Annotated in this window: 45 protein-coding genes (1 of these 45 running past the window's edge); 28 read left to right on the forward strand and 17 right to left on the reverse strand. The window is 69.3% G+C overall.

All coding sequences use genetic code 11. The annotated features are described in order from the left end of the window. Nucleotides 1–245: 245 nt before the first annotated feature. The 4 genes from ENSA7_RS15790 to ENSA7_RS15805 are packed head-to-tail and all read left to right on the forward strand — an operon-like array spanning nt 246 to nt 4,375. The gene (locus tag ENSA7_RS15790; protein ID WP_106090118.1) at nt 246–698 is read left to right on the forward strand and encodes a J domain-containing protein; all 453 of its coding nucleotides are present in this window, start codon (nt 246–248) and stop codon (nt 696–698) included. Between the two features lie 51 nt (nt 699–749). Then, nucleotides 750–2,420 (forward strand): 1-acyl-sn-glycerol-3-phosphate acyltransferase, encoded by a 1,671-nt coding sequence (locus ENSA7_RS15795; RefSeq protein WP_106090119.1) that lies wholly within the window; start codon nt 750–752, stop codon nt 2,418–2,420. Next, nucleotides 2,413–3,486 carry an NAD(P)H-dependent glycerol-3-phosphate dehydrogenase gene (locus tag ENSA7_RS15800; RefSeq protein ID WP_106090120.1) on the forward strand — a complete coding sequence of 358 codons (1,074 nt, stop codon included), beginning with the start codon at nt 2,413–2,415 and terminating at the stop codon, nt 3,484–3,486. Before ENSA7_RS15795 ends, ENSA7_RS15800 begins: the two co-directional genes overlap by 8 nt. Next, entirely contained in the window at nt 3,476–4,375 is a 900-nt protein-coding gene (locus ENSA7_RS15805; protein ID WP_106090121.1) for a phosphatase domain-containing protein, read from the forward strand. The genes ENSA7_RS15800 and ENSA7_RS15805 overlap by 11 nt, the downstream gene beginning before the upstream one ends. Before the next feature lie 48 nt (nt 4,376–4,423). On the opposite strand, the gene ENSA7_RS43690 is transcribed toward ENSA7_RS15805, so the two are convergent. The 3 genes from ENSA7_RS43690 to ENSA7_RS15820 all read right to left on the reverse strand — a co-directional run bounded on the left by ENSA7_RS43690 (nt 4,424) and on the right by ENSA7_RS15820 (nt 6,538). Further along, nucleotides 4,424–4,927: a hypothetical protein gene (locus tag ENSA7_RS43690; protein ID WP_181233776.1), complete on the reverse strand. Its 504-nt coding sequence runs from the start codon at nt 4,925–4,927 to the stop codon at nt 4,424–4,426. Between the two features lie 63 nt (nt 4,928–4,990). Continuing rightward, complete coding sequence (locus tag ENSA7_RS15815) at nt 4,991–5,902, reverse strand: Fpg/Nei family DNA glycosylase (protein ID WP_106090122.1); 912 nt, start codon at nt 5,900–5,902, stop codon at nt 4,991–4,993. Between the two features lie 108 nt (nt 5,903–6,010). Continuing rightward, complete coding sequence (locus tag ENSA7_RS15820) at nt 6,011–6,538, reverse strand: nuclear transport factor 2 family protein (RefSeq protein ID WP_106090123.1); 528 nt, start codon at nt 6,536–6,538, stop codon at nt 6,011–6,013. 322 nt (nt 6,539–6,860) lie between these two features. Here ENSA7_RS15820 and ENSA7_RS15825 point away from each other — a divergent pair, with 322 nt between their 5' ends. From ENSA7_RS15825 to ENSA7_RS15845, 5 genes are all read left to right on the forward strand, one after another. Further along, nucleotides 6,861–7,175, forward strand: coding sequence for a PilZ domain-containing protein (locus ENSA7_RS15825; RefSeq protein WP_181233777.1), 315 nt, complete (start codon nt 6,861–6,863; stop codon nt 7,173–7,175). Between the two features lie 120 nt (nt 7,176–7,295). Next, nucleotides 7,296–8,015 carry a sigma-70 family RNA polymerase sigma factor gene (locus ENSA7_RS15830; protein ID WP_181233778.1) on the forward strand — a complete coding sequence of 240 codons (720 nt, stop codon included), beginning with the start codon at nt 7,296–7,298 and terminating at the stop codon, nt 8,013–8,015. A 72-nt stretch (nt 8,016–8,087) separates the two neighbouring features. Beyond that, entirely contained in the window at nt 8,088–8,609 is a 522-nt protein-coding gene (locus ENSA7_RS15835; protein WP_106090126.1) for a hypothetical protein, read from the forward strand. A gap of 100 nt (nt 8,610–8,709) precedes the next feature. Beyond that, nucleotides 8,710–10,176: a coniferyl aldehyde dehydrogenase gene (locus ENSA7_RS15840; RefSeq protein WP_244923816.1), complete on the forward strand. Its 1,467-nt coding sequence runs from the start codon at nt 8,710–8,712 to the stop codon at nt 10,174–10,176. A gap of 172 nt (nt 10,177–10,348) precedes the next feature. Beyond that, nucleotides 10,349–10,882, forward strand: coding sequence for a hypothetical protein (locus tag ENSA7_RS15845; protein ID WP_106090128.1), 534 nt, complete (start codon nt 10,349–10,351; stop codon nt 10,880–10,882). On the opposite strand, the gene ENSA7_RS15850 is transcribed toward ENSA7_RS15845, so the two are convergent. Together ENSA7_RS15850 and ENSA7_RS15855 are read right to left on the reverse strand one after the other, a co-directional pair. Beyond that, complete coding sequence (locus ENSA7_RS15850) at nt 10,875–12,527, reverse strand: hypothetical protein (RefSeq protein ID WP_106090129.1); 1,653 nt, start codon at nt 12,525–12,527, stop codon at nt 10,875–10,877. The two genes, ENSA7_RS15845 and ENSA7_RS15850, sit on opposite strands and share 8 nt — an antisense overlap. A 73-nt stretch (nt 12,528–12,600) precedes the next feature. Further along, complete coding sequence (locus ENSA7_RS15855) at nt 12,601–13,311, reverse strand: PspA/IM30 family protein (protein ID WP_106090130.1); 711 nt, start codon at nt 13,309–13,311, stop codon at nt 12,601–12,603. Nucleotides 13,312–13,434: 123 nt separating this feature from the next. Between ENSA7_RS15855 and ENSA7_RS15860 the strand changes: the two genes are divergently transcribed. The 3 genes from ENSA7_RS15860 to ENSA7_RS15870 all read left to right on the forward strand — a co-directional run bounded on the left by ENSA7_RS15860 (nt 13,435) and on the right by ENSA7_RS15870 (nt 16,337). Continuing rightward, nucleotides 13,435–14,571, forward strand: coding sequence for a DNA polymerase III subunit (locus ENSA7_RS15860; RefSeq protein ID WP_106090131.1), 1,137 nt, complete (start codon nt 13,435–13,437; stop codon nt 14,569–14,571). A 5-nt stretch (nt 14,572–14,576) separates the two neighbouring features. Further along, on the forward strand, nt 14,577–15,638 hold the full coding sequence (locus tag ENSA7_RS15865) for a HEAT repeat domain-containing protein (RefSeq protein WP_106090132.1): 1,062 nt from the start codon (nt 14,577–14,579) through the stop codon (nt 15,636–15,638). Nucleotides 15,639–15,992: 354 nt separating this feature from the next. Continuing rightward, nucleotides 15,993–16,337 carry a hypothetical protein gene (locus ENSA7_RS15870; RefSeq protein WP_106090133.1) on the forward strand — a complete coding sequence of 115 codons (345 nt, stop codon included), beginning with the start codon at nt 15,993–15,995 and terminating at the stop codon, nt 16,335–16,337. Between the two features lie 68 nt (nt 16,338–16,405). Here ENSA7_RS15870 and ENSA7_RS15875 read toward each other — a convergent pair whose 3' ends face one another. The 3 genes from ENSA7_RS15875 to ENSA7_RS15885 form a co-directional block, all read right to left on the reverse strand. After that, nucleotides 16,406–17,818 (reverse strand): LysM peptidoglycan-binding domain-containing protein, encoded by a 1,413-nt coding sequence (locus tag ENSA7_RS15875; RefSeq protein ID WP_106090134.1) that lies wholly within the window; start codon nt 17,816–17,818, stop codon nt 16,406–16,408. Between the two features lie 13 nt (nt 17,819–17,831). Continuing rightward, on the reverse strand, nt 17,832–18,878 hold the full coding sequence (gene ybgF / locus ENSA7_RS15880; protein WP_106090135.1) for a tol-pal system protein YbgF: 1,047 nt from the start codon (nt 18,876–18,878) through the stop codon (nt 17,832–17,834). 171 nt (nt 18,879–19,049) lie between these two features. Continuing rightward, nucleotides 19,050–19,697 carry a hypothetical protein gene (locus ENSA7_RS15885; protein ID WP_146157740.1) on the reverse strand — a complete coding sequence of 216 codons (648 nt, stop codon included), beginning with the start codon at nt 19,695–19,697 and terminating at the stop codon, nt 19,050–19,052. Between the two features lie 174 nt (nt 19,698–19,871). Between ENSA7_RS15885 and ENSA7_RS15890 the strand changes: the two genes are divergently transcribed. Both ENSA7_RS15890 and ENSA7_RS15895 read left to right on the forward strand, forming a co-directional pair. Further along, nucleotides 19,872–21,719 carry an IucA/IucC family protein gene (locus ENSA7_RS15890; protein ID WP_106090137.1) on the forward strand — a complete coding sequence of 616 codons (1,848 nt, stop codon included), beginning with the start codon at nt 19,872–19,874 and terminating at the stop codon, nt 21,717–21,719. 31 nt (nt 21,720–21,750) lie between these two features. Continuing rightward, nucleotides 21,751–23,574, forward strand: coding sequence for an ABC transporter substrate-binding protein (locus ENSA7_RS15895; RefSeq protein WP_106090138.1), 1,824 nt, complete (start codon nt 21,751–21,753; stop codon nt 23,572–23,574). Nucleotides 23,575–23,586: 12 nt separating this feature from the next. Here the strand turns inward: ENSA7_RS15895 and ENSA7_RS15900 are convergent, their stop codons facing one another. Beyond that, nucleotides 23,587–24,618 carry an Rpn family recombination-promoting nuclease/putative transposase gene (locus ENSA7_RS15900; protein ID WP_146157741.1) on the reverse strand — a complete coding sequence of 344 codons (1,032 nt, stop codon included), beginning with the start codon at nt 24,616–24,618 and terminating at the stop codon, nt 23,587–23,589. Nucleotides 24,619–24,944: 326 nt separating this feature from the next. Here ENSA7_RS15900 and ENSA7_RS43695 point away from each other — a divergent pair, with 326 nt between their 5' ends. The 8 genes from ENSA7_RS43695 to ENSA7_RS15960 all read left to right on the forward strand — a co-directional run bounded on the left by ENSA7_RS43695 (nt 24,945) and on the right by ENSA7_RS15960 (nt 42,866). Next, complete coding sequence (locus ENSA7_RS43695; RefSeq protein WP_181233779.1) at nt 24,945–27,488, forward strand: vWA domain-containing protein; 2,544 nt, start codon at nt 24,945–24,947, stop codon at nt 27,486–27,488. Nucleotides 27,489–27,561: 73 nt separating this feature from the next. Continuing rightward, complete coding sequence (locus tag ENSA7_RS15930; protein WP_181233780.1) at nt 27,562–30,819, forward strand: tubulin-like doman-containing protein; 3,258 nt, start codon at nt 27,562–27,564, stop codon at nt 30,817–30,819. Nucleotides 30,820–30,862: 43 nt separating this feature from the next. Next, nucleotides 30,863–33,556 carry a hypothetical protein gene (locus ENSA7_RS15935; RefSeq protein WP_146157742.1) on the forward strand — a complete coding sequence of 898 codons (2,694 nt, stop codon included), beginning with the start codon at nt 30,863–30,865 and terminating at the stop codon, nt 33,554–33,556. A 5-nt stretch (nt 33,557–33,561) separates the two neighbouring features. Beyond that, entirely contained in the window at nt 33,562–37,587 is a 4,026-nt protein-coding gene (locus tag ENSA7_RS15940) for a DEAD/DEAH box helicase family protein (protein ID WP_146157743.1), read from the forward strand. Between the two features lie 353 nt (nt 37,588–37,940). Then, nucleotides 37,941–38,870: a leucine-rich repeat domain-containing protein gene (locus ENSA7_RS15945; RefSeq protein WP_146157744.1), complete on the forward strand. Its 930-nt coding sequence runs from the start codon at nt 37,941–37,943 to the stop codon at nt 38,868–38,870. 72 nt (nt 38,871–38,942) lie between these two features. Then, the gene (locus ENSA7_RS15950; RefSeq protein WP_106090149.1) at nt 38,943–41,033 is read left to right on the forward strand and encodes a PAS domain-containing sensor histidine kinase; all 2,091 of its coding nucleotides are present in this window, start codon (nt 38,943–38,945) and stop codon (nt 41,031–41,033) included. Nucleotides 41,034–41,095: 62 nt separating this feature from the next. Next, complete coding sequence (locus tag ENSA7_RS15955; protein WP_181233781.1) at nt 41,096–41,983, forward strand: DNA-processing protein DprA; 888 nt, start codon at nt 41,096–41,098, stop codon at nt 41,981–41,983. 55 nt (nt 41,984–42,038) lie between these two features. Continuing rightward, nucleotides 42,039–42,866 (forward strand): glycerophosphodiester phosphodiesterase family protein, encoded by an 828-nt coding sequence (locus tag ENSA7_RS15960; RefSeq protein ID WP_181233782.1) that lies wholly within the window; start codon nt 42,039–42,041, stop codon nt 42,864–42,866. Here ENSA7_RS15960 and ENSA7_RS15965 read toward each other — a convergent pair. Both ENSA7_RS15965 and ENSA7_RS15970 read right to left on the reverse strand, forming a co-directional pair. Next, nucleotides 42,835–43,383 (reverse strand): hypothetical protein, encoded by a 549-nt coding sequence (locus ENSA7_RS15965; RefSeq protein WP_146157745.1) that lies wholly within the window; start codon nt 43,381–43,383, stop codon nt 42,835–42,837. The two genes, ENSA7_RS15960 and ENSA7_RS15965, sit on opposite strands and share 32 nt — an antisense overlap. Nucleotides 43,384–43,534: 151 nt before the next feature. Further along, the gene (locus ENSA7_RS15970) at nt 43,535–44,830 is read right to left on the reverse strand and encodes a dipeptidase (protein WP_106090153.1); all 1,296 of its coding nucleotides are present in this window, start codon (nt 44,828–44,830) and stop codon (nt 43,535–43,537) included. 50 nt (nt 44,831–44,880) lie between these two features. Between ENSA7_RS15970 and ENSA7_RS15975 the strand changes: the two genes are divergently transcribed. Further along, nucleotides 44,881–46,311, forward strand: a complete 1,431-nt coding sequence (locus ENSA7_RS15975; protein ID WP_106090154.1) for a YhjD/YihY/BrkB family envelope integrity protein — start codon at nt 44,881–44,883, stop codon at nt 46,309–46,311. Between the two features lie 211 nt (nt 46,312–46,522). Further along, a complete protein-coding gene (locus ENSA7_RS15980) occupies nt 46,523–47,800 on the forward strand; it encodes a vWA domain-containing protein (RefSeq protein WP_106090155.1) in 1,278 nt (425 codons plus the stop codon). A 147-nt stretch (nt 47,801–47,947) separates the two neighbouring features. Here the strand turns inward: ENSA7_RS15980 and ENSA7_RS15985 are convergent, their stop codons facing one another. The 4 genes from ENSA7_RS15985 to ENSA7_RS16000 all read right to left on the reverse strand — a co-directional run bounded on the left by ENSA7_RS15985 (nt 47,948) and on the right by ENSA7_RS16000 (nt 53,598). Then, nucleotides 47,948–48,886: a vWA domain-containing protein gene (locus tag ENSA7_RS15985; protein ID WP_106090156.1), complete on the reverse strand. Its 939-nt coding sequence runs from the start codon at nt 48,884–48,886 to the stop codon at nt 47,948–47,950. A gap of 312 nt (nt 48,887–49,198) precedes the next feature. Further along, the gene (locus ENSA7_RS15990; RefSeq protein ID WP_106090157.1) at nt 49,199–50,470 is read right to left on the reverse strand and encodes a DUF4215 domain-containing protein; all 1,272 of its coding nucleotides are present in this window, start codon (nt 50,468–50,470) and stop codon (nt 49,199–49,201) included. A gap of 156 nt (nt 50,471–50,626) precedes the next feature. After that, complete coding sequence (locus tag ENSA7_RS15995) at nt 50,627–51,961, reverse strand: metallopeptidase TldD-related protein (RefSeq protein WP_106090158.1); 1,335 nt, start codon at nt 51,959–51,961, stop codon at nt 50,627–50,629. Continuing rightward, nucleotides 51,961–53,598 carry a TldD/PmbA family protein gene (locus ENSA7_RS16000; RefSeq protein WP_181233783.1) on the reverse strand — a complete coding sequence of 546 codons (1,638 nt, stop codon included), beginning with the start codon at nt 53,596–53,598 and terminating at the stop codon, nt 51,961–51,963. The genes ENSA7_RS15995 and ENSA7_RS16000 overlap by 1 nt, the downstream gene beginning before the upstream one ends. A 162-nt stretch (nt 53,599–53,760) precedes the next feature. Here ENSA7_RS16000 and ENSA7_RS16005 point away from each other — a divergent pair, with 162 nt between their 5' ends. Beyond that, a complete protein-coding gene (locus tag ENSA7_RS16005; RefSeq protein ID WP_106090160.1) occupies nt 53,761–54,459 on the forward strand; it encodes a hypothetical protein in 699 nt (232 codons plus the stop codon). A 67-nt stretch (nt 54,460–54,526) separates the two neighbouring features. After that, entirely contained in the window at nt 54,527–55,000 is a 474-nt protein-coding gene (locus ENSA7_RS16010) for a hypothetical protein (protein WP_146157747.1), read from the forward strand. 27 nt (nt 55,001–55,027) lie between these two features. On the opposite strand, the gene ENSA7_RS16015 is transcribed toward ENSA7_RS16010, so the two are convergent. Both ENSA7_RS16015 and ENSA7_RS43700 read right to left on the reverse strand, forming a co-directional pair. Beyond that, complete coding sequence (locus tag ENSA7_RS16015; protein ID WP_106090162.1) at nt 55,028–55,510, reverse strand: acyl-CoA thioesterase; 483 nt, start codon at nt 55,508–55,510, stop codon at nt 55,028–55,030. A gap of 22 nt (nt 55,511–55,532) precedes the next feature. Beyond that, nucleotides 55,533–56,396, reverse strand: coding sequence for a hypothetical protein (locus ENSA7_RS43700; protein ID WP_181233784.1), 864 nt, complete (start codon nt 56,394–56,396; stop codon nt 55,533–55,535). A 147-nt stretch (nt 56,397–56,543) separates the two neighbouring features. Between ENSA7_RS43700 and ENSA7_RS43705 the strand changes: the two genes are divergently transcribed. Continuing rightward, nucleotides 56,544–57,341 carry a methyltransferase domain-containing protein gene (locus ENSA7_RS43705; protein WP_181233785.1) on the forward strand — a complete coding sequence of 266 codons (798 nt, stop codon included), beginning with the start codon at nt 56,544–56,546 and terminating at the stop codon, nt 57,339–57,341. Continuing rightward, nucleotides 57,307–57,671, forward strand: the 5' end (the start) of a protein-coding gene (locus ENSA7_RS16025) for a squalene/oxidosqualene cyclase (RefSeq protein WP_106090163.1). 1,819 nt of this gene lie beyond the right edge of the window; the window shows 365 of its 2,184 coding nt (coding positions 1–365); the start codon lies at nt 57,307–57,309; its stop codon lies off the right edge, out of view. The genes ENSA7_RS43705 and ENSA7_RS16025 overlap by 35 nt, the downstream gene beginning before the upstream one ends.

Raw genomic sequence — 57,671 nt, forward strand, 5'->3', positions numbered from 1 at the left:
CAATTGCGTGGGCCGCTGGTTTGGCGCTCGCGGAGCTCGTGTCGCCCTCGATCGAGGCGGCCGGGGCCTCGCATGCCGCGAGCGCCAAACCAGCGGCCCACGCAATTGCTCGCGGCAGTAAAGTTAGTTTCACACGGTGATAATGCCAGTTTTGTACCCGCTTGCCAAGCCGAAGTCGGCCGCGCCTCGACCGAGCGCACCGCGTCTGTGGGGCCCGCGACTCGCTGCTATAGTCGCCAGCGAACATGGTGTTCGTCGACTACTACGAGCTGCTTGGGGTCGACCCACGAGCCAGCAGCGCCGAGATCAAGGCTGCCTACCGGGCCCGAATGGTCCGCGATCACGCCGATCAGAACCCCAACGACGAGGCCGCCAGCGAGCGGATGATCCTGCTGTCCCGCGCCAAGCAGATCTTGCTCGACGAGCAGCGGAGGGTCGCGTTCGACCGCGATCACGCCCGCTGGCACGCCGCCGCGCAGATCGGCTTGGCGCCCCCGCGCTGGAGCGGCGGGCAGGCCCCTGCCGCCGACGCCAGCGACCCCGCTGGCCGCCACGGACACGTTCACGTCGATCTCCGTGATGTCTCGATCAGCAGGCTGCTCGTCGGCGTGGGCGTGGCGGCGGTCGTCACTGGCCTGAGCTTCGCGGCCAGGGCCGTGGCGGACCGCGCGAGTCGCAAGCGGCGTCGCTGGCTGTGATTGAAAACCGGCCCGCGCATTGGCGGGCAAACCATCCTATGCTCGCCGCGCATGCTCAGCGCCGACGAGGTCGCCAAGCTCGTGTCGGAGGTCACCGAACGCGTGATCATGCGTGTCGGCAGCCCGTCCGACGATCCCGCCGCGGGCCCGCCCCGCACGCTCGGCGAGACCCTCGACGAGACGCTGTGGTGGGAGCAAGAGCGGCTGCGCGAGCAGGATCCCAACGACGAAGAGACCCTCGCCGACAAACAATTTTACGCGGATCTACATCGCCAGCTGCAGCACGCGAACGCGCTCGAGCAGCGGCGACTGCTCCAGCAGATCGTCCACCGCTACACGCACGAGATCGCCGGCAACTTCTCGCCGACCGTGTACAAGCTGGCGGCCAAGGTCGCGCCGCCGATGCTCAGCGCGCTGCTCACCGGCCTGTCCCCGCGGCGGCTGTTTGGGCGTGAGGCGATCCCCCGGCTCGACCAGCACGTGATCATCGAGGGCGAGGTCGACAACCTCGAGCGCCTGCGCGAGCGCGGCACGCTGGTCGTCACCCCCACCCACAGCTCCAACCTCGACTCGCTGCTGATCGGCTTCGCGGTCCACGAGCTCGGGCTGCCGCCGCTGACCTACGGGGCCGGGCTCAGCTTGTTTCGCAACCCGATCGTCGGCAAGTTCATGCACAACCTCGGCGCCTACACGGTCGACCGACGCAAGCGCGACCCGCTGTACAAGCAGACCCTCAAGGCGTTCGCGTCGGTCTCGCTCGAGTTTGGGCAGGACAACCTGTTCTTCCCGGGCGGGAGCCGGAGCCGCTCGGGGGCGATCGAGCGCGGACTCAAGAAGGGGCTGCTCGGCTGCTCGGTCTCGGCCTATCGAAACAACCTGATGCGGGGCAAGCCAAACCCCGACATCTACGTGGTCCCGTGCACGATCTCGTACCCGCTCGTGCTCGAGGCCTCGACCCTGATCGAGGACTGGCTGGCCGAGGTCGGCAAGTCTCGCTACATCATCGTCGACGACGAATTCTCTCGCTGGGAGCGGTGGCTGGACTTCCTCCGCGGAATGTTCGCCCTCGATCTCAAGATCCACATTCGGTTTGGCCGGGCCATGGATCCGTTTGGCAACCCAGTCGACGCCGCGGGCACCTCGCTCGATCCCAAGGGCCGGCCGATCTCGGCCCGCGGCTACTTCGAGGTCGACGGCGAGGTCGTGGAAGATCCAGCCCGCGACGCGGAGTACACCCGCGAGCTCGAGCGCCGGATCCTCGCCGAGTTCTCGCGCCAAAACGTGATCCACCCGACCCACGTGCTCGCGTTCGCCTGCTTCGAGCTGCTGCGTCGGGCCCAGCCCGAATTTGATCTGTACCGGCTGCTGTCGTCGATCGGCGCGGGTCGGTCCGAGCAGAGCCTCGCGCTGCCGGAGGTCGAGGAAGAGATCGAGTTGCTGCTCGAGGAGCTCGAGCGTCGGTTCGCCGCCGGCCAGATCCGCCTGAGCAGCGTCGTCACCGAGGCGATCACCAACGACGACGTCGCCGTGCTGCTCCGCGCGGCCTTGCGCAGCTTCGGCACCTATCACCCCAAGCCGGTCGTCGAGCGCCGGGGCGTGCGCTTGCACGTATGCGACGCCAAGCTGCTGTTCTACTATCGCAACCGCCTCGACGGCTACGCGCTGCGCGACGCACCCGCGCTCGCCAGCTTCACGGGCCCGGGGGGAGCACGACATGTCTGACACACGAGCAGCCCAGGTCTCCGTATTGGGCGCGGGCAACTGGGGTACCACGATTGCCCACCTGATTGGCCAGAACGGGTTCACGGTCAAGCTGTGGGCCCGCAAGCAGGAGCTCGCCGACGAGATCAACCAGCTGCGTCGCAACTCCCGCTACATCTCGGGGCTCGAGGGCGTGCAGCTGTCCGCCAACATCGTCGCCACCGCCAGCCTCGCCGAGGCCGTGCGCGGGGTCCCGCTGGTGTTCATCGTGATCCCCTCGCAGGCGTTTCGCAGCGTGTGTGAGCAGCTCGGCGAGCTCGTCGAGCCCTCGCAGCTGGCCGTGCACGCGACCAAGGGGCTCGAGCTGGGCACCTACAAGCGCATGACCGAGATCATGCTGGAGGAGACCTGCCTGCGCCGGATCGGCGTGCTCTCGGGGCCCAACATCGCGCGCGAGATGATCGAGGGCAAGCCGGCCGGGACCGTGGTCGCCTCGCGGTTTCCCCGGGTCATCGAGCTGGCCCGCGCGCACCTCAAGAGCAGGCAGCTGCGCGTGTACGCCAACACCGACGTGGTCGGCGTCGAGCTCGGGGGCACGCTCAAGAACATCATCGCGATCGCGGCCGGCATGGCCACGCAGATGCAGCTGGGTGAGAACGCCAAGAGCCTGCTGATCACCCGCGGGCTGTCTGAGGTCGCCCGGCTCGGGGTCGCGCTCGGGGCCGATCCCATGACCTTCTCCGGGCTCGCGGGGATCGGCGATCTCATGGTCACCTGCGCCAGCCCGATCAGCCGCAACCACCGGGTGGGCGCCGCGCTGGCCCGCGGCATGAACCTGACCGAGGCCATCAACTCGCTCGGCATGGTCGCCGAGGGCGTCAAGGCCAGCAAGATCGCGTTCGAGCTGACCAACCAGCTGAACATTCGCTCGCCGCTGATCCACGGGGTCTACCGGGTCGTGCACGAGGGCCTCGATCCCCGCGCCGCGCTGTCGGAGCTGATGGACGCCGCGGTCCAAGATGACATCGACCCCTCGCTGGTCCGGGCGGCCAACGGGTCGCCGCCGAGGGGTCCACATGGCGGCTGACCACGAGGCGCCCGAGTACGAGCTGATCCGGGCGCCGTTCCCCATGGTCCGCAAGCTGCAGCGGACCTTGGCGAGCGACTACGACGGCCCGGCGTTCATCTGGGACATCGACAAGACCTGGCTCGACACCCAGATCTCGCAGGTCAAGGGGATGCTCAAGATCCCGTTCGAGTTCGCCGTCGACAAGCGGGCGCTGCCGGGCACCACCGCGCTGCTCCACGCCCTGCGCGGGGGCCCCAGCGACCGCGCGCACCGGCCCTTGTTCTTCATCACCGCCAGCCCGCCGTTCATCCGCAAGGCGATCGAGCGCAAGATGTTGATCGACGGCGTCGAGTTCGACGGCATCACCTACAAAGATCAGCTCGAGGTGTTTCGGCGGCGCGAGTTTGGCAGCCTCCGCGAGCACACTGCCTTCAAGCTGGGCGCGCTGCTGCTGCTCGCGCAGGTGTTCCCCGAGCGCATCAAGATCTACATGTTCGGCGACGACGCCGAGCGCGACGCCCTGATCTACTGCATGTTCGCGGACATCTGCGCGGGCCGGCTGCGCGGGACCCAGCTGGTCGAGACTCAGATCAAGCTTGGGGTCTTGCAGCACTACGCGCGAGACGTCGCCGCCCTCGCCGAGCAGCTCCCGGCCCACGAGCGGGTTCACGGGGTCCACATCAACCTGATCCGTGCGCCCGACGGCCGCCGGGTGCTCGGCTACGACGACCGCGTGCTCGGCTACCCGAGCGCGGGCGCGGTCGCGCGGGTCCTGCACGAGCGCGGGCTGATCAGCGAGCGCGGGCGTGATCGCGTCGAGCAGGTCGAGGGCGCGGGCGAGGTCGTGTTTGGTCAGGCCCCGCGCGACCCCGACGGCTGGTGGACGCCCCGCGAGCAGCTGGCCTGATCGCGTCAGCCATCAGCCATCAGCCATCAGCCATCAGCGGTCGATCAATCAGGGGTTCATGCAGGCAGCCTGCGCGGTGTCGTAGCTGACGCCGCAGTCGGTCTGGGCCGGACCCTCGGTCATCAGGGTGATCACGCCGTCGCAGTCGAGGCCCAGCGTGCAGTAGACATACGCGCTGCCCTCGGGTGGGCACGCGCCCCACAGGCCCATGCAGGCCGCCACGCACTCCGGGATGTCGGCGTAGAGCGCCGCGAATTGGTCGGGCGCGCAGGCTTGAACGTGCATACACCCCTCCATGCAGATCGGCTCGAGCGGGTCACCGTCACCATCACCATCACCGTCGCCGCTGTCCCCGTCCCCATCTCCATCTCCATCTCCATCTCCATCTCCATCGCCGCTGTCCCCGTCCCCGTCCCCGTCTCCGTCTCCGTCTCCGTCTCCGGTGGTCTCCTCGTCCGACGCGCCGTCGTCCGAGACGCTCGGGCCGCAGCCACCGAACCAGGCCACAGCCGACGTCAAAAACACAATCCGTACAGATCGAAACGAGCTCATGCGCGCAACATACCCCCGAGCCGCGCTCGCTGTCGCGGGGTCGAGATCCGCCCACGACAGCCGTCACTCGCGTCGACGCGCGGCCTTGTAGCTCTCGAGCTCCTCGAGGCTGCGCGGCCAGTCTTTGGCGAGCAGCCGCGAGAGCCCGCGATCGGCCAGGAGCTTGCCGTCGGTCTGGCAGCCCGCGCAGTAGTTGGTCTCGCGCGAGGCATAGACAATCCGCTGGACGGGCGCCCCGCACACGGGACACGGCTGGCCATACTTGCCGTGCACGGCCATGTCGGGGTGAAACGCGGTGACCTTCTCGGGGAACGCCTCGCCATGGTGGACCCGGAGCCGCTCGGTCCACGTCGCGAGCCCGTCGACGCAGGCCGCGTACAAGCGCTGGATCTCATCGTCGTCGAGCTTCGAGGTCAGCTTGATCGGCGAGAGCTTGGCCGCGTGCAGGATCTCGTCGGAGTAGGCGTTGCCGATCCCGTCGAACACCCGCGGATCCGTGAGCGCGCGCTTGAGCGTGTGGTTGCCAGCCCGCAGCGCCGCCGCGAACTGGGCGAGCGAGAGCGTCGAGACCTCGAGCCCGCCCGGGTCGTGCTCGGCCAGCGCCTCTCGCCCTCGGACCAGGTGCAGGGACGCCCGTCGCTTCGAGCCGGCCTCGGTCAGCTGCAAGATCCCGTGCTCGAACACCAGCGCGAACAAGGTGCGCCTACGGTTGAGCTTGGCGGTGGGGGCCAGCCAGTGCAGGCGCCCCGCGATCATCAAGTGGATGACCGCAAACAGCTGATCCTCGAGCTCGATCACGATCCGCTTGCCCAGCCGCGAGATCCCGGTCACCCGCTTGCCAGCGAAGGCCTCGCGTCCCGGCTCGACCGTGCGCAGCACGAACGGGCTGATCAGCTCGAGCCGGGTCAGCGCGTGTCCGACCGTGCGGACCGCGACCGCCTCCACGTACACGCACACGTCCGGCAGCTCGGGCACGCCGCGAGCTTCTCACACTGTTTTCAGCTCGGCTCAGGCTTCTGACCCGCTTGCAGGCGCCATTGTTGTCAGCTCGGCTCAGGCTTCCGACCCGAGCTGAAAACAGTGTCAGATCCCGCGGACGATCAGCCAGTTGTCGCCTTCGCGGACCAGCTCGAACTCTGCGTGATCCATGACCCGGGCGAAGGTCGGCGACGCGCGCGCCTCACCAAACGAGTCGAGCAACGGCTTGAACCGGAAGCTCGCGTCGATCCAGACCCGAACGACCGCTCGATCGCCGACACCTTGGACGTCGAGGTAGTCGATCGTGAACCGGATCGAGTCGAGCTGGGACAGCCGCCGCCGGAGGATCGATCCGAGCTCGGTGTAGGTCGTGTCGTCGCTGGGGTCGTCGGTTCCGGCGTGATCGTAGTAGGTCGGGTGGGCGGTCGAGAGCACCGCCGCGGCGTCGCGTGACACGAACGCGGTCCGGTAGCGCTCGAGCACCGCGATGATCTGGCGGTTGTCCTTGGTGTCGGGGACCTCCGTGCCAGGGATCGTCGGCTGGCCCTTGCAGCCGGCCAGCGCCACGGTTGTCGCCATGGTCGCCGTCACCGTCGCGGCCAGCGGCATCGCTGGCGTGAGCGCCATGACCATCGCAAGCACCTTGGCGACACGAGGGGAACGAGGAGGACAATCAGCCCCATGAACCGGCGAGGTCACGGGGCTGCGGGGACAATCGTGCGCGGGAGCTGACATCGTGTCGGGGCTTAGTTGGCCGCAGCCGAACTGCCATCCCGCGCTGCTGCAAGCAAGTGACCAGGACATGCTTTTTAGAAACCGTGTATTTTCAAATATTTACGTGAAGCCATGGGGTTTCTTGGTTTGACGAACTGACACTTGCGCGTGTGGCCAGGGTCAGCTCGTCATCGCGGCACAAGCGCATGTCACTCGCACGCAGGACCGCTATGATGCCGGCGTGAGTGACGAGGCCCGCGTCCACCCTCGCCTGCGGCTCAACGTGAGCGCCGATGTCATCGGCGATGAAGTCATGCTCGCGCACCCGCTCGACGACATCTCGCTGGGCGGCTGCCGGTTCGCCGCGATGGCCTGGGAGGCCGAGGGTCGCGAGCTGCAGCTGGTCCTCGACTTTCCAGCCAGCGGCGCGAGCATCCCGGTCGGCGGCGTGGTGGTGCGGGCCAGCGAGCGCGATATGGGCGTGCGCTTCCACGACATCACCGACGAACAAAAATGGGCGCTGCGCAAGCACCTGCGCGAGACCCAGTCTTCCTAGATCTGCGCGCACGTCCTCGATCTTCACGCAAGTCGTGCGATCCACTGCCACACCACCACGCGGTCCGTGCCGCCTCGCAAGGGGCCGCGCATGGCGTCGCACACGGACGAGGAGCCCCGCGTGAGCCCGCCGTTGAACGACGAGCAGGCCGCGAGGGTCGAGCGCCACACCACCTTGGTCCAGATGATCGCTCGCCGGGTGGCGCAGCAGGTCGGCGTCATGACCGTCGAAGAGCTCGAGAGCGTCGGCAACGAGGCGTTGGTCCGGTCGGCGATGCGCTACGACCCCGCCAGCTCCGCGAGCTTCGCGACCTTCGCCAACTACCGGGTCCACGGCGCCATGATCGACGCGGTCCGCAAGCGCACGCCCGCGCGCCGCAAGCAGCAGCGCGCGATCCGTCGGCTCGCGACCACGCAGGCGCTGCTGTCCCAGGCTGCGGAAGACAGCGACGCGAAGCGAGCCAGTGGCCAGCGTCAGAGCCTCGAGGACCGGGTCGAGTCCGCCCGCGATCTGGTCCGTCGGGCGGTGATCTCCGTGCGGCTGTCGGAGCCGACCAGCTACGGCGACGGGGGAGCGATCGCCGAAGATGCCGACCCCGAGCAATTGTTGCTCGACGCCGACGCCCGCGCGCGGATGTGGAGGCTCGTCAGCGAGCTCGAGCCGGACGAGCGACAGATCATCGAGGCTCTGTACACCAAGGACGCGACCATGAAGGAGCTGGCGGAGCGGCTGGGCACCAGCATCGCCACGATCTCGCGGCGCCACGCGAAGCTGCTCGCGCAACTGGCCGAGCGCGCCCGCGCCCAGGAGTGGGACGCCGGGGCCGAGACGCGAACCTGACTTCGTCACGCTGGTCGTCGCGCTGTTGGCCGCTTTCTTGGTCATGGGCCGCATCTGCTCGATGGTGCGGACGTGCGTCGTATTGCGAAGCTACCCAGCTGGATCCTGTTGACCGCGATCACGCTGGCCAACGTCGGCTGTCAGGCCCCCGCGCGGCCGATCCCCGAGCAGCGCCGCGCCGACAAGCGCACGCTGTTCGCCGACGCGAGCCTGGTCCCGACCCGAGAGGGCGAGCGGATCCGTCGCGAGCTCGCGCTCGCTGGCGAGGTCACGACCGCCCTCGAGCTGCTGGACTTCAGCCCCGTTCACGTCGATCTCGAGCTCCGCGCCGAGCACGGCAGCGCGGTCGTGGTCGCGCAGCCGCCTGCCGACGCCGACATCGCCGAGCTCGAGGCCGAGATCACCCAGCTGACGGCCGCGATCGTCCCCGAGCTCGAGGTCAGCCAGATCCATGTGTGGCTGCGGCCGAGCGCCGAGCTGCCCGCGCCCAAGCGCGATCGAACGTGGGCGCTCTCGCTCGTGTGTCTGGGCCTCGGCCTGAGCCTGGGCGTGACCCTCGAGCGCGCGCGCCTGCGGCGGCCGAGCAAATCCTGACAACCGCCGCTTAGCCCGCCGAACAACGTTTTGCGTCGACCCTGGGTCCATGCCACCATCGCCGCGCCGGCCATCCGCCGCCGTGAGAGGTCCAATGTCCGTGCAAGCACTTCGCCGCGAGTCCCCGCCGTCGATCACCGCCGAGCAGCTGAGCTCGACCCTCGAGCTGCAGCGCGCCGCGTTCATGAAAGAGGGGCCGCCGAGCTACCGGGCGCGCCGTCATCACCTCGAGCTGCTGCTGCGCTTGGTGCTCGACAATCAAGATCGCATCGCCGCGGCGATCTCCGCGGACTTCGGCGGCAGCGAGATCGGCGGGCGGTCGATCGGCGAGACCCAGCGGGTCGAGATCCTGCCCACCGTGTTCAACATCCGCCACACGATCAAGGCGCTGCGTCGCTGGATGCGGCCGAGCCGGCGCAGCACCCACTGGGCCACGTGGCCCTCGCTGGCCCGGGTCGAGTATGTGCCGCTTGGGGTGATCGGTGTGATCTCGCCCTGGAATTATCCCGTGTCGCTGTCGCTCGGCCCACTCGCAGGCGCGCTCGCGGCGGGCAATCGCGTGATGATCAAGCCCTCGGAGCTGACGCCCAAGACCTCGAGCTTGCTGGCCGAGCTGATCGCCAAGAGCTTCACCCCCGAGCACGTCAGCGTGGCAACCGGCGGCGTCGAGGTCGCCCAGGCGTTCTCTTCGCTGCCGTTTGACCACCTGTTGTTCACCGGCTCGACCAGCATCGGTCGCATGGTCATGCGGGCTGCGAGCGAGCACCTCGTCCCGGTCACGCTCGAGCTCGGCGGCAAGTCGCCCGCGGTGATCGATCGCGGCGTCAACTTCGACGCCAGCGTCGGCTCGCTGCTGCTGGGCAAGCTCTACAACGCCGGCCAGACCTGCATCGCGCCTGACTACCTGCTGGTCCACGACTCGCGCGTCGACGAGGTCGTCCAGCGGATCCGGACCCAGACCGCGAGCATGTACCCGCGCCTGGCCGACAACCCCGAGTACACCTCGATCATCAATGCTCGCCACCGCGAGCGGCTGCTCGGCTACCTCGAGGACGCGCGGGACAAGGGCGCCACCGTGCTCGAGATCAACCCCGGTGACGAGGCGGCCGAGCGCTTCGCCGACGCCAACAAGCTCCCGCTGACGCTGCTGCTCGACGTCGACGACTCGATGCGCGTCATGCAAGACGAGATCTTCGGGCCGCTGCTGCCGATCAAGACCTATACAGATCTCGACGAGGCGATCGACTACATCAACGCCCACCCGCGCCCGCTCGCGGCCTACGTGTTCAGCGACTCGGCCAAGACCATCGAGCGTGTCGGCGAGCGCGTGGTCTCTGGTGCGCTCTCGATCAACGCGACCGCCGTGCACTTCGCCCAGGACGAGCTGCCGTTCGGGGGCGTCGGCCACAGCGGCATGGGCCAGTATCACGCGCGCGAAGGCTTCTTGACCTTCAGCCACCAGAAGGCCGTCTACCGCCAGCTGCGCCCCAACCTGATGCACCTCGTGGCCCCACCCTACGACGGGGAGCTCAAGCGCCGTTTGATTCAATTCATGATCGGCAAATAAAGGTTTTTCAGCTCAAGCCCGCCTGCTTGCGGGAGGGTAACGTTGCATCGGATCGGCGGTTCGCTGCCAACCACGGAGCCGATGCAAGTACACAGCCCGCAAGCGGGCCAGAAGCCTGCCCGAGCTGATAAAACTCTTGATGCGCTCAATGCCATGTGTACACTCGGTATCCGTGAGCACCTTGAAACGGTTCGTACGAGCGCTCCCGCTGGTTGTCCCCCTAGCTCTGGTCGCGCCCCTGATCGTCCCCCATCAGGTCCAGGCAGCGGCACAGGACGGCGACGACAGCGAGGAGCAACAGACCTACGACTACGGCGCGCGCGTCAAGATTGAAGTCCGGATGGAGGACGGCACGGTCGTCAAACATCGCGGCGAGATGCGCAGCTTCGGCAACGAGTGGCGGTTCGAGTTCGAGGGCGCCGACCACCACCACGCGCTCACGCTCAACGCCGCGGGCGAAGAGGGCGACAAGAAGCTCGAGGTCACGCTGGCCTACGAGCGCGACGGCATGCCCGTCATCGCGCCCTACAAGGACACGTACCCGGTTCGCAAGCGTCAGTCGCTGTGGACGCAGGACGGCAAGCTGGCGATCGCCTTGACCTTCATCCCGACCAAGTTCGAGCGCGAAGACACCTCGCGCGACGACAAGGAAAAGATCGATCCGGGCGACAACGACGATCCGCTCGGCGGCAACCTGTTCAAATAGGGTTCGCCAGGTCCTTGCTGCGACCGGGGGTGCGCTTGCCTGCGTGCACCCGCGGCTCGTAGACCTTCTCAATATATTTCAGATTGCGCGCGGTCTTGGGGTGAGCCTCGACCGCGCGCGGGATCGCGAGCGTGGGCACCAGCGCGCCGAGGCTGGCCCCAAGCGCGAAGCTCAGCAGCAGCGACGCCCGCAGCTGCTCACGGCCGCGGATCAACGCCCACGCGAGCGCGCCCAGCCCAGCGCCGATCGGCAGCGCCAGCGTGAAGCTCAGCCCGCCGCGAAACCATGTCGGGATCCCGTAGGGACCCAGGCCCTCGCGCCACAGCGGCACCAACACGGCGCCGAACGGCTCCGCGATGTTGGTTGGATCCAGGTGTGGCCACAAGGTCGCCGCGAGCGAGTTGGCGAGCAACGACCAGCTCGCGGCCGCCCCGAGCGAGCCGATCGCCAGCGCGCGCCTGCGGGCGCTCCCGAGCTCGAGCGCCCACGCGATGTACTCCGCGATGCCCAGCAGCAGCATCGGCAGGGCGACCACCAAATAGCGTGGCCCGACCCGCCAGCCACCCTCGAACGACAGGCCCAACCCGACCAGCACGACGGCCGCGAAGATCCCCACCTGCAATCGGGCCTCTCGCCGACTCGGACCGGCCCGCCACGCCAGCTGCCCCAGGCCGATGCACGCGATCACGACCAGGGGTGACCACACCAGCAGACCGGTGTTGGGCGACAGCACGTGGGTGACGACGTTGGACCAGCGCGGCGCCCCGAGGCCGAGCAACCCTTGCCCGTGCAGCTGCGCGAAGCCGGGATCGGCCGCGTGGTGGTAGCCGGTCACCCACGCCGAGCCGAACGCCGCGCGCTGATAGATCGACAGCGCGATCACGGGCACCAGCGCGCAGCCAAGGGCGATCGCGGCGAGCGTAGTGTGCGAGCGCCGATCCGCGCGGACCCGGCGGTCGCGGAGGATCGGCCACACGAACATCAACGCGATCGGCAGCCCGGCGAACGCCGCCCCGTACTCGACGGTGATCGCCAGCGACGCGAGCGCGGCCCCCCACCCGACCACACCCACGCGGGCTCGCGCTATCCCACGCTCGATCGCCAACACCCCCGCGTACAGCAGGCAAGCCGCGAGCGCGTGGCCATAGAAGAGTCGCGCGTACACGAACATGGGCGTGCCGAACACGAACAGCAAGATCGCCGCCGCGCTGACGGACCCCGAGTAGTCGCGACGCAGCCGCAGCCAGGCCAGCGCCGCGATGATCAACACGGGCACGACGCCGGCCAGGAGCCGCGCCCACCAGGTGAACTCGCGCAGAGTCGGCGGCTCGGCCCCAACCCGCGCGATCACGTAGGCCAGGGCCCCGACCACGCTCGCGCCGGGCGGCTTGTTTGGATACAGCCGGTCATCGACCGGGCTGCGGGCGACGTCGGGACCGGTCGGGATTCCGCGTTGGCTCGGGCCGTCGATCGCCCACTCGCCCTGCTCGACCAGGCTCATCGCCTGCAGCAAGCGCGGGAGCTCGTTGGCGTTGCGGACCTGCTCGAAGTAGGGGAACGCGGCCAGGAGCACCAGGGCCACGGCGCCGAGCAGCACCGCGAGCTGCCAACGGGGCGCGGCGACGGGGCTCGGCGACAGGGTCACGCGGCAGAGTCTACAGCCGGGCGCGCGCGAAGTATCCCGGTGCGGACGACTCCCCACCCGCGGGCTGTCGGTCTCAGCCCTTCTTGAGCGCCTTGGGCTTCTCGCCAGCGATCTTGGCCTTGAGCGCCGCGAGTTCGTCGTCGAGCTCGCTGCTGCCCTCGAGCTTGCGCAGCTCGGCGTCGATCCGGGCCTCTTCGGCGCGACCGCCCGAGGTCTCGGCGTGGACGTCGTTGAAGGCCTCGAGCTGGGCGATCTTGTCCTCGATCGCGTCGATCCGTGAGGTCTGGGCCATGCCGACCCCGGCCGCGGAGTTGCTCCCGGCCTTGGCCGCGCGAGCCTGAGCCATGAGCGTGCCGCGGCGCAGGTTGAGCGACTTGAGCTTGGCCTTGGACCGCGCGATGTGGTCGCCCATATCCTCGACGAGCTTGGTCTGCTCGACCAGCGCCGTCTCCATGTCCCGGCGCTCTTGACCGATCTCCACCTTGCGCTCGAGCGCGGCGCGAGCCAGGGTCTCGTCGCCGAGCTTGACGGCCTGCTCCGCGCGCGCGACCCAACCTTGCTCCTTCTTGTCGAGCTCGGCGATCTTGCGCTCCATCATCTTGCGCTCGACCACCGCCTGCTTGAGGTCGACCTCGGCCTGCTTGATCTCGGCGCCGAGGTCATCGAGCATCAACGCGAGCTCCTGACCTGGATCGCTGATCGAGTCCATCGCGTCGTTGACGGACGACGAGATTGCGCGGCGCATGCGGGTGAACAGGCCTGGCTTTCCGTCTTCGCTGCTCATCGGGGTCTCGGGCGGCCGGCGCGGCCGGCTGGCGCTCCAGTGTGACCGGCTGCGCCGTGCGTAGCAAGCAGCCGCCCCACCCAGGCCTGTCAACTTGGATGCTCAGTGGGCTACGCTTCGCGCGTGAGTCAGGACCACGGGTTCCCGGGCGTCGTCGGCCACGCACGGGTGACAGACATGCTGTCGCGGGCGATCGAGCGCCAGCGCCTGCACCACGGGCTGGTGTTTAGTGGTCCGCGCGGGATCGGCAAGGCCACGCTCGCGCGCGGGCTCGCCTGCGCGCTGATCTGCGACGTGGCGCCCGCCCGCGGCTGCGGCAGCTGCGATGCCTGCCGCCGGCTGCTCAGCGGCCGCCACACCGATCTGCGCCGGCTCGAGGGACAAGGCAAGACCAACACGATCGCGGCCGAGCCCGCCCGCGAGGTCGCGCTGCGGAGCCAGCACGCGCCGTTCGAGGCCCGCGCCCACCTCATCATCATCGATCCGGCCGATCGCATGCACCCGCGCGCTGCAGCGGCGCTGCTCAAGTCGATCGAGGAGCCCAGCGCCGGGGTGTACTGGACGCTGATCGGGGCCAACCGCAGCGACATCCTGGACACGATCCTCAGCCGCTGCATGACGATTCCGCTGGAGGGCCTGTCGCTCGCCGACACCCGCGCGGTGGTGCTCGCCGAGCTCGCGCGGGATTCAGCCGGCGATCCGATCGACGACGCGCGCCGCGAGCTGGCGATCTCGCTCGCAGATGGCAGCCCAGGCGTCGCGTTGGAGCTGCTGCGCGACCCCAGCCTCGAGCCCACACGCGAGCTGCTCGCCGCGACCTTGCGGGCGCTCGAGCTCGGCCCGCCAGCGGTGTTCTCGGGTGAGCGGTCACCGCTGTGGTCGGCCTGGAACACCGCCGTGCTCGCGACCGCGGATCCCTCGGCGGCTCCAGACGACGGCGACGACGATGAAGACGAGGTCGTCGTGGTCAAGTCCAAGCGCAAGCCCAAGAAGGCCAAGAAATCGAAGAAGTCCAAGTCCGACTCCAAGGCCAGCCCCGGGCGCCAGCGGGCCATGGCCGGGCGCCTGGCCGAGCTGTGGCTGCTGCACTTGCGCGAGCTCCTGCTCGGCCGCGAGGGCCTGCACGGGATGCCGCGGCTCCACACGGACTCGGCCACGGCCAGCCACATGCAGTCGATTCAGCAGTTTCAGACCAACCTCGCGCGCAACCCCAACGTGCGCCTCAACTTCGAGCAGCTGCTGCTGTCGCTGGGGGGCTAGCGAGCATGGCCGAGCTGACCCTCGCGGCCGCGTTGCGAGACGCCAACGCCGACCACCCGGAGGTTCGCAGCGTGGCGATCCGCAGCCTCGCCACCGCGCTGCTCGACGAGCTGGGCATGCGTCCGCCGGCCTGGTGGGATCTGATCGAGCACGCGCAACGCGACGCGGTCGCGGCCGCGCTCGAGCTGGCGTGCGACGACGCGGCGCCACAGAACGCCGCGCTGGCCCGGGTCGGGCTGGCCGAGCTCGCCGCCCCGATCGCCCACGACCGCGCGCTCGAAGCCCTGGCCGCCGATCGAGACGACGACGCGGCCATGTTCTCCCGCGAGTGCGGGGTCATCTCGCTGTCGCTGCTCGGCGCCGCCGCCCGCAGCTTCATCGACGCGCCGGTCAGCGCCGCCTCGCCGGCCGAGCGCGAGCGCGCCGTCGCGCTGGTTGGGCAGGTGACCGCCGAGCTCCGCGAGCTGCTCGCTGACGCTCGCGCTGACGTTCGGTTTCAAGCTGGCCCGGCCCTGGTCGAGGTCGGCGGGGAGGCGGTCGAGCCCGAGCTGCTCGCGGCGCTCGAGCGCGAGACCCACGAGCAAGTGCGGGCCAACTTGATCGCCGCGATCTCGCTGCTCGATCCACCCAGCCCCGCCGCGTGTGACGTGCTCGCTGCGGTGCTCGACTCCGACGAGGGCAAGGGGCAGATCGGCTGGGAGGCGGCCATGACCCTGACCGCCGCGCGCCGACCCGAGGGGGCCCCGCGACTGATCGAGGGGCTGCGCCGCCGGGAGACCCGTGACCGCGCCCTCGAGGCGATCGCCGTGCTCGGCAGCAGCGCGCCGCCCGAGGCGATCACGGCCGTGCGCCGCTACTCGACCGGCTTCATGGTCCCGATCTTCACGCGGGTGCGGGCCGCCTACGCGCTCGCCCGCATCGATCCCGAGCGCGGCCTCAGGCTGCTCGATCGCCTGGCCAAGCACCCGCGCCCGGCCGTGCGCGAGGCCGTGGCCGAGGCCCGCGCGGCCCTCGAGCAGCTCGCCGATCCAGCGCCGACTCGCGATGACGCCTACCGCCGAGACTGACCCGCCGCGATGTCGGGCGCGTGGCGTGAATTCGCGCGCCCTGTAATCAATACACTCAGACGGTAAATCGTCCTTTGGTACACCAGCGTGTCACGTGACCGCGCGTCGTGGCTGTGTGCTGCGCCCCCGCGCCCGAATTCGGGCCCCTATTCAATACACCCTGTCCGAAAGACCAATAGGGTGTCGAAATCGATCAGTCTGCACACATCCACCGATAGCGTGCACATTGCCAAAACAGGACGCTACACCCAGGTTTCCGTCAGTTCAGCGAAAGATCCGCTGACAGTGAACCGAGTGTAAAACAACCACAAAATCGCGCTTGTCATCGATGGTTTGAACGGTAATGGTCATTGCGTGGCGCTCGACTCTTTCAAGTTTCACCTGCGGCGCGGCCACCTGCGCCTGCGCTTCTCGGATGGTCACGGTCGTGACCTCGAGGGTCGCGCGGTGATGCCGATGGTCGCGTTCGCGTCGGATCTGGTCGCCGAGGTGGTCCGGCGCAAGCGCGGGCAGCTGCGCGGGTTGAGCGTCGATCTAGGCCGGGGAGTCCTCAGCGCCACGGTCGACGGCCACGCCGGCACCGAGGTCGTGCGGATCGACGGGCCCGACTTCGAGACGACCGTGCGCCCGAGCTCCGGACCCCTGATCGAGTGGGCCGAGTACCACTTCGACGCCACCCCTGCCGCCGAGCGCTGCTGAGCTGTTATCAGCTGGGGCCAGGCTGTTATCAGCTGGGGTCAGAAGCCTGACCCGAGCTGATAGAAGCCTCACCCGCCGCCGAGCCGTAGCTCGCCGGACGCCTCGGCCTCGCCGTCGCCGCTGCTCGCTGACCCCTTGGCCGCCGCGTTGTTGCTGCGCCGCTCGTCGCGGGTGCCGGGATCGTAGGGATCGAAGTCGGGCGGGGTCTCGCCCTCGGCGATCAGCTCGACGTGATCGCCGGTCACGATCTCGCGCAGGGACTCGGTGACCACCGTCAGGGCGCTGTCGCCCTCGATCTGGAGCACCAACAAGCTCGCGTACACCCGCCGCGGATGGCCCTTCTCGTAGGGCTGATGCAGGCGGTGATCGGGCGTGTAGGCGTCGCCCTTTTGGACCACCTCGAGGGTGTTGCCGCGGCGGACCCCGTCGGAGGCCCCGATGTTGATGATCACGAACTGCGCCTCGCCGTTGATGGTGTGCTCGCGGATCGTCTCGACCACGAGTCCGTTGATCGTGACCTCGTTGGCGGTCGGGCCGACCCGCGCGAACCGGGTCTTGAGCTCGCCGACCCGCTGACCACGCTCGACCGGGCGGACGGAGTCGACGATCTCGGCCTCGGCCGACTTGTCGGCGACGCTGCGCACGTAGACCTCGCCGACGACCTCGACGAGCCAGCCGATCCGCTTGCCCTGCTTGAGCTTCTGCTTCTTGCCCTTGACCTTGATGTCGTAGACAGGCGTCTTCTTGCGATAGACGCTCAGGCGCTCGCCGGGGATCGGCGGGTTCTCGGGCTTGTAGTCGATGTACGCGGTGTCCAGCGTCCCCATCATGATCCCAGGCTCGGCGCCGCCCGTGATCTCCATGGCCTTGTCGATCTCTTCTTCGTCGATGAACGCGTAGCGCTCGAGCAGATAGGTCTGGCTGCCACCCTTGCTGGGGTTGTAGGACTTCGCGTAGCCGAGCCCGCTGTCGTCTCCGGTCGCAGACTCGTAGGGATCCGTGAGCCGAATCCGGTCGCCTGGGAAGATCCAGTGGGCGTTGGTGATGTGCGGGTTGTACGACCAGATCTTCGGCCACAGGTACATGTCGCCGTAGTAGTAGGCGCAGATCTCCGACAGCGTGTCGCCCTCTTCGACGATGTGGAAGTCGGGGGTGCCGTCGCCCCAGTCGTCGCTGGTGTACAGTCCGGCGTCGATGATGTCGTAGCCGACTCGATCGCCGGCCCCGGTCGCGCCGTAGGTCTGATCGGCGGCCTGCGAGCGTGAGCGATCGAGCAAGCCTGGATCGGCGGTGGTCGACGGGTCGAACTCGCCCTGGGGTGGCGGCGAGAACCCGCCAACGCCGACGCTGGTGGTCCCGCGCGTGGACGCCGGGTTGTCGCCGGCTGGCGGGCCAGCGAAGGCGGGGCCGATCAGCGGGAGCTGGGCGGCGGCGAACAGCAGGACCAGACCGGGGACACTCGAGCTTGACGAGATGCGCATGGGGCTCCGAACTTCAGTCGCCGAGGTCGGCGAGCTTGCGCTTGGCGATCTTGCTGGCCTCCGCGCGCGGGTACGCGGCGACGAGCTGGGTGAGGACATCGCGGGCGTTGGCAGCATCGCCAAGCCGGCCGTAGCACAGCCCGATCTTGAGCAGCGCGTCCGGGGCCTTGTTGCCGCCGCCGTAACGCTCGACGACGGTGGTGAAGGCCGCGAGCGCGTCGGCGTAGTGGGCCTGATCGTAGGCGGCCTCACCTTGCCAGTAGAGCGCGTTGTCAGCGTAGTCGTGGTTGGGGTGGGCACCGACGATCGCGGCGAAGGCCTGCTCGGCGTCGGCGTAGCGACCGTCTTTGTAGACGGCCATCGCGGCCTTGTAGTCCTTGGCCACGCCCGAGTCGCGGTCGCTGGGACCCGCGCTGGCGGTGGGCTTGCGCTGCGTGGCCTGGACCAGCTTGCTGCCGACCAGGCGATAGCTGGCGGGCTCGCCAGCTGCGTCGTCGGGCGCGTCCACGTAGTCGTTGTCGTCCTGGTCGTCACCGCCACGAGCGTCGACGACGTAGCTGCTGCCGTGCTGCTCGGGCGCGCCGCTGTTGGGCAGCGGCGACAGCGTGATCGAGCCCTTCGAGCGTCCGGGGTTGCCCGCCGGCTGGGCGCTCGGCTTCGCGACGTTTGTGGCCTGGGCGGACCGGCGCTCGTTGGGCGTGAGCTTGACGACCGGCAGCTCGCGGGGACCGTCGTACTCGGAGGTCTCCCACGCGCCGTCGTCGGGACCGGCAGCGGCCCCGTAGCTGTCGTAGCCGGTGGTGCCGAGGCTGGTGCTGCCCCAGCTCTTGCCGCCGCCGTTCTCGAGCAGGCGGACCCGCTCTTCGAGGCCCTGCACGCGGTTGCGCAAGGCTGCGTTCTCGCGGCGCAAGAGGTCGACCCCCGACTCGCTCTGGACGACCTCGGGGGTCGCGGTCTGGGCCTTGGCGTGGTCACAGCCGGCGGCGAGCAGCGGCAGCGCGACGCCAACCAGCGCCGCGGCGGCGCGTGAGAGTGAGGGTCGACGTTGCTGAACCGGCATGCAGTACCTTGGCGGGCGAGCCCGCGTCGCGGCGCCATGCCCAAGCGGCAGTCGGCACCAGCGTGGGATCAGGCTAGCAAGCGCGCGGCCATGCGAGAAAAAACCCACGAAGCTTGGCCACTGCGGCTCCCTACCCGGCGATGCTGCGAGCCCCGTGCAGGCTGCGCCCGGTCAAGCGCCCAGGGCTGCCCGGCGAAACGGGGCCCCGCTCGAGCCCCGCGCGAGCGCCCGCCGATGCGCTCGCAGCTGCCGATTGAGGCTGTTCCAGCGGCGAATGTCAGCCTGAACGCCGAGATCGTCCTGAACCGCTCGCTCGGCGATCTGGCGGCGGTGCGCGGCCACGCCCTCCCCCACCCGCATGCCCAGGTTGTCGCCGCCGACCAGCAGACAAACGGTGATCGCCGTGAGCATCAACCCGCCGACCACCGGCATCTGGACACCGGCCGCGAGCCAACAAAACCCCGCACCGACCGCCGCGCTGATCACGGCAGCGATCCAACGCGAGCGACGGATCGCCCGCTTGCCAGAAGCCTCGGCGACCACCATTCGCTGCGATCGAGCGCTGGCCACAGCACGAATCAATACGGCGTCCCGCCGATCGCTCCGCTGGGGGTCGTCCCGATCACAGCACAGCTCGACGCACCCCTCGAAGTCACCTCGTCGCACGTGCAGCCGCACCATCGCGTCGCTGCAGGTCTCGGTGCGGATCTGGTAGCCCAGCCGACGAGGAAACAGGTGACTCCACGCGCCCTCGAGTTCGGTGACGAGGGACTGGAAGTCGTGGGCGATCTGGGCCCGCATGCATCCAGTGCGCGTCACCGCCCAAGCGACCTCGCGCGCACCATCCATATGGCCAACGTAGGCTGGTTCGGCCGCCTCGTCCACTTGGAGTTGCCGACGGCACGGTGACCGCGCACCCAGCGCGCGGCGCCGAGCGGTCCGTGCGAGCGGACTGGGGTGCTGACGAACTGGGGCTGCCGCAGTACGGTCGCCATGTTGCCCCAGCCACGCCACGGTCTCGAGACTCCGACAGCGAGGGTCCTGGCCCACGAGGCGGCGGCGTGGCGGCGATGGATGGTCGTGCTCGGCCACGGTCCGCTGCGCGAGCTCGCCGATCCCTCGGTCTGGCGATCTGGATTGCTCGAGCGGGCGTGGCGTGGCGCCGTCCGAGAGACCGCGGCCCGGGTGTTGCTTGCGGGCGCTCGCGAGCAGCTGCTCGACGGCGACGACCGCAGCGACGCGCTGCAGGTCGAGCTCGAGCGCGGACCGCTGGTGCTCCCGCTGCGACGGCGCGGTCCGTTTGGACTGCACTGGCCCGAGCTCGACCCCCGCGTGATCCGGGTGCTCGACCCCCGCGTGGACGATCCCCTCGATCTGATCGAGCAGCTGAGCGTGCGCGCCGGCCTGGACCCGCAAAATCGCGCTCGAGTGAGCCTGGAGCTGCTCAATTCGCTCGTCAACCTGGCCCAGGCCCGCGTCGCCGATGAACTCAGACAGCAACTCGCCCGCGCCCGCGCCCGGTCCCCCGCTCAAAGCTCCGCCGATCCGCGCTTCGAGGACCCCGAGCAGTTCGTGACCGACGGGCACCCGTGGCATCCCATGACCCGCACGCGCCTGGGGCTGAGCCGCGCAGCGGTGGTTCGTCACGCGCCCGAGCAGCTGGCCTCGACCTGGGTCGGCTGCGTCGACATCGAGGCCGAGCTGGTGCGGGTCGCTGGCGACTGGGCCGACGAGTCTGCGCGGTGGTTCGGAACGCCACCGCCAGGGTTCGTGCGCGTCCCGATCCATCCGGCCTCGCCACCGAACCTGCGCCGACTGTTTGGCCCGCTGTTCGAGCGCGGCGCGATCCGAGCGGTCGAGCGGCCGTCGCTGCCGTGCCGCTCGTTGCTGAGCTTGCGTACGGTCGCGCTCGCGCCCACCCGGCACCTCAAGCTGGCGTGCCCCGTGCACACGACCTCGACGCGGCGCCAGGTCTCGCCCATGAGTGTGCACAACGGACCACAGCTGTCGCGCCTGATCGCGAACATCCAGCGACGCGATCCGCAGACGGCGGCGCTGCGGCTGTTGCCAGAGCCGGCGGCCGCTGGGCTCGAGCCCGATCGGGTTGGCCCCAGCGCGGGCGAGCTCGGCGCAATCTTGCGCGTGGTCCCCCCGCTGGACCCAGGCGAACACGGTTGGGTGTGCGCAGCGATCGGCGAGCGGTGGCCAGGGACCGACGAGCTGGTGCTCGAGCGAGCGTGCACCGGGTACCCAGGCGGGCGAGTCGAGCGGGTCACGGCCCTGATCGACGCGTGGATCACCAAGCTGGTCCCGCCGGCGCTGCGACTGTTCTCGATCTACGGGATCGCCCTGGAGCTGCACGCACAAAATACCCTCGCGCATGTGAAGGACGGTCGGCTGGTCGGGATCTGGGTTCGCGACCTGGGCGGCGTTCGGATCCACACCCCGCGCCTGGCCGAGCTGCCGAACATCCAGGCGCCGAGCTTCGCGGACCGCTCGTTCATCCTCACCGACGATCTGGACGAGGTTCGCGGCAAGCTCGAGCACACCCTGTTTCACGCGCACCTGACCTGTGTATTCGCCGCCGCTGGCCGGCTGGGGCTCGATGAGCGCGAGTGTTGGGCCAAGCTGCGCGGCTGCGTGACAGACTGCTACGCGCGCTGGGGATCCGAGCTTGACGCGAGCGAGGCTCGACGCCGCCGGCTGGCCACGGATCTCGACGCGCTCACGCAGCCGCAGGTCCGGGCCAAGGCGCTGCTCCGCATGCGGCTGTTCGAGCGCAGCTCGACCTACGACTACACGAGGGTCGACAACATCGTGTCTGGCCACCAGCCGTATTGACTCGCGCCTCGGCATCGCCGAACTAGTCCGGATGCCGGCTCGGCAACGCGAGCGTGCGAGGCGACGCCGCCAGCGAGCGCGAGCGGTCGCGAGCGCCACGCTCGGCGCGCTGCTGCTCGCTGGCAGCCTTGGCGGCTTGGCCTGGGTCGGGGCTGCCCAAGCCCCCACGAGCGGCGCGCGTGAGCGGGGGCCGAGCTCGCGGGAACAGGCGCTGAGCGCCGCCGACATCTCTCCGCTCGAGCCGATCGTCATCGCGCTGCCGCAGCTGCCCCGCAAGTTCGACCCGCTCGACGAGATGGAGCCGTGGGCCGAGCGCATCGCCGACGACCTGATCTTCGAGGGCCTGGTCCGACGCACGAGCGATCGCTACCCGTGGGTCGAGCCCGCGATCGCCGATCGCTGCGAGGTCGACCGTGAGCTCGCGGTGCTGACGATCAGCTGCCACATCCCCACGGGAATTCGGTTTCACGACGGCAGCGAGCTGAGCATGACGGACGTCGAGTACTCGCTGCGCTACTGGCTGCACGAGCATCGCAGCGACGCGCTGCAGCGACGCGGGCTCGCCAACTACGAGCGGGTCGAGATCGTCGACGGCCCGGCCGAGGGGCGCGACCGAGGGCGGTGGGTCAAGCTCCGCTTCAACAAGCCCGAGCCGCTCGCGCTCGAGGCGATCAGCGCGATCAAGATCGTCCCGATCGCGGCGCACAGCCGTCGCGCGTCTCAGTTCACGCGGGCGCCGATCGGCACCGGGCCCATGCGCCTGACATCACTCGAGACCGATCGCATCGTGCTCGAGCGGTTTGACGACTACCGCGACCCGCGGCGGCAATCGCCCACGCGCAAGCTGGTGGTTCGAGCGATCAACGACGGCGCGGCCGCGCTGACGGCTCTGCGCCGCGGCGACATCCACCTGCTGGCCCAGGTCGCCCCGCACCACGTGCCCGTCGAGCTCGGCAGGCCCGGCATGTCTGCGCGCCTGTATGCGTGGTTGGTGAGCCCGGCCAGCTACGACGTGTTGCTGTGGAACCTGCGCAAGGGCGTGTCCGCGAACCCTGGCGTTCGGGCGGCCCTGCACGACGCCGTGCCCTACGCCGCGATCGCCCGGCAGATCTACGACGCCCCCGGTCTGCCGACCCAGGCACCCGTCGATCTGCACGAGCCGGCGCCGATCGACCTCGAGCTGCTCGCCGGGATCAGGATCGGCGAGCCGCTGCGCGCTGGGTTGCTGCCGAGGCCCCCGCTCGAGGCCGATCGACGCGGATCCGAGCGGGCCGCCGCTGGCCTCGATGCGCTGGGGTTCCGGGCCCGGGCCAAAGGCATGCGGCGTGGTCCCGGCGGACCGCTGCGGGTGATCTTGGCCTGGGACGGAGACGAGGGGCGGGCGAGCTCGATCGGCACGGCGATCCGCCGAGCCTGGCAGATGATCGGGGTCAGCTCGCCCGACACGTCGACCTCATGGCGGTATCTGCTCTCGGTCTTGAGCCGCGGCGACTTTCGGGTGGCCATGCTCCACTTTGGCGGTCACAGCGACGAGGACCTGTTTCACATGTTCCACTCGCGCGGGGCCCTCAACGTAGCTGGCGTCGCGGACGAGCAGCTCGACGCCGCGCTCGACGACTACCGAGCCGCCCTCGACCGACGCGCCCGCGATCTCGCCAAGGTTCACATCGCCGAGCGCCTCGCCGAGCTGCGCGTGGTCTCGGTGCTCTACGCACCCGCGCACGTGATGCTGAGTTCGCGTCGGCTGACGCAGATCGAATTTGTCGATGACCTGCCGCGGCTCGACACCCTGGCGCTGACCAGCGGGGCGCTCGATTGGGGCAACAACGGGGGGTTCTGCGTGACGTGTGAGTAGCGGTGGCCCAGCTCAGGCGGCGAACACTGCCTCGATCGTGTCGGCGCTGAGGATCCGCTCGGCGTAGCGATCGAGCTCCGCTTCGGTCGCCGCCGCGACGAGAGCGACGTACTCGGGCGTCAGCTCACCGAACTTGAGAACCAGCTGCTTTTGAAGCAATCCGACCCGGCCCTCTTGTCGACCTTCTTGGCGACCTTCTTGGCGACCTTCTTGTCGGCCTTTTTGGATGCCCTGCTTCAGACCCTCTTGGTGTAGCTCTTCGGCGAACGTCATCGCAATTTTCTCCGTGTGGGGGATCAGCTCACGAAGCTTGGCACAAAAGCGCTTGAAATGCACCGTCCCGCAGACCTGCGAAATGTACCGAAAACATTGCGTGACGGCATCCCACCCATCGGGGGTACACCGCACTCGATCGAGGATGTCCGCCCACTGCTCGAGATTTCGCAGCAGTTGCTCACCGTCACGAGCGTCACGCAGCAGCCACAGCGCGACCTTGGGAAACGCAGCGAGCGCCCACTCATGCAGATCCTCATCGCTGACATGGCTGAGGTCTTTGATCAGCAGCGAAAAGCTGGGCATCAGCGGGGCCAGGCCTGGCATGGATGTCGGGTCCGGGTTGAACAGCTGGCCGAACGACACTGGGGCCGTCCAGCCGCCGGGCGCATGGGTCACGACAACCGGCACGACTAGCGGCAGCGGCACGCCCGCGTCGCGGAAGTACCGATCCCAAATTCGCCCGAGGTAATTGAGCATCCGCAGCGGCATCGCCGGGTGGTTGGTGCTCTGGTGTTCGATCAGCACGTACACCAGCGCTGGCGTGTCGCCGAGCATGACCGAGAACAGCAAGTCGGAGTGGGTATCGGCCAGCGCTGGATCGATGAAGTCGCCAGGCTGCAACGTGAGGGTGTCCCACGCCATGGCGGTAACGAGCGCTGCTGGCAGAATTTCGCGCAGCAAGGCCTCGGCGTGGACGGGGATGTGAAAGGCGGCCTTGAACAGGGCGTCGTGTGGTCGAACGAGGGCGTCGTGCGGTCGTGAAGTCATGGCCACCGTGGTAGCAAGCCGGGCTGCGGCGACTCGCTCGAGCTCCCGATGTTCGGGGATCGAAACCTGCGTGAACGCGCTCGTACAGCCGATCTAGAGAGGGCGCGAGACCAGGCTTTGGGGCGAGGTGGCCCAGATCCGGGCCACCCCGAGGTCCGCAGCAGCAGGATCAATTTTCGCTCCCAGACGACCGCTACTCTAGACTCAGCGACAATTCTAAACGCTTGCGCGCCCCGGTAATTGATCCGAACCTATCGCCAGTTGCACGTCGCAACTCGCCTACCGTGAGCTCCCCTTCCGCCAGCGCTCCTCGTCCGAGGGCCCCCGTGCGTTCGGCAGTGATCCGGGGCCTGGCGGCGATCGTCGCGCTGGTCCTGCTCGTGTGGCCGGCCGCTGTCCGAGCACAGACGTGGGGCCAGTACCTGGTCGTGATCGACGACTCGGGCAGCATGGACACCAACGATCCCGATCGCTTGGTCATGCTGGCCTCGCTCGCGCTCGCGGCTACGCTCAGCGACGCGGACCAGGTCATGATCGTCGGGCTCAACGAGCTCGCGGGCGGCGAGACCCAGACCGCGCGCTTCGTGTCACCGCGTGAGCTGCTCGCCGAGCGCGACGGCGGCGAGGGGCAGCGCGCGCTCGCTGGCGCGCGGCTCGACAGCATGGCCCGGCACGAGGGCGCGACGCCGTGCAAGCAGGCGCTCGATCGCGCCGCAACGATTCTCGAGAGCGTGGCGGCGGCCGGCGCTCCGCAGACGCTGCTGATGTTGACGGACGGCGCCTGCACCCGCCCGATCGATCCCGCTCAGACCTGGCTGGCCCGGCTCCGCAGCCACGCCGAGGGCCGGTTTCGCTTCGCGCTGCTCAGCAAGAACCAACGCAATGAGCGGCTCGATCCGGCCCTGGTCGAGTACGCGACCGCGACAGGCTGGACAGCCGACCCCAAGATCGAGTTCGACTCGCGCTCGCTGCTGCGCGCGTTCGCGGAGGTGCTGTCGTTCTCCCGCGGGCTGCGCTACGACGACGGCGGGCGGGTCGGCCTCGAGCGCAGCTTCGCGGGCGCCCGCGAGGTCCGGGTGCTCGCGGTCAGCACCGAGGGCCGCGCGCCGATCACCTTGGCGTTCACCGACGCGAGCATGGACTCGCGCGAAGATCCGCTGACCGGCGGCCCCACCTTCAAGCACGCCGAGTTTGGCTGGAGCCTGCGGGTGGCCAGGACCGGCGCGCACGAGCTGCCGTTCGCGGTCCGGTCGCCCGACGCCGGGGTCGAGGTGCTGGTCATCCCTAGCTACGGCGCCCTGCAGATCGAGGCGGTGGTCGGTCCGTGCGAAGCCGACGAGCCCCCGCCGCTGCCGTGGACGCGCGAGCGAGCGGTGCGCTCGGGCCAGCCGGCCTGTGCATGGGCCCGACTGGTCGGGGATCGCGGCGAGACCATCCACCCGACCCACTCCTTCAACTTCGAGCTCGAACTATGCCAGGACCCGGCCTGCTCGGCGCCCTCGGCCATGCAGCCGGACCAAGACGGCAGCTTCAACGCGCAGCTGGGGGTCATGCCCGAGGGGCGGACCGAGCGGTGGTTCCGGGCCCGGGGCGGCGCGCTGGCAGCCCCGCTCATGGTCCAGCGTGGGATCCAGGCTGTCGCGTTTGGGATCACGGCGGTCGCCCGCGCCGACCAGCCCGACAAGCCGATCGACGGGCTCGAGCTCGGGGTCCTGCCGCAGGCGCTGCCGCAGGTGGTCACGCTCGAGCTCTCGGGCAGCTTCCCCGACGGCAGCGAGGCCGACGTTCGCTGCGAGGTCGCTGGCGACGCGGGCCAGACCAACCTGCTCGCGGGCGAGCTCGCGTGCCTGCGCTGCGTCCCCACGCCCAGCACCGTCGCACTTCAGGACCCGTTCACGCTGCAGGTCGAGATCCAGGCCACGGCCTTGTGCCCGATGATCTCGGACAAGCTCGGCGAGCTCCCGGTCGCGCTGGATCTGTCGATCACCCCCAAGGATCCCCAGTCCGAAGTAGGCCCACGACGGGTGCCGATCCGCGCGCTGCTGCGGCACGCGGTCATCGAGGCACAGACCGCGCAGGTCACCGGTGGCGAGGCCAGCGAGGTCACCCTTCGCTTCCCGTCGCCGGTCAACGCGAACGTCGAGCTCTCGCTCGAGCCGGGCAGCGAGCTGGCGGCAGAGCTGTCGGCAGAGCTGGCGGCAGAGCTGGCCGACGACCTCCGCGTGGCCCTCGCCCAGTCTACGCTGCGGCTGACGGGTGAGCCGGGCGCGGTCGCCGAGGTCACCGTCTCGCTCACCGCCACCGACTGCTGCTCGACCGGCGATTACCCGTTCACGCTCCACGTCCGCGACGCGGCCGGCGGCCCGCAGCTCGAGATCCCGGTGACCGTCAGCGTGGTCGCCCCCAGCTTCTGGGTGTGCCCGGGCAAGCTCATCCTGAAGTGGAGCCTGGTCGCGCTCGGGATCGGCCTGCTGATCTGGCTGATCCGCGGTTTCACCTCGCCGGCCAAGTTTGCTCAGACGGCGGTGCTCGCCCGGGCCGAGTCCCACGAGGCGCTCGCCAAGCTCAACGACGGCGACGAAGACTGGCGGCTGGTCGCCTCGCTCGAGCCGACCAAGCGCGGCTTCTATGCCCCAGCCACGGTCCACCTCGGCGGGCAAAAGGCCGCCCTCCCCAGCCTCCGCGAGCTCCCAGCCGACGCCCGCATCGAGGCCCGCGGCCACGACAACGCCAGCTTGGTGGTCGAGGCCGAGGGCATCGAGACCTTTAAAGAGTCGTCGGGCTGGCAGCCGCTGCCAGTCGGCGAGCAACCGATCGGCAGCAGCATCGTGCTGCGCCGCGACGACACCTACCTCATGTTCCGGCGCTGACGCGCGCACACGTCAGCCGGAGCTCCGTTCAACCGATTTTCGCCTCAGGTTTCAGGGTTCACAGGAGACAGCGATGCCGATCAGGATCATGCCAGGAGAGGTCACCCCGACTCTATTCGTCGGACTCGGCGGTTCGGGCGGTCGCGCCGTCGGCCGCATCGCCAAGCGTCTGCGCAGCGCGGACGACTTCGAGCTGCAGTACCGCAACCTGGTGCGATTCGTGGCGATCGACACCAACGACGCCGATCTCGCCCGGCTGCGCAAGGGCACCCCGCAGTACGGCAAGGTCGACGAGACCGTGTTGATCAGCGACTTCGACAAGGTCGCGTACTCGAAGCTGCGCCGGGGTGAGTCGTTCGCCGACGCGGATCCCTACTTCACCCAGTGGATCCACGACTGGTACCAGTTCCGCGAAGAGAGCGGGGCCGGGGCCGGGCAGATCCGGATCGAGAGCCGCCTGAGCATGTTCCGGGCGATCGAGTCGGCCGACATGATTCAGAAGCTGTCGTCGGTCACCAACGATCTGCGCAGCCACCTCGACGGCATGCGCCACCAGAGCGCGTCGATCCAGGTGTTCGTGTACTTCTCGGTCGCGGGCGGCACCGGGTCCGGCGGGTTCTTGCCGTTCGCGTACATGATGCGCGACATCCTCGACGATCGCAGCGCGCGGCTGATCGGGTTTGCGATCCTGCCCGAGGCGTTCGAGAGCGTGATCGGCATGAACCGCGACGGCATCTACGCCAACAGCTATGCGGCGCTGAAGGAGGTCGAGCACCTGATGAAGCTCGACACCCAGTACCCGGTCGACGAGATGCCGTTCCACTACGACCCGCGCAACAAGCACAAGGTCTCGGTCTCGCGGCGCCCCTACGACCTCGTGTACCTCGTCGATCGGCCCCAGACCTTCAGCCTCGATGACGTCGGCGAGGCGCTGGCCGACGCGACCTACGTGCAGATCTTCTCGCCGATCATCGGCGATCAGCAGGCCGACTACGACAACTACACCAAGGAGAATCGGCGGCTGTTTCCCGACGCGCTTTGGGATCGCAAAGAGGGCTACTCGGCGTTCTTCGGCACGCTCGGCTCGTCGGTCATGGTCCTGCCGCGCCACGATCTGCTCGAGTACTGCGCGCGCCGATACGCGGCCACGGCCGTGCGCCGCTACGTGCTGCTCGACGATCCGGCCCTGATCTCGCCCAGCCAGCGCGAGCAGTTCAAGCGGTTTGCGCTCAGCCCCACCGAACTCGCGCAGCTGTCCGACGACGCCAAGGCCCGCCGCATCGACGAGAACTTTGGCAACAAGATCCGGCTGCTCGCCGCCCAGCAGGGCATCGAGGGCGGGATCTGGGCGCGCATGGCCAAGCTGCCCGAGCTCGCGCGCAGCAAGTTCACCGCCGCGATCGACAAGGTCCAGACCGAGATGCGCGACCAGACCGCGGGCGTGCGCGAGATCTCGGCCGACCGGATCCTCGACGGCTCGTGGACCCCGGCGGCCAGCCTCAACGCGCTGCAGCGCCAGGTCGCCGAGGGCCGCGAGAAGATCGACAAGCTGGTCCAGCTCGAGCTCGACCGGGTCGCAACCGGCGACTGGTGGACCGAGTTCTTGGCCGCGGCCGGGCCCGACGAGGCCCCCGAGCTCAACCTCTACGAGCAGCGCTTCGTGCTGCTCGACTTCCGCGACTCCAGCGACGGGCCGCTCGCGCCCGCGGCGATCGACGAGCTGCGCGCCCAGGTCCAGCGGCTCGCGTCCGAGTGCGAGCTGGGCAGCGACGGCCGGTTCCGCGGCGAGATGAACACCCAGGCCGCGGAGCTCAAGCGCACCTACGGCGGCTGGGACAAGCTGATCACCCGCAAGGACAAGGACTTCGAGGCCGCGCGCGATCGGGCGGTCTCGCTGTTCAACGACTACGTCGACAAGATCCGGGCCTGGATGGTCAAGGGCGCCGCGCTCGAGTTCCTGGGCGCGCTCGGTCGGGCGGCCGAGCACCTGCGCCGGACCTTCCGCGACATCGAGTCCTCGGCGGGTCGGCTCGCGCAGTCGATCGAAGAGGACGCGCGCCGCTACGAGTTTGACGGCGGCATCGAGGGCCTGCGCAGCGAGGCCAACGAGTACGCGCTCGACGTCGAGCTGCTCCAGCACCCGTCGGCGCGGCTGCGGTTTTGGAGCTGGTACTACACCGATCAGATCGAGAGCCGCGCCGAGCTACAAAACCAAGACGCCGTGCTCGTGGCCCTGCGCGAGGCACTGCGTCCGCGCTTCGACGATCGCGGTGAGACCGTGCGGCCCGACGCGGGGCGGATCGTCGGCGAGATCGTCGATCGCCTGATCGTGATCGCCAAGCAGCGGCTCGAGCCCGAGATCGTCGGCGACGCCAAGGCCGAGGATCCGGCCCGCCGCGCGGGCCTGCGGATCGACGACGCGCTGGCGCTCGAGGCCGCGTACTACGGGCGCCACACCGACGCGCCACGTGCCAACCCGGTCGAGCTGCTCGAGGACCGCCCGCTCAGCCCGGCGAAGCTGTGGAAGGTCGAGCAGGTCCGAACCTACGCGCGCCGCAAGCTCGACCTGGCGATCAACAAGGCCCAGCCGCTGTCGCGCTACCAACCGGAGCTGCGCGGCACGATCAAGCACCCCAACATGCTGCTCGTCGGCCTCCACGAGTCTCTGCGCCACGGGATCTTTCACGACATCTACACCGAGGCGACCGGCAGCGAGTCGCAGGAGCTCGAGTGGCCCGACTCGCACCGGATCGTGTTCTACCGGTCGATCCTCGGGGTCCCGCTGTACTGCTTCCCGCACATCAACGACGACATGAAGGCCGCGTATCGGCGGTTCCAGGGCCAGCGGGAGCAAGCGTGGCCGCTGCACATCGATCACCACTGGGAGCGGCTGCCGGACCTCGACCCCGAGGACCGCCGCCGCGAGCTCGAGGCCGTCGAGGCCCAGCGTCGGGTCTCGGTCGTCGCGCTGGCCCTGGGGCTCGCGCGCGGGGTGGTCGAGCAGCTGCAAGCGCCGGGGAGCGGCACCCGCTCGTTCAGCCTGCGGGTCCGCGATGACCGAGCGCTGCCGCTCGGCGAGGGCATGCTCGGGGCCGCCGACGCCCTGTTCGCGCTGCGCAAGGACATGCCCGCGGTGTTCGACGGCTGGGTGCAGCCGCTGCTGGCCGACGTCGCCGCGATCGACGAGCCGATCAAGGCCGAGCTCAAGCAGCTCGCGCGCAGCTGGGGCAGCCGCCTGCAGGACCTGGAGCTCGACGGGAAGATCCGCGGGTCCGAGTATCGGGATCTGAACGAGGCCCGAACCATCCTGTCAGGGGTCGTCGGCGACTGAGTGAGGGCGGCGGGGCCCCCCGTCGCGCCTGCTCCGGGCTCGCATGGCATCCCCAATGGTCTACGGCGACGACACCATCGAGCGCGATTGGGCGTCGCGGAGCTTGGAGGTCCCCGCGGTCCTGATCGGGCTCGGCGAGTTCGGGGCCAGTGTCGCCGAGCGCCTGCTCGCCGAGCGCGGGCACGGGCACGAGACCGGACTCCAGGCTGGTCACCAGCTCGGGGTCGTGCGCGCGCGCGTCCACGCGCAGGCCGATGATCAGCCGAGCCTCGCCGATGTCGAGGCGATCACCGAGCTGACCCTCGCGCGGGTCCGCCACGCGCTCGGCCACGCGCGCATGGTCGCGACCCGGGACGCCAGCGCGATCGAGCACCACACGCGGCTGACGATCCTGGTGTTCGCCAGCCTCGGCGAGCCGGAGGTGCGCGAGCATCTGCTGACGATCATGAGCCGCGTGCAGGCCCGCTTGCTCGCCGAGCTCGGCCCGATCTTCGAGGGCTACCGGACCGGCAAGCAGCGCAACGCCGTGATCTTGCCGCTGGTCGCGATGCCGCACCCACCCAGCGACCCCCAAGGCCCGGCGTTGGTCGCCACGGTCCACGCGCTGGTCGCTGCGATCGCCACCACACCGCCACGCCAGCGCGCGATCCCTCAGCTGTACCTGATCGAGGACGTCGCCGAGTTCTCGGTCCTGTCCGAGGCCGAGCTCGGTCAGTGCGTGCGCAACTTCGCGAGCTTGCTGCTGTATGCGGACGTCGGGACCGAGCTGGGGACGGAGCTGGCGGCGAGCTTGCTGCACGGCGACCAGCCCGACGAGCCGCTGGCGAGCTTCGTGTGCGCCGTCGCGGAGTTCCCCCGCCACAAGCTTCGCGCGTACGGGCGCGATCGGGTCGCGCTCGAGTTGCTCGACGCGATCCAGGCCGCGCCGCGAATCGAGTCGAGCCTCAGCGACGCCGACGCGCTCGAGCAGCTCGAGGCGCGATCGTTCGATCGAGGTGACCACGCCGAGATCGCCGAGCGAGACGTCCGCGCGGTGCTCGAGCGCTACGCCCCCAACCTCGATCCCGATCCCCCGCCGCGCTGGTGGGAGCGGCCCGAGCTGCTCGTGGATCGCTACGGCCCGGACCCGGGGGATCCCTCGCTGCTCGACGCAGAGCCCCCCGCGGCGGTGCCCAGCGGCTGGCTCGAGGGCCGGATGCGCGCGATCGAAGCCACCTGGCGGCTGCTGCAGCGCAAGCGCTTTGACGACGTGGTGGCCCGGGATCGAACGGCGATCGAGCGCTGGCGCGACGACCTGCTCGGGCGCCTGCGCAAGCGGATCGATCGCGAGCTGTGGCAAGAGCCCAGCGCCCAGAGTCTGCGCCGCACCGAGGAGCTCGTGGCCAAGCTGCGCCGGGCGTTCGGCGAGCAGCTCGATGACGCCCTGGCCGAGCGCGACCGCGCGCTGCCGGCCGCGCCGCCCGACTTCGAACAGCTTCGCAGCGCCCACGCGTCGATGCTCGACGCCGCCAGGCGCAAGCCCGACCCGCCCCGCATGTTGCTGTGGGCCGTGCTCTCGCTGCTCGGCCTGCTGTTGTTCGTGCCCCCGGTCCTGCGGATGCTGGCCGACGCGCTGTGGATCGATCCCGATCACTGGTACGAGCCGCTGGTTCGCCGCCACGCATGGTTCACCGCGTTGATCGGCGGCGTGATCGGGCTGGGCGCCTGGCTCACCTGGGTGCTGGGCACCGCTCACCTGGCGCTGCTGCGCGCGCTCGAGCGCATGTGGGAGGCGCTCGCCAGCACGATCGCGGGTGGCCGCGGATCGCTGCTCGACTACTTCAGGACCCGGCTGCAGCTGTCGCGGGCGATCGCGCGGGTCGAGTCGCTGCTCGCGGTCCAGGCCTCGCTCGACGCCGACGCGCAGACCCTGCTCTTGATCGACAAGGCCGCCCGCCGGGCGCGCTCGGAGCTGCGCGATAACCTGCGGCAGCTTGGGGTCAAGCTGGGCACCGAGTCGGGTATGGGCGAGCGGGACGAGCTCTCGGGCTTGCTCGGGCGCGGCGGTGAGAGCCTGGTCGAGCCGTTCGTCGGTGACGAGGGATCGGCCGACATCGTCGACTCGCTGGCCTCGGAAGCCCGCGAGAGCCGGGTCCACGACGTGCTCGGGCAGCTCGCTAGCTACTATGGTCGCGGAGATCGCTGGCGCGAGGAGCTGCCGTTCGCCGACCTCGCCCGGCTCCGCGCTGCGGCCGAGCCCCATGCCGCGCCGATCGCCGACTGGGATCCCTTCGCGGGCAGCGAGCGGGCCCAGGCCACCGCCGAGCGGCTCGCCAGCTTCGTTCGTCGCCAGCGGCGATCCCTGGGTGGCGCGTTGAACTTCACCGGCCACGAGGAGCGCGACCCGAGCGGGATCAACCGGCCGTTTTTGCGCAGTGGACACGCGATCGTGCCTCGCGCGGCGCTGGCTCTGGTCGCCGAGCGAGCGGCGGCCGCGTCCGAGCGCACGCCCTTGCGGGCCGGGGTCGAGCGCGATCGTGCCTACTTCGTGATCACGGCCACGGGGATCGCCGCGTCGGCGGTCGCGTCATTGCAGTCATTGCAGTCACAGCAAGCGACCCGTCCGCCTGCGCCGCCCAGCCTGCACGCCACACCGGTGGCCAAGCCCGCCAACGGTGCATTCGCAGCGCCACGCCAGCTTTCAACCGGGCCCGAGCGAGTTGGCGAGGGCGCTGGCGAAGGGGCCAGCGAGCCATGAGCGGCGTGGCCACGATGCTCACCATGCTCAGCATGTCCGCGTGGATGTGGCTGGGCTGGGCGCCGCCCGACATACCCGCTGACATCGATCCCGACTCGCTCGACTCACTCGACGCGCTCGAAGACTACGGCTTCGATCCTGGTGACTCACTCGCGGACGGGATCCCCGACAGCCTCGCCGACGCCGAGCGGCAGCTCGCGCCGATGATCGCCGAGTTCCTCGACGCGGGGGCCGCCCGCGTGGTGATGCCGCTGGTTGCGATCGCGCTCGTACTGCTGCTCGCAGGCTTGATCCGCCGCCGCTTCGCCGCCCCGCCCGACGCCCCGAGCCCCGGCCCCGCAGCCGCGGCGGCCTCGCTGGTGTGCGTGGGCGTCTACATGTTTGGTCGCGCGGTCGATCCGCTGTTGGCCTCGCTGATGCGCCGACCGGAGTGGCTCGCCGAGTCCGCGTGGGCACAGATCGGGTGGTTCGAGTGGAAGCTGCTCGGCCGCCCGTGGGCCTGGGGGGCGCTACCGCTGGCCGAGCACCCCGGCCTGGCGATCCTCGTGCACGTGTTCGTGTGGGCGCTGGCGTGGTCGTTGATCCGGTTCGTGCTCGACTGGGTATGGGCGGCCGGGCTGCGCTGGAGCGAGCCGCGAGGCGGGCCATCGCGCGCAAACCAGCTGCCCTGGTACTTCGCGTGGGTCGGCTCCTCGACCACCCGCCGGGCTGATCGCCGCTTTCGTCGTTGGCTGGGACCGATCGTCTGCTTGGTGATCCCGCTTCACCTGCTCGCGGGCATGCGCCTGGCCGAGAACCCGGGCGTGCTCCCAGCCCCCGGCGCGTGGGTGACGGGCGGGCTGTTACTGTGGACGCTGGCGTTTCATCTGCTGGTCGCGGGCCGGCCACCCGCCGCAGACAAGCCCGCCGCTGCCGACGATGACGACCCCGAGGACGAGCAACAGACTCGTCGCATGGCCCCGCTCGCCCGGCTCCACGCGGCCCTCGAGCAGCTGCGGCCCGGCGTGCAGCTCGAGGCCCTCGAGCACCGCGAGCAGGTGCCGGGCCGCCGCGCGGAGTTTCCCGTAGCGATCGCGCCCCTGGTCCGCGAGATCTTCGAGGATCTGACCGGCGAGCAGCGCCCGTGGGCCCACCAAGCCGAGCTGCTCGACCACCTCGGCGAGCTGTGGCGGATGCAGGCGGCCCCCGAGCGCGGCGAGGTCCCCACCCTCGAAGAAGAGCACGCGGCCTCGGTCGTCAGCCAGGCGCACGGCTCGACCCCGCACGCGCTGGTGCTCGCCGCGGAGGGCTCGGGCCGGACCACGCTGACGCTGCTAGCTGCCCTCCACGTGTTCTTTGATCGCGGCGCGACCTCGCTGGTGATCGTCCGCGATCGAGACCAGGCCACGCGCTGGGCCAAGACCCTCGAGCGCGCGCTGCTGGGCTCCTCGGCCCGCTGGAACGTGCTGGTGTGTGTGGCTGGCGAGGATCTCACGCCCGCGCTGGTCGCCGGGCGGACGCCCGCGATCGTGGTCGCCGATCTCGAGGCGTGCGAGGCCGAGGTCCTGTGTGATCCCCGAACCGACGAGCTGTTCGGGCGGCTCGGGCTGATCGTCGCGGACGACGTCGACGGGTTCACGGGCGTGGCCGAGATGCACCTGCAGCTGTGCGTCCGCAGGCTGTGGGCGCTGCTCGATCGTCTGCACCGCGCCCCCTACCCCGCCGCGCTGCTGGCGACCGCGGCGGCCGGCGCCAGCGGCATGGACGCGTGGGCCAAGCACGTGCTCGCCGTGCCGATGCGCCTGTTCGCGGAGGATGCTTCGCCCAGTCGCGCGCGCGTGCTGCTGCGGCGGCGCGATCTCGTCGACGGGCTCGGCGTCGACATCCCGCTGAACGTGCTCGCGCAGGCCTGCGATCGCGCGCAGCTGCCCTGGCACCTGCGCCTGGCCGGCGACGCCGAGCGCCGGGTCAGGCGCGCGGGCTTCGATCTCGGCAACCTTCGTCGCCACCACTGCGACGATCCGCGCGCGGCCGCGATCGTGATCGTCGAGGGCACCTACCCAGACGTGCGCCGCGAGGCCGCGCGCCTGGCCCACGCGGGCGTCGGCCTGGACCCCGAGGCGTTTCCACCTCGCAGCCCGGTGGTCCTGGTGCTCGCGCCACCGGGCGACGAAGAGATGGTGCTGCACGAGGAGGCCGAGGACGCGGTCCACCGTGAGCTGGTCGCCAGCTTGCCCCGCGCCGTGGCGTTGAGCGAGCCGCGGGTGGTTCGCCAGCGCCACTTCGATCGAGCGATCGGGCGCGAGCAGGATCTTCGAGCCCTCCGCGACCGGTTCGGGGGGCGCTTCGTCGATGACACCGTGGCCGGGCTCGGCGACGCGCTGCGGCTGCGCGAGGTCCTCCACATCGATCCGGCGACCGACGATGTCGTGCCCCAGACGTTGCTGCGCGCGGTCAAAGAAGGCGCGCTGGGCCAGCCGATCGACGCCCGCTGCGTCAGCGATCGCAGCTCGCGGGCCGAGGTCGTCGACGCCGGCACCTCCGAGGTGCTGCTGACGATCGACGCCGCGATCGCGCGGGCCGTGTACCCACCCGGCCGGATCTTCTTGCACCCGCGTGGGCGATTCATGATCATCGACGATCAAGCCCAAGGTCCAGGCGCGCGCGAGCTCCGGGCCGAGCAGATCGGCGGGCGCGAGCGGACCACCAATGATCGCAGCGTGACTGTCGAGCTCGAGAGCGCGACCGCCGAGGGCCGGCCGCAGTGGACCGATCGGCAGTTCGGTGGTCGCACGCTGCCGGTCTGGCTCACCCACGCGCAGATCACCGAGTCGCTGCACGGCGTGCGTCGGTTCGCGCCGGGGCCGGTGCTGGTCGATCAACGCATCTACGAGCGACCGCTCGAGGTCCGCTACGGGACCGAGGTGTGCCTGATCGACACGAGCGTCGACACCAGCGTCGACACCAGTCAGCCCCAGCCCGTCCAGTCGCCGACTGACGACGCGCTGATCCCCCTCGCCGCCGCGCTGCGCATGATCATCCCTGGCTACCTGCGCGCGGCGGTCGAGCTGGTCGACGTCGATCTCGTCGACATCGACGGTCGCCGCGCGCTGTGCATCTTCGATCGAACCGCGGGCGGCAGCGGCTTCGCACGCCACGTGTGCGAGCGCGGGCTTCGGGACCTGCTCGAGCTCGCCCGCCTGGCGCTCGAGCGCTGCGTCGGGCCCGAGTTCGCGCGCATGCGTCACATCCACGACCGAGCGCCGCGCTCGGATCTCAGCCGCTGGCGGGTCGGCGAGGCGCTCGCTTGGCTCGACGCGGTGCTCGACGCCCCGCCGCCCCGCCACACCGACGAGGCCGAGCCCGAGCTCGGGGGTCCACGCGTCGAGTTCACGCCGGGTGAGGGCGTCGGGGATCTCGGCCGACTGTGGATCTCGCGGACCGGCCGGACCGACGATCTGGTCTGGACCCGGCACAGCTGGTGGTCGCCGATCCCGATCGCCGGCCATCCCCGCGGCAAGCTCAATTTCGACGTCGCCGTCGAGCGCCCCGCGATCGCTGCCGCCCGCCGGCGGGCGATCGCCGTCGCCGGCCAGCTGGTCCTGCGATCCGAGCGCCTGGACCACGGCTCGAGCGAGGCTCACGAGCACATGCTCGAGGCCGATCGCGGCGACCTCGAGCCGATCCGCAGCACGCTCGCGCGGCTGTGCGGCGACGCGCTGGTCGAGACAGTGCTCGCGCTGGTCGCGGCGATCCCGATCAGCCCGCGACCGATGACCGTCGCCGACCGTGGCCCGCTCGCCGTGCTCGCCCGTCGCCGGGCCGACCTCGACGCCAAGCTCCTGCTCGCCTGCGCGCTGCTGCCCAGCTCGACCAGCGCGAGCATCGTGACCGGGCCCGAGGACCAGGCGTGGATCAGGGTCGACCACGGCCACCGCGAGGGCGACCCCGCGAGCGTGAAGACCTGGGCGCTCGACGGGCCGCGACCTGTACTGGTCGATGAAGAGCCGGCTCGTCGGGCGACGATGGTTTTGGATCTGCGAGAAGAGTAGTTCGCGTGACCCGAGCTGATACCAGCCCGCTGCCCCCTGGTGAACCGGTCCAGCAATCGCGCCTGCAAGTGGGCCAGAAGCCTGGCCCAAGCTGATAACACCCCGCTACCCCCCGGTGAACCGGTCCAGCAATCGCGCCTGCAAGTGGGCCAGAAGCCTGGCCCAAGCTGATAACGGTCTTGATGCAACGATCATCGCCAGGCTGCGTTGCCCAACGAGCCGGCCCCACGTGGGCACCCACCAACATGCGACACCACCCACGTCTCGCCGTCTCGTTGCTCCCCCTCATCTGCGCTGCGTGTGTGGCGGGCTCCGACGCTGGCGCCTCTGCATCTACATCGCCGGGGGTCCCGGTGGCTCAGTTGCAGCTGGCCCAAGCGAGCGCCGACCACCAGTCCGAGGCTGCCCCGCGCGAGCCGAGCCAGCCGAGTCCGCCGAGCCAGCTGATCACGGTCGTCCCCCTGACCCAACCGGATGTGCTGCAAATCGACGGCTTCGCGCCGGCCAAGACCGACGCGCCGCTGGTGGCCGCGGCGGTCGACCTCGATCACTACCAGCTCGGCGGGCCCTCGATCACCAAGATCCCGCTCGGCGCCAGCCAGGACACGATCGTCGCCGCGCTCGCGGAGGTCGACGGGCTGCGCAACCTCAACCTGGGCGGCACCCAGATCGTCGACCTGCAGCACATCGCCAAGCTGCAGGCGGTCGAGCACCTGATCTTGTGGGACACGTACGTGGTCGACCTCGCCCCGATCCGCGGGTTCGACAAGCTCTCGACCCTCGACATCCGCGGGACTGGGGTCCAGGATCTCGACCCGATCGCGCGCGCGGTCGACATGACGCAGCTGCTGGCGAGTGAGACCAACGTCGCTGACATCTCCGCGCTGACCAAGCTCGACAAGCTCGAGGTCATCGATCTCGCCGACACCAGCGTTCGGGATCTGGCGCCGCTGCGCAACCTCGAGCAGCTCCGGGTCCTGCGCCTGGACCACACCAAAGTGACGAGCGTCCGCTCGCTCGCGAGTCTGCCGCGGCTCGAGGTCCTCTCGCTCGACGGCACCGGCGTGCGCGACGTTCGCCCCCTGCTGGGTCTCACGCGGCTCGACACGCTGTCACTGGCGAACACGCCGCTCGTGGACATCGAGCCGCTCGCCGCCATGCAACAGCTGCGCACCCTCGATCTGCGCGGCACACGGGCCAGCGCGAAACAGATCGCGGATCTCGAGGGCGCGATGCCGTTCACGCTGGTGCTCGATGACGCCTGGAAGCGCGAGAAGGACTGAGCACAGAGGCGCGCGTTTCATGGCACCATCGGGTGGTCGCGCGCGTGCGCGCGGCGAGTCCTCGCCACCCTCATGAGCGCGCTCGACCCTCAACGCATCCTCGCGGCGATCCAGGTCGTACACGATCGCTTCGTGTCCGATCGCAACGACACCGCCCGCGGCGAGGTGCTCGCGGCCGCGCTGACCGGGGTCCTCGAGCTGACCGACAGCGCGATCGGCTTCATCGCCCGGATCCGCACGATCAGCACCGGATCGGTGCTGAGCCCCGAGTGCGTGCTGGCAATTGACACTCAGCGCCATGCCAAGGTCGTCAAGTGGCTGCAAGATACGCTCGCGGCCGGGGCCACCGGCGAGACCATCCCGCGCCCGCTCGCGAACCTGGCCCGCACGACCGAGCCGCTGCTGTTGGACTACGAGCCGCGCCTGCCGGCGCTCGACAACCTGATGGCGATCCCGCTGTCCCGCCACGGGCGACGCTGGCAGCCGGTTGCGATCCTCGCCGTCGCCAACCGGCCGGGCGGCTTCCACTCGAACCTCGTCGCTCCGCTCGCGCCGCTGCTCAGCGCCTGCGGGACCGTGCTCAAGGCCTACGAAGACGCCGACGAGCGGGCCGCCCGCGAGGCCGAGCTCGAGCGATCCGAGCAACGGTTTCGCACCTTCATGGATGCCTCGCCGTGCATCGCCTACATCACGGATCCCGAGCGTCGGGTGGTCTGGGCCAGCCGCGCGTTCGCCCAGCAATTTCAGATCGACGTCAACGCCGCGATCGGTCGGGCCGAGGATGATCTGCTGCCGGGCGGGATGGCGGCGCGCACGGGCGTGATCCACGAGCAGGCCCGGGTGGCCGATGGGTTCGTCGACATGCTCGAGCCGATCGTCGATGCCAACGGCGCGGTCCACTGGTGGCAGGGCGCCAAGTTTCCGATCGACGGGGCCGCGGGCGAGCGCCTGGTCGGCAGCCTGGCCCTCGATGTGTCCGACAACGTGCGGATGACCGAGACCCTGCGCGAGCGCGAGGCCGCGCTCGCCGAGTCGCAGGAGCTCGCGCGCCTGGGCCGATGGAACTGGGTGCTCGAGACCAACAAGCTGACCTGGGACTCGCAGTTCGAGCGGCTGTGCGGGCGCCCCAGCGGCGACGCGATGGGCATCGAGGATCTGCTCGACCTCCTGCACCCCGACGACATCGCCCCGACCCGCCGCGCGCTCGACAAGCTGATCGACGACGAGGCCCGGCTCAACCTCGAGCACCGGCTGCTGGTCGACGGGGAGATCCGCGAGCTGTTCGTCGTGGCTCGGGTCCGGCGCGAGCTCGAAGAGGGCGCGGTCGTGCTCGGCGTGGCCCAGGACGTCAGCGATCGGCGCAAGCTCGAGCGCTCGCGCCGAGAGCTCGACAGCAAGGCCCGCAAGTTCGAGAGCTTGTCGGTGCTCACCGGCGGCATGGCCCACGAGTTCAGCAGCTTGCTGGCCGGGATCCTGGGCAACGCCGGGATCGCCCTCGACGACATGGATCACGAGAGCCTCGCGGCGGTGTGCGTGCAAGACATCGAAGCGGCGGCCGAGCGCGCGACCGAGCTGACCCAGCAGATGTTGGCGTTCTCGGGCCGCGGTCAATTTGTCCCCGAGGAATTCGAGCTCAGCTCGCTGATCACCGACTTCGCCGAGGTCCTCCACGCTGCGATCTCCGAGTCGGTCAGCATCCGTCTGTCCCTGCACCCGGATCTGCCCGAGATCGAGGCGGATCGGGCCCAGCTGCGCCAGCTGATCATGAACCTGGTCGTCAACGGATCCGAGGCGATCGGTCCGGTCGCGGGCGAGCTGACGCTGTCGACCGGCGTCGACGAATTCGGCCCGGAGCTGCTGGCGACCCTGGTCGAGCGGCCCGAATTCGGGCCAGGCACGTACGTGTGGCTCGAGCTGCGCGACACCGGGTCGGGCATGGATCACGCCACCCAAGCGCGGATCTTCGAGCCCTTCTTCTCGACCAAGCTGGCCGGCCGCGGGCTCGGGCTGCCGGCGGTGCGCGGGATCGTCCGCAGCCACGGGGGCGGGATCCTGGTCGAGAGCGCCCCTGGGGCGGGTGCTCGCTTTCGTGTGTTGCTGCCGCCCGCGCGCATTGCAGCAGCGGCGCAGAGCAGCGAGCGCTGGAGCCGAAACGCGACATAGGGGTTGTTTTTAAACCAGCCCGAGCGCTGCAAACTCGGCTTGGGCGGGCCGATGGGGAGGGTGTGGAACCGATCGACCAGCCCTGTCTGTCTCTCACTGGAATTCAGCTCGGGCTCCCAGGTGCCCGCCGCAAGCCGCTCGAGCTCGTTGGGGCGCTGCCAGCGGGGCCGCGGTTGGCGGTGGTGGGGAGTCGAGCGGCGCATCGCCACGTGCTGCGGGCGCTAGGGCCGATCGTCGAGGCCGCGGGGCTGCGCGGGTGGGCGTTGATATCTGGGGGCGCGCTTGGGATCGACGGCGGGGCGCATCGGGCCGCGCTCGAGCGGGGGATCCCGCAGCTCGCGGTGCTGCCGTGTGGGCGCGATCGCGTGTACCCGCCCAACCACGCGCGCTTGTTCGGTGGGATGGTCGCGTCGGACTGTGCGGGGTTGTTGTTCGCGCATCCGCCGGGAACCGAGACCAACCGCGAGATGTTTGCGTCGCGCAACGCGATCGTCGTGGGGCTCGCCGACGCGGTGTTGGTCGCAGAGGCCGGGCTGCGCTCGGGCTCGCGCGGGACCGGGCTGTTGGGTCTGCGCAAGGGTGTGCCCGTCGCGGTGCTGAGCGGATCCGCAGGGTGTGGCGCGCTGATCGGGGCGGGGGCCCGCGCGCTCGGAGAAGCCCCGCTCGACAGCGATCCCGAGCGACTTCGAGCGCTCGGGTGCAGCGTCGGCGCGTGGCTCGACGAGCTCGGCGGAGCGCCCCCAAGCGCAGCCGATCCGATCACCAGCTGGCCCGCGCACCTGGCCTGGCTGGCCCAGTTGCTCGACGCTGCGGGGCCCGCGGGCGCCACGATCGACGCGATGCCCGACCCGATCCAGGCCGCCGTGGCCCTGTGTGAGGCCGAGCTGCTCGGCCTGGTCTGCGAGGCCGCAGCCGGACGGTGGTTCGCGCTTGGCCAGCGCCCCTCGTAGCGCGCCCCTGATCGTCGCTTGTCGGATCGCCAGCCACAGAGGACAACCACCCCGCGTGCCCCTGCCCTACTTTCAGTCGCGCGGGCTCGCCTGCCTCGCGCACCGGGGCGGGGCAGCCTCGCACCCCGAGAACACCCTCGAGGCGTTCCGCGCCGGGCTCGACGCTGGCTGCCCGTGGCTCGAGACCGATCTACACATGACCTGCGACGGCCACATCGTGTGCTTTCACGATGCGCTGCTGCAGCGCACGACCAACGGACACGGTGAGCTCCGGCAGCTCACGCTCGCGCAGCTGCGGCGGCTCGACGCTGGCTACCACTTCACCCTCGACGGCCACAGCTACCCGTTTCGCGGCCAGGGCGTGACGATCCCGACCCTCGAGGAGGTCGTCGGGCTCGACGCCGAGGTCCGCGTGAACCTCGATATCAAGCAGGCCAAGCCGCCGATCGTCGCGGCGCTGTGGCAGCAGATCGAGACCCTGGGGATCCACGATCGGGTCCTGGTCGGCAGCGAGGACCTCGTGTCGCTGCGCGCGTTTCGTCGACTCGCGCGTGGCACGGTCGTGACCTCGGCCTGCACCGCGGAGGTGTTCGCGTTCTGGCTGGCGGCGCGCGCCAAGCTGAGCGCCAGGGTCCCGATCGACTACGACGCGCTGCAGGTCCCCGTCAGCCACGGCAGCCTGCGGGTCGTCACCGCCGAGTTCGTGCGGGCGGCCCACCAGCGCGGCCTGCAGGTCCACGTGTGGACGATCGACGAGCCCGAGCAGATGCGCTGGCTGATCCGGCTGGGCGTCGACGGGATCGTGACGGACCACCCCAGGCGGCTCGCGCGACTGGCCCGCGAGCTCGGGGTCACGCCCACGACGGCGCGTACGCAGCCGTGACCGTGTACGGCGGCAGCAGGTTGAGCCGCTCGAAGTCGAGGCCGAGCCCCGCGACGAGCACCAACAGATCGTCGATCGGCAGCTGCGAGCCCCGAAACGCGGCCTCGATCGCCAGCGGCACGCCGATCTCTTCGCGCTCGTCCTCGCAGACCGCGACCGCCCGCCGCTGGCCGCCCGGCTCGTGGACCGCGAACGCCCGCATGCCCGGATCGGGCTCGCCGTGCAGCACGACCACACGGGTGCCCCGACGGTTGGCCAGCGCCGACCAGCGCTCGCTGGGCAGCAGCGCCAGGCACCCCGACTCGTCGGCGATCACGGTCCAGCCCTGATCGCGGCAGTGGCGGAGAAACTCGCGCTGGGGCCAGCGCTCGCGCTCGTCCTCGACGAGCCCGAGGACAGCGATCCCGGGCACTGGTTGACCGACGACCGCGCAGTCGCGGTAGCCGACGTCGGCGTAGATGGCCTCGACCTCGGCGTCATCGAGATCGCCCTGAATCATCACTAGACTCAATTGCATGCGCGCCTGGTGGGATTCGACCACGACGCCGCCGATCGCCGCAAAGATCCGACGCAAACTGGCGTGACGAGAAGCGCAGCGTGACCCGACGTACAGTAGTCGCGCTCCTGACAACGGTTCGCAAGCGGGTCAGAAGCCTGACCCGAGCTGATTAGAACCGGGCCGCATGGTCCTCGACCGCTTGCCAGACGCGCAGCACGTTGCCCGAGCAGATCTTCTCGATCTCGGCCTCGGTGTAGCCGCGCCTGAGCAGCTCGGCGAGCAAGTTGGGGTACATCGAGACGTCCTTCAGGCGATCGGGCAGCGTGTCGCCGACCCCGTCGAAGTCGGAGCCCAGCCCGACGTGGTCGACGCCCGCGAGGCTGACGACGTGATCGATGTGATCGGCGACCACGCCGACGTCGACCCGCGGCAGCGGGTGCGCGGCCCGGTACGCCTCGATCAGTCGCTCGCCCTCTGGCGCCGTCCTGTCGGTCTGGTGGGCCTCGAGCAGGGCCGCGAGCTCGGCTTCGCTGGCCTGCTCGGCGTCGCGATAGGCCGCGTCGAGGAACCCGCTGCCAAAATTGATCTGGATGACGCCGCCGTGCTCGGCGAGCGCCACGATCATCTCGTCGCTCATGTTGCGCTCGAACCCGGGCGTGAACTTTCGGCACGAGGAGTGCGACGCGATCGCCGGCGCCGCGCTGAGCTCCATGATCTGCCAGAAGCTGTCGTCGGACACGTGCGAGACGTCGATCATGATCCCGAGCCGGTTCATCTCGACCACGACCTCGCGGCCGAACGGGCTCAGGCCCGCGTGGGTGTGGGCCTGGTCGTACGACGAGTCACAGATGTGGTTGTCCTTGGCGTGGGTCAGCGTGATGTAGCGGATCCCTCGCTCGTGAAAGTGGCGGAGGTTGGCCAGCTCCCCCTCGATCGGCGCGCCGTTCTCCATGCCCATCGCCAGTGAGATCAGCCCGCGCTCGAAGTTGCTGCGGACCTGGGCCGGCGTCACGGCCAGCGCAAATTTGTCGGGGTGATCAGTGGCCAGCCCGACCACGAAGTCGATGTTCTGGTCGGCGAAGGCCTTGCTCTTGCCAGGCTCGGCCTCGAACGCCGAGGGCGTGTAGATCGACATGAACGGCGCATCCAGGCCGCCCGCGCGGGCCCGGGCGTAGTCGAAGTCCCCGTCGTCGGCGTGGTCGTGCACGGGCGGCACCGCCAGGCCCTCACGCACGGCCCCGGCCACCCGGATCGGCACGTCGACGTGGCCATCGAGGATCACGAACCGGTGCGCGAGCGCGTCGGCCTGGGCCTGGTAGTCGACCGACGCCGACGCCGACGCCGACGCCGACGCCGACGTCGACGGCGTGTCGGCGGCCGGAGTCGAGGTCGGCGAGCTGGGCTCGCAGGCGATCGCGGCCACCAGCGTGGTCGTCAGCAGCAGTACGAGCGGGGGCCGTCGCATGCCCAGACTCTCGCACAGGTCGCGAGCGACTGTTCTACACTCGGCCGCGCGTGGATCCGCTGAACCCCCAGAACCTTCGCGCCCAGCTCGCGCGCGCCCAGCACTGGTTGATCCCGACCGAGCCCGAGCACGACCCGAGCCCGAGCCGGCGCGTCTGGCTGCTGGCCGTGTACACGATCCGGCGCTGGCTGTTCGCGGATCGCTGCTCGGCGCTGGCCTCGAGCCTGGCCTTGCAGACGCTGCTGTCGGTGGTCCCCAGCGTCGGGGTGGTACTGTTCTTCATCGGCAAGCTCGACCCGAGCTTCGGCACCCAGTTCGTCCAGCAGATCGCCTACGCGCTGGGCCCCGACATGGATCGCGCGGGTGAGCTCGCCGATGGCCTGGTCAGTCTGGCCTCGGGTGTCAACATTCAGGAGCTGGGCCGCTGGGGTCTGCTGGTCGTGATCGTGCTGGCGTTCCTGCTGTTCTCGACGCTCGAGAAGACCGTCAACGAGATCTGGCGAGTGTCCCGCTCGCGCACGCTGGTCGCCAAGTTCACGATGTTCTACACGCTCGCCAGCCTCGGCCCGATCGTGGTGTTCTACAGCCTCGCGCAGCCGGTGCTGTCGCGGATCGGATCACTGGCGATCACCCCGGTCGTGACCAGCGGCATCGGCCTGATCCTGCTCAACCGGTTCTTGCCCAACCAGACCGTACGCTGGCGGGCGGCGGCGATCGGCGGGCTGTTGTCGGCCGCGCTGTTCGAGTTTGGCAAGATCGCGTTCGGCCGGTACCTGAGCATGGTCGCTATCCACACCTACGAGGGCATCTACGGCTCGCTGGCGATCCTCCCGGTGTTCGTGGTCTGGGCCTACCTCAGCTGGATGATCGTGCTGCTCGGCACCGAGATCACCTTCGTGGTCCACCACCTCAGCTCGGTCGCGCGCGAGGGCTACGTACAGCCAAACTACCGGGTTCAGCGACGGCTGCTGCCCTCGCCTGGGCGGACGGCAGCGCGGCTGTTGCTGGCGATCGCCGACAACTACGATCGACGCTCGGAGACCATGCGCCTGAGCACCGATCCCGATGAAGAGGCCGAAAACACCGTCTCGCTGGGGATGACCGTCGACGCGCTCAATGAGCGGTTCGACATCGGGCTCGCGCCGATCGTGGCGATCACGGATCAGCTCGAGCGCGCGGGTCTAATTGTCGCGCTTGGTAACGACCAGGGCTACGTACCTGGGCTCCCACTCGAGCAGATCACCCTCGCGATGATCCTGCACATGTTCGATGGCGGCGGCATGAAATCAGCCCGCGCCGACGTCCTCACCGAGCAGTTCGCGGCGCTCGACGAGCAGCAACAAAAGCGGATCGGCGACCTGCACTTCCGCGAGCTCATCGACATGGAGCGAGCCAGGCGTGAGGGCCACCCCCACGATCGTCGCCGCGGTCGGGGTCGGGTGGTACACGGGCCCACCCCCACCTCCGATCGGCCCGAGTGAGACTGAACGAGTGACGGCCCCCACAGTGTGGTCGGTCGTGAAGGCATCGCTCGCCAGCGCCCGCTTCGTTCGAGCTGATGTGAGTGACGAAATTTGTCACCGCGAAGCCGCGCCGACAGGTGCGAGATCGAGCAGTCCCGAAATGTGGGTATTTTCCGACCCAGAATTGAGGACATTTCGATCGAGACCAATAACCTGTAGTCTATGACCCATGGTTCAACTTCGTGGTCGACCCCGGTTTCCCGTCTCTCTGAGCTTGCTCGCCGCGCTGAGCTTGACCTTCGCGTGTGGCGACAGCGGCTCGAGCGACGGCGAGGACAGCACTTCGAGTGACGAGACCGCAAGCAGCGGTGATGGTGACGGTGACCTGACCACGGAGGCCGGCACCAACGATCAGGGTGACGGCGACGGCGACGGTGATGGTGACGGCGATCCGGGCGACGGCGATGGCGACGGCGACTCCGGCGATGGCGATCCGGGCGATGGCGACCCGGGTGACGGCGACGGCGACGGCGACTCCGGCGACGGCGACGGCGATGGCGACGGCGACGGCGACTCCGGAGATGGCGACGGCGACGAGGCTTGTCAGGAGTTCGCTGGCGAGGTCGCCCCGATCCCGCCCGACGTGATGTTCCTGCTCGACCGATCGGGCTCGATGATGGACGTCGGCTTCGACATCAACGACCCCAACAAGACCCGGTGGCAAGCGCTCTACGAGGCCGTCGAGGCCGTCGTGGGTGGCGGGGCCGATTCCCAGATCGCGTTCGGAGCCAAGACCTTCTCGACCCAGGGCTTCGGCGCGTGCGGGGTCTCGGTCAACCCCGACGTCCCGATCGCGATCGACAACGCCAACGTGCTCCTGGCCAACATCCCCGGCCCCATGGCGGTCGTCAACGGCGGCACGCCGACGGTGCTCGGCATCACCAACACGATGGCCTACATGGAGCAGTACGAGTCTCAAGGTGGCGCCAAGTTCATCTTCCTGATCACCGACGGCCGGATCGGCTGCACCGACGACAACGCCCCCGATCCCGATCAGGCCGCCCTCGACGAGGCCGTCGCCACGCTCGAGGCCGGGCTCATGAACGGCGTGACCACCTACGTCGTCGGCATCGCCCCGTCGATGTTCGGCCCCACGCTGATGCAGATGGAGGCCATGGCGATCGCCGGCGGCGCGCCCAAGGCCGGGCTCGAGAAGTTCTACCGAGCCGACGACGCCGACATGCTGGCACAAGCGCTCGAGGCCGTCGTCGAGGACTCCTACGGCTCTAGCTGCTTCCTCGATCTGTTGGAGCCCCCGTTCTTCCCGGACTACACGAAGGTCGTGATCGGCGACAACATCTACGAGCTCGTCGACGACTGCGAGAGCGAGAACGGCTTCATCTACACCAACATGGAGTACAGCCAGATCGAGGTGTGCGGAGCGGCCTGCGACGACCTCGGGATCGAGCAGTCGGCCGAGGTGCAGTACTACTGCAACCCAGGCTGACCCCGGAGCATCAGCTCGGGCGAGGCTCCTCGCCCGCTTGCATGCGCCTCTGGATACCGGAGCGCCCGTTGGCAGCGAACTGAACGGAACGTGGTGACGGGTCTCGTGCCGATACGGCACGAGCCCCCCGCCCACGCACGACGTCGCTCAATCCACGACGAAGTTGTCGCACGCTACGTCGATGATCTCGATCGCCTGGTCGAAGATCGGAGCGAAGTCCGGGATACAGATGTCAGCCATGAACCCGTTGGCGCCGAACATCGTGGTGAAGTCGGCGATGCTCTGCGCGGTGTCGTTCAAGCCGCAGTTGCCACCGGGCGTGTTGATCAGCGACACGACCACCACGTTCTCGGGGATCCCTGCCTTGGCGTCGACGACATCTTGGAACCAAGTCACGGGGGATCCCTGCGAGCTCAGATCCGGCTCGTCCGTGATGACGATGATGACCAACAGGGCGTCGTCGCGGATGAAGCCCTCGTTGCACTCGTCGACCCCGCCATAGAGACCGCTGACGGCGTTGACCATGGCTTGCATCGGTCGCTCGGCGGCCGAGCCACCGCTGCCGACCTGCGCGGCGCAGCTGAACTTGGCGCCAAGATCATCCATCTCGGTCATGTAGTTGGTGTCTTCGATGTACGGGCCACATGTCGAGTTGCTCGAGTCGGACCCGCCGGTCTTCACCACCAGCGATCCGAGCAACTGGCAGCCCGCGACATTGGGGACGTAATCATCCGTCGTGGTCACGCCCACGTGGATGGTGTCGACGCTGTCCAGGGTATTCTCAATGCCGTTAATGAACGCGGGAAAGTTGGAGATGAGCGCAATCTGTTCATCGAACATGCTCCCCGAGTTGTCGATGACGAACAAGAAGTCGACCATGCCGCACGAGGTGTCGTAAAAGGGCGAGTCGGGCACGGGGTGAAGGTCGAAGTTGATGCCCGGACCAGCGCCGCCGCCGTCGTCGTCGTCGCCGCTCTCGGTCTCGGTCTCGTCCGAGCTCTCGGGGTCGCCCGTCGTGCCGCTCATCGAGCCGCCCGGGGCGTCAGTGGTCTCCGAGTCGTCTAGTCCGGTCGCATCGCCTTGCATACCCGGCGGTCCGGTGGTGGTGTCCATGACACCGTCCCCGGCCGGTGTTTGGTCCCTGACACCTGCGTTACCGCAGGCGAGGGCCGGCAAGACGAGCGCGAGCGCGACGGAATGTAGCGAAGCAGCGTGACACATGATGAGCAGACAATCGGAGCGTTCATGGAGGCTCGCGGGCGTCCCCTCCCACCGTTGTTCAGGGTCCGTTGCCGAGCGAAGTCTACTCCGACTCTGCCCAAGGGCACGCGGGTCGCCTCCCTCAGCCGTATTTGGCACAGAGGTCAGGCGACGCCGCGTGACAGAATAATCAGCCGACTACGGCGCAATGCCGATATAGACCTCGTCAATCCAGACCTTGTCGGAGTTGGAGTTGACGGACCCATCCTTGCTGTACGTCCAGCGGAAGGTGTGGTTCCCGGCGCCGACGGCGAAGCTGGCTTGCGCCCAGGGGAGGTTGCCCGACCAACCATTGCCCTGCTGAACATTGTCAATGTAGAATCGCAGATAGTCGTAGCTGGTCTCGCTGCTGACGCGATACCAGAAGCTGACGACGCCAGCTTGCGGGACCGCGAGCGTGACCTGCAGGTTGGTCGACTGACTGTGCGTAATTGTTCCGCTGGCGGCGCCGTAGAGGCCCTCGTGCGGCTGGGTGGCGTTCGTGGCCCACATCGCGCTGCCGTCGCTGCTCCAGGGCAGGGTCAGCAGGTTGTTGCTCTCGAAGTCGTCGTACCAGCCGTTCGAGGTGCAGTCGTTCATGCAAAAGTCGTCGTCGACATTATTGCCGTCGTCGCACTCCTCGACATCCGCTAGTGCGTAGCCGTCGCCACAATACGCCGGCTCGCAGCTGCCGGGACAGGCGTCGGTGTCATCGAGGTTCCCGTCGTCGCAGACCTCCATGCCCGCCCACAAGATCCCGTCACCGCATGACGCGACCTGGCAAGCGTTGGTGCAGGCGTCGTCGTCGACCATGTTGAGATCCTCGCAGGTCTCCATACCCTCCCAGATCACACCGTCGCCGCAGAACGGCAAGCTGCAGTCGCTCCGGCACGCGTCGGTGTCGATCATGTTGGCGTCGTCGCACTCCTCGGTCCCGACCCACAAGACCCCGTCGCCGCACACGTTGAGCACGCACGCGCCGATGCAGCCGTCGTCGTTTTGAACGTTCCCGTCGTCGCACTCCTCCGACAGCATGTTGTGATAGCCGTCGCCGCAGGCGGCGTAGGTGCAGTCGCCATCGCAGTGCATGGTCTCGTTGCCGACGTCGCACTCCTCGCCTGGGTCGACCACGCCATTGCCACACAGCGGGCTCGGATCGCCGTCGCCGTCTCCGTCTCCGTCTCCGTCGCCGTCGCCGTCGCCGTCGCCGTCGCCGTCTCCGTCGCCTTCTCCGGTCGTGTCGCCGTCGCCGTCGCCGTCTCCGGTCGTGTCGCCGTCGCCGGTCGTGTCGCCGTCGCCGTCGCCGTCGCCGGTGTCACCCATGGTCATGAACGGGCTGTTGTCTGTGTCGTCCGTGCAACCGAAGGTCACGAAGGCGAGGGCCGCGAGGGAGATCAGGGATAGTTGATGATGCTGAAGAAGGCGAGACATGATTAGGTGGGTCCAGTTGGTCTAGGTGGATCTAGCGACCGCAACAGTCGCGCGCTCATCATGCCTGCTCGGCGCACGCCCTGTCACGCACGGTCTTGCCCGCCTACCTGGCTCCAGCGCGCGCCCAGGCCGCTTTCAGCCGATCAGTGGATTGCGTCAGATCGCGTCCGAGCGGCTCGCAAAGTGAAACTCCTTCACGACGATCGGCGGCACGACCATGACCGTGCCGCCGCGCGTGACCACTCGCTGCGGGCGCCCCAGGGCGACCGCGTTTCGCAGCATCTTCACCGGGCTGTCGTTGTAGCGGAAGTTGTTCACCGCCGTGGTGATCTTGCCCTGCTCGACCAAGAAGGTGCCGTCGCGGGTCAGACCAGTCGCCAGGATCGTGCGAGGATCCAGCGATCGGTTGTACCAAAAGCGCGTCACCAGCACCGCGCGGTCGACCGCGCGAACCAGCTCGAGGAGGTCGACATCCGAACCGTCGAGCAGCACCGAGCTTGGACGCGGGATCGCGGGAATGCCGGTCTTGTCGGCCCAATAGCGGGAGCGCACCAGGTTCTCGACCACGCCATCGACGATGAAGGGCACGATCTTGTGGGCTTCCCCGGTGTCGGTGAACGCCGCCGCGGGGTTGGCCCGATCGGCCGGATCTGCGCGCAGCGTGATGCTGGTGTGAAACAGCGACTCGCCCACGCGGGTGCCACCGTCCGGGTGCGAGAGCCACGACCGGCCCTCGTCGGCCGCGCGCGCGTCGAGGGCGTCAACGAGGAACTCGAGCAGCTCGGCGACCGCCTGCGGCTCGAGGATCACCAGATAGTCGCCAGGGTCGAGCGACTTGGGGCTCCGCGAGATGTCGGCTTTCTCCCCGGCCAGCGCCGTGATCCCACCGGTGTCGATCGAGGCGATCCGGTGCGACTCGATCCCGGCCCAACCGCTGCCTGGATCGGCCCCGAGCGTCCTGCAGGTCGTCGTCAGCGAGGCCGCGGTGCTGGCCTGAAACCCGAACGCGCCCGCGCTGGTCGCGACCGCCGCGCTCTGCTCGTGGTGCTGCAAGAACCCCGCGAGCTCGACCGTGGCCGCCTCGGCGGCCGTGAGCGCCTGCTGCAGGTGCTCGGCCCGATCCTTGGCGCCGAGCCTGGCGGTGGCCTTGTCGTGCCCGGGCACGTCCAGGTACGTGCCGCTGCCGACCGGTGGCAGGTGCTCGGGATCGACCGGGCTGAGCGCGGCGAGCTCTTCAGCCTCGGTCACCAGCGCGAGCAGCGAAGCTTTGTCGCTGCGGTTGCCGACGGCGGTGGCCGAGCGCCCGCCGATCGACGCGGTCACGCTGATCGTCAAGGTCTCGACGTCGCCCTCCGTTGTCGGCTGGTTGCGGGCAAAGCGGACGTGCCCATGGCTGCGGTCGCGCACGCTGACGACCAGCTCCGGCGCCATCGCGGCGCCGAGCAGGGTGTCGGTGATCGCCTTGGCCTGGGCCTTGGTGAGCGTCGCCATCAGCCCTTCCCTCCTGCGGTCGAGACGACGTTGACCCGAAACCGCGCGGGCGGGCACCCGTGGCTGACGGCGTTGCTCTGGCCCGGCTCCCCCTTGCCGTCGCCGAAGCTGCCGCCGAGTCGGAAGCTGCCCTCGCCGCCGAGCATGTCCATGCTCCGCCAGAAATCGACGGTGTTGGCCTGGTAGGCGACGTCGCGCAGCGGCTTGGTCAGGCGTCCGTGCTTGATCTCCCAGAAATACTGGCCCGAGAACTGGAAGTTGTAGCGCTGTTGATCGATCGACCAGCTGCCGCGACCGCTGATCAGGATCCCGTCGTCGGTCGCGTTGATCAGATCTTCGGTGGTGTACCCTTCCCTGCCCGGCGTCAGCGAGATGTTGGGCATGCGCTGAAACGCGACGCTGGAGTACGAGTCGGCGTAGCTGCACGCGTGGCCGCGCTCGTCACCGGTCTTGTCGCGGATCCAGTGGGCCTGGTCGCGGGTGGTCTGCCAGTCGACCAACTTGCCTGCTTTGACGAGCTGCCAGCGCTCGGTGCCGACGCCGTCGTCGTCCCACGCACAGGTTGCGAGACCGCCGGGCTGGGTCCGATCGGCGACGAAATTGGCCAGCTCGTTGCCGAGCTCGTAGGCGCCGGTCTTGGCCGGATCGAGGAAGCTCGTGCCCGCGAAGTTGGCCTCGAGCCCGAGCGCGCGATCGAGCTCGGTCGGGTGCCCGATGCTCTCGTGGATCGTGAGCCACAGATTGCTGGGATCGAGGATCACCGTGCGCTCGCCCGGCTCGACCGGCGCGGCGTGGAGCTTGCGGACCGCGTCCTCGCCGATCTGCGCGGCGTCGTCGACGAGCTTGGCGTCCTCGACGTGCTCCCAGCCAGCGAGCATCGGCGCGATCTCGTGGTCGCGGCTGGCGAACTGTCCGCGGCGCCGATCGACCGCGGTCGCGCTCAGCTGCGGCCGCACGCGAACCATCAGCTGATGAACGCGCGCGCCCTCGGAGCTCAAGAACAGCTTCTCTTCGCGCTGCGAGTCGACCAGCGCCGAGGCGTGCGCGACCCCGGCGATCGCCAGCGCCGACGTGGTCGCCGAGATCAGCAGCTCGGCCTTGTGCTTGGGCGAGATCGTCCACGGATCGACGCGGTGCGGCGCGACCCAGCTACCCGAGATCGCCGCGAGCGGAGCCAGCTCGACTCGCTCGCGCCGCAGCGTGGCGTTGATCTTCGCCGCGCTGACGGCCCGCTTGGCCAGGCCGTCGATCGACTTGGGGTCGAGCCGCGGGGTCGCGGCGAAGCCCCACGCCCCGTCGGCGATGACCCGCAGGCCGAGCCCGTACTCGCTCGACCGGTGCACGTCGCTCACGTGGTCGTCGCGGACCGAGACTCGCTCGCGCCGCCACGCGACCAGGCGCGCGTCGGCGTAGCTCGCCCCCGCCCGCTGGGCGGCCTCGATCGCCCGCTTGGCGAGGAGTTCGTCGTTCAACAGCGGGCTCGCGGACAGCAGGGCCAGGTCCGCGCTGGACGGAGGCTTGACCGGGGCGGGCGTGCGGCTGCCAGGCGGATCCGCCTGAGCCCAGCTCGGCCACAGCAAGCCAGCGCCAGCTGCCAAGCCCGTGGTCCGCAGGAAGCTGCGTCGAGAGGTCGACATCGCGGGCATCATAGGGCATCGCGGCGCGATCGGGCGGGGCCGCGGCGGTCGGCAGATCGGGATTTCGCGCCGGACACGCGCACCCGCGCCGTGAAACATGACTCGCGGGCGGCCGTACCCGCGTCTGCCACTGTCCCGGCTCAACTCTCGAGAGGACCCCACATGACCCGCCGCTCCACGCTGTTGCTCGCTACCCTCCTGCTGGGCGTCACCGCCTGTGACAAGCCCGCGTCCGACGAAGTCGCCGCCCAGGCCAAGCCGGCCGACGACGCCAAGCCGGCCGACGACGCCAAGCCGGCCGACGACGCCAAGCCGGCCGACGACGCCAAGCCGGCCGACGACGCGCCCGAGCAGGTGGCGGTCGCCAGCGGCCTCGCCCTGGGCCAGCGCTTCGCCGCCTTCGAGATCATCAATTGCGAGTCTGGCGATCAGTACTGCCAGGTCTGCAAGTACGGCCCAAGCCCCAAGATCATGGCGGTCGGCACGATCGACGACGAGGCGTTCAGGCAGGATCTCGCCCAGCTCGACGCGATGGTGGCCAAGTACGGCGAGGACAAGCTCAAGGCCTTCGCCGTGATCGCCGACGTCAAAGATGGCGCGTTGGTGACCCCGCTGGGCAACAAAGACGAGCTGCAGGCCAAGGCCAAGGCGCTCAAGGCCGAGCTCGGGATCAAGATGCCGGTCGTGATCCCAGCGCCCAAGAACGAGGCTCCGAACGGCACCTTCGAGGACCACTATCAGGTCAAGCAGAGCCGCACGATCATGTTCGCGGACGGCCGCAACCAGGTGAAGTACAGCGCGATCGCGCCCAGCGACTACGCCTCGCTCGACGACGCGATCAAAGCCGCGCTCGGAGCCTGAACGTCGATGTACCAGCGCTGGCCGGTCGCGCTTTGCCGCGACCGGCGCTCGGTGCTAGTCCCGGCCCATGGCAGATCGCACGGGTACGGAGCCGCAGCACGGACCTCTGACGCCGCTTCCACGCCGGCGCAGGTTGATGAGCTGGCTGTCCGGCTTCGTGGGTGTCCGCGAGCTGCTGATCGGCGCCGCGGCGGTTGGCCTGGTGGTCGCGGTCTCGTGGGCCGACGAGCGGTACGAGTGCGAGCGCATCGAGCAAGACCCCGCCAAGCTCGCGACCCGCAACGCCGCGCTGGACGAGTTCGCGGTCGAGCGCTGCGAGGCGGCCGGCGGCGAGCTCGATGGCTGCGAGCACGTCGAGGTCGTGTCGCGCAATGGGTGCCTGGCCAAGCTGCGCGTGCAGGCCCGGCGCGTCGACGACTACGGCGACGAGCAGGGCACCTTCATCACGGTCGAGGGTCTCTCCTACAGCCCGCTGCTGCAGCGCTGGCGCGTGCGCGAGGTCTTGGATGACACGCAGATCCTCGGGCTGCCGGTGCCCTGACCCAGGCGCCGCGCTCGGGCGTGAACCTCAGGCGTGCATGGCCGCGCCGTCGAGGGTGTGGATCGCCGCGCGCACGGCCTCGGAGATCGGCGTGCTGCGCTTGGCCGCGTAGTCGAACATCACGCCGACGACCTCGCCCTCGGCGACCACGGCCTGGTGTTGCTCGGACCACACGCTGTTGCGCAGGGTCAGGCTGCTGCGGCCGAGTTCGACGCAGCGCACGCTGGTGAGGATCGCATCGGGGAAGCCGACGGGGATCCGGTAGTCGCAGCTGACGCGGGCGAGGATCGGCCCGACGGCGCCGCCGCGCTCGCGCATCAGCGCGGCGATGCCGACCCGCTCGAACCACGCGAATCGAGCGTTCTCGAACCAGCGCAGGTACACGGTGTGGTTGACGTGGCCGAGCGCGTCGAGCTCGCCCCACGCGACGCCTTGGCGGATCGTCACGGGACCGGCCGCGCCGTCGGGGTCGGCGAAGCCTACGGGGAATGCCGGGGTCGAATTACGCATCTATTCCTCACTGTTGGAAGCCTCACTCGATTGGAAATGGCGCGTAGCTGTCGATCGGCGGCGCGGGCATGAACGGCAGCCGATAGAACTCGAGCAGCCCGCGGCCCACGGTGACGCTGGCGAAGAACACGACCGGCAGCGCAGCGACCAGCAGCCCGCGGACCAGCGTGGTCGAGTGGGTCCGCGCCAGCGCGACCGCGAGCAGCACCACGGCGATCATCACGGCCAGCGAGATCAGCACGAACCAGACCTCGGGCTCGAGTCCCAGCCCGACGACCAACAGATCGGCGATCCCGACCAGCAGCAGCGACGGCGCCAGCGCGAGCCCGACCGCGCGCATCGTCGCGCCGATCGATCGCCGCGCGCCCCCGGTCAGCGCCATGGCGCTGTGAGCCAAGATCCCGCCGAAGAAGTACAGCATCGGCAGCCCGAGCGGGACCAAGAGCAGCAGCCACAGCCGCAAGACATCGGCGAACTGGGCACCGAGCAGCTCCCCGATCACGCTGGGCCGCTTGAGCGGTCCCACGCCGTCGGCGGTCAGCCAGGAGATCCCCGCCCACCCGAGCGCGAACAGCCAGGTCGGCAGCCGCAAGGTCGCGAGGAACGCCAGGACCCGCGCGTGCGAGACCGGCTCTTCGACCACCCGAAAGCTCGCGCTGGGCGAGACGATCAGCTGCAGCAAGGTCTTGCCGCAGCGGAGCAGCCAGCTCTTGCCGATGTCGCTCTCGAGCGGCAGCGAGCGCGCGCGAGGGTCGAGGTGGCAAGCCCGACACAGATCCGGCGCCCGCAGCTGCGCGCGGCGATCGTCGGGGCCGCTGAAGGCCTGTCCGCAGCGGGCACAGGTCGCCGCCAGAGTCGCCGGGGCGGACCCGCCGCGAGCTTGCATGGACGCGGTGGCAGCCAAAGTTCGGGGAGTGTAGCCGCTCGCTCGCCACTCGTACACGCGGCCTGCAAACGTGATCCAGTGCATCGCCGAGGCGCGAGGGGCTGCCTGGGATTGCATCCCGGGCTTCGGGCTGTCTATGGTCGCCCCGTGAGCTCCGCGTCTCGCCGCGCCCGCGCCACCCTCGCCCGCTCGGGCCTCGCGTTCATGTTGTTGGGCGTGTCGGTCGCGATCGGTGTCAGCGGGTGCAACCGGGACGTCGAGACCGACAAGCCGGGCGACCATCACTACGATGACAAGCTGGCCGCGCTCGCCAGCTTCGAGGAGCCCGAGCGAGACGCGTGGGCCATGCCGGCGCAGGTCGTCGACGCGCTGGGGATCAGCCCGCGCATGGACATCGCGGACATCGGGGCAGGCTCGGGCTACTTCACCCGGCGCCTGGCCACGGCGGCGCCCGACGGCACCACCTACGCGGTCGACGTCGACGCCGACTTCAAGGGCTACATCGAGGCGCACCGCGAGCAGTGGAGCACGCCCAACATCGTCACTCGGCTCGCGGTCTACGAGCACCCGCTGCTGCCGCGCGACAGCGTCGACCTGGTGTTCATCTCCAACACCTACTCGTTCTTGCAAGATCGTGAGGCCTACTTCACGGCGGTCTACAAGGCGCTGCGCAGCGGCGGCCGGCTGGCGGTCATCGACTGGCGCGACGACGCCGAGTGCCCGCGCCACGTGGGCTGCCCGAAGCCGAGCCAGCGGGTCGCCAATGCAATCGCCAGCGCCGAGCTCGAGAGCGTGGGGTTCGAGGTGCTCGAGCGCCACGACTTCCTGGCCTACCAGTACTTCATGATCCTCGGCCGCGCGGTCGACCACGTGAAGACCCCGCCCGAGCCAACCCCACCCGACGCCGACGATGCCGAGGACGCTGGCGGCTCCGACGATCTCTAGCTTCATGAAGAACCTCGTGACGAACTCGGTGACGAACTCGGGCCCCGACCTCGATCCCCTCACGACCCCGCTCGAGCGCGAGCAGGTGTTGGCGGCCTACCAGCGCGCGTGCGTGGCCCTCGAAGCTGCGCAGGCAGACAATGGCGCGTGGGCTGGCGAGGTCGTGTGGAACCCGATGCTGATCTGCCAGTACGTGATCTGCTGTCACATCGTCGGCCGCGAGATCCCCGAGCCCCGCCGACGCCGGATCCGTCGCAGCCTCGAGCTGCAGCGCAAGCGCGACGGCGGCTGGGGCATGCACCCCGATCTCCCGCCGTCGCCGGCCGGGCC

Origin of the sequence: Enhygromyxa salina, assembly GCF_002994635.1 — a bacterium.
In the GTDB taxonomy this organism is placed as follows: domain Bacteria; phylum Myxococcota_A; class Polyangia; order Nannocystales; family Nannocystaceae; genus Plesiocystis; species Plesiocystis salina_B.

What these genes read in the sequence shown, in the direction of transcription:
- ENSA7_RS15790 (WP_106090118.1), top strand. Translation starts at nt 246, where the DNA reads ATGGTGTTCGTCGACTACTACGAGCTGCTTGGGGTCGACCCACGAGCC.
- ENSA7_RS15795 (WP_106090119.1), top strand. Translation starts at nt 750, where the DNA reads ATGCTCAGCGCCGACGAGGTCGCCAAGCTCGTGTCGGAGGTCACCGAA.
- ENSA7_RS15800 (WP_106090120.1), top strand. Translation starts at nt 2,413, where the DNA reads ATGTCTGACACACGAGCAGCCCAGGTCTCCGTATTGGGCGCGGGCAAC.
- ENSA7_RS15805 (WP_106090121.1), top strand. Translation starts at nt 3,476, where the DNA reads ATGGCGGCTGACCACGAGGCGCCCGAGTACGAGCTGATCCGGGCGCCG.
- ENSA7_RS43690 (WP_181233776.1), bottom strand. Translation starts at nt 4,927, where the DNA reads ATGAGCTCGTTTCGATCTGTACGGATTGTGTTTTTGACGTCGGCTGTG.
- ENSA7_RS15820 (WP_106090123.1), bottom strand. Translation starts at nt 6,538, where the DNA reads ATGGTCATGGCGCTCACGCCAGCGATGCCGCTGGCCGCGACGGTGACG.
- ENSA7_RS15855 (WP_106090130.1), bottom strand. Translation starts at nt 13,311, where the DNA reads ATGAGCAGCGAAGACGGAAAGCCAGGCCTGTTCACCCGCATGCGCCGC.
- ENSA7_RS15865 (WP_106090132.1), top strand. Translation starts at nt 14,577, where the DNA reads ATGGCCGAGCTGACCCTCGCGGCCGCGTTGCGAGACGCCAACGCCGAC.
- ENSA7_RS15875 (WP_106090134.1), bottom strand. Translation starts at nt 17,818, where the DNA reads ATGCGCATCTCGTCAAGCTCGAGTGTCCCCGGTCTGGTCCTGCTGTTC.
- ybgF (WP_106090135.1), bottom strand. Translation starts at nt 18,878, where the DNA reads ATGCCGGTTCAGCAACGTCGACCCTCACTCTCACGCGCCGCCGCGGCG.
- ENSA7_RS15890 (WP_106090137.1), top strand. Translation starts at nt 19,872, where the DNA reads ATGTTGCCCCAGCCACGCCACGGTCTCGAGACTCCGACAGCGAGGGTC.
- ENSA7_RS15895 (WP_106090138.1), top strand. Translation starts at nt 21,751, where the DNA reads ATGCCGGCTCGGCAACGCGAGCGTGCGAGGCGACGCCGCCAGCGAGCG.
- ENSA7_RS15900 (WP_146157741.1), bottom strand. Translation starts at nt 24,618, where the DNA reads ATGACTTCACGACCGCACGACGCCCTCGTTCGACCACACGACGCCCTG.
- ENSA7_RS15930 (WP_181233780.1), top strand. Translation starts at nt 27,562, where the DNA reads ATGCCGATCAGGATCATGCCAGGAGAGGTCACCCCGACTCTATTCGTC.
- ENSA7_RS15935 (WP_146157742.1), top strand. Translation starts at nt 30,863, where the DNA reads ATGGCATCCCCAATGGTCTACGGCGACGACACCATCGAGCGCGATTGG.
- ENSA7_RS15950 (WP_106090149.1), top strand. Translation starts at nt 38,943, where the DNA reads ATGAGCGCGCTCGACCCTCAACGCATCCTCGCGGCGATCCAGGTCGTA.
- ENSA7_RS15965 (WP_146157745.1), bottom strand. Translation starts at nt 43,383, where the DNA reads ATGCAATTGAGTCTAGTGATGATTCAGGGCGATCTCGATGACGCCGAG.
- ENSA7_RS15970 (WP_106090153.1), bottom strand. Translation starts at nt 44,830, where the DNA reads ATGCGACGGCCCCCGCTCGTACTGCTGCTGACGACCACGCTGGTGGCC.
- ENSA7_RS15980 (WP_106090155.1), top strand. Translation starts at nt 46,523, where the DNA reads ATGGTTCAACTTCGTGGTCGACCCCGGTTTCCCGTCTCTCTGAGCTTG.
- ENSA7_RS15985 (WP_106090156.1), bottom strand. Translation starts at nt 48,886, where the DNA reads ATGCAAGGCGATGCGACCGGACTAGACGACTCGGAGACCACTGACGCC.
- ENSA7_RS15990 (WP_106090157.1), bottom strand. Translation starts at nt 50,470, where the DNA reads ATGTCTCGCCTTCTTCAGCATCATCAACTATCCCTGATCTCCCTCGCG.
- ENSA7_RS15995 (WP_106090158.1), bottom strand. Translation starts at nt 51,961, where the DNA reads ATGGCGACGCTCACCAAGGCCCAGGCCAAGGCGATCACCGACACCCTG.
- ENSA7_RS16000 (WP_181233783.1), bottom strand. Translation starts at nt 53,598, where the DNA reads ATGTCGACCTCTCGACGCAGCTTCCTGCGGACCACGGGCTTGGCAGCT.
- ENSA7_RS16005 (WP_106090160.1), top strand. Translation starts at nt 53,761, where the DNA reads ATGACCCGCCGCTCCACGCTGTTGCTCGCTACCCTCCTGCTGGGCGTC.
- ENSA7_RS16010 (WP_146157747.1), top strand. Translation starts at nt 54,527, where the DNA reads ATGGCAGATCGCACGGGTACGGAGCCGCAGCACGGACCTCTGACGCCG.
- ENSA7_RS16015 (WP_106090162.1), bottom strand. Translation starts at nt 55,510, where the DNA reads ATGCGTAATTCGACCCCGGCATTCCCCGTAGGCTTCGCCGACCCCGAC.
- ENSA7_RS43700 (WP_181233784.1), bottom strand. Translation starts at nt 56,396, where the DNA reads ATGCAAGCTCGCGGCGGGTCCGCCCCGGCGACTCTGGCGGCGACCTGT.